Below are 55458 nucleotides of genomic sequence, written 5' to 3'. Positions count from 1 at the left end.
GCGTTGGGCGGCACCTGCCTGAATATCGGCTGCATTCCGTCCAAGGCGCTGATCCACGTCGCCGAACAGTTCCAGCAAACCGTGCACCTGAGCCAGGGTTCGGCCCTGGGTATCGACGTGGATGTGCCAACCCTGGACATCCGCAAGAGCGTCGAGTGGAAAGACGGAATCGTCGACCGCCTGACCACCGGGGTTGCCGCCCTGCTGAAAAAGCACAAAGTGCAGGTGATCCACGGCTGGGCCAAGATCGTCGACGGCAAGACCGTGGACGTGGGCGACCAACGTATCCAGTGCGAGCACCTGCTGCTGGCCACTGGCTCGAAAAGCGTCGACCTGCCGATGCTGCCGATTGGCGGGCCGATCATCTCGTCCACCGAAGCCCTGGCGCCGAGCCGTGTGCCAAAACGCTTGATCGTGGTCGGTGGCGGTTACATCGGCCTGGAACTGGGGATTGCCTATCGCAAGCTCGGTGCCGAGGTCAGCGTGGTCGAAGCCCAGGACCGCATCCTGCCAGCCTACGACGCCGAGCTGACGCAACCGGTGGCCGAATCCCTCAAGCAATTGGGGGTCAAGTTGTACCTCAAGCACAGCGTGACTGGCTTTGAAGGCGGCAGCCTGCAAGTACGCGATCCGGAGGGCGACACCCTGGCCCTGGAGACCGATCAGGTACTGGTCGCCGTTGGTCGCAAACCCAACACCCAGGGCTGGAACCTGGAAGCCTTGAACCTGGCGATGAATGGCGCGGCGATCAAGATCGACAGCCGCTGCCAGACCAGCATGCGCAACGTATGGGCCATCGGCGACCTGAGCGGCGAGCCGATGCTGGCACACCGGGCCATGGCCCAGGGCGAGATGGTGGCCGAGCTGATCAGCGGTAAATCCCGCGAATTCAACCCGGCGGCGATCCCGGCGGTGTGCTTTACCGACCCGGAACTGGTGGTGGTCGGCAAGACCCCGGACGAAGCCAAGGCCGCAGGCCTGGACTGTATCGTCTCGAGCTTTCCGTTTGCGGCCAATGGCCGGGCCATGACCCTGGAGTCCAAGACCGGCTTCGTGCGGGTGGTGGCACGTCGCGACAATCACCTGATTGTCGGCTGGCAGGCGGTGGGGGTCGGCGTGTCCGAGCTGTCCACGGCCTTTGGCCTGAGCCTGGAAATGGGTGCACGCCTGGAGGATGTGGCGGGCACCATTCATGCCCACCCGACCCTGGGTGAAGCGGTGCAGGAAGCGGCGCTGCGGGCGTTGGGGCATGCCCTGCACCTGTAAAACCGTGGTGATGCTATCGCCGGCAAGCCGGCTCCTACAATCGAGCGCGTTACGCCGACCAAATGTAGGAGCCGGCTTGCCGGCGATAGCGGTGGATCAGCCAAAACAGATGCTCAATGGTCCCCCCACCCGCTCCCACACAGGCCAAGAATGAAGTATTGTTGCGCCCATCCAGAAATAAACCGAAAGCCTGCCTTCGACCAGGCGGTTGAAAAAAGATAGAGGGTGTCATGGGTAACGAAAGCATCAATTGGGACAAATTGGGTTTTGACTACATCAAGACCGACAAGCGTTTCCTCCAGACCTGGAAAGACGGCGCCTGGCAAGAAGGCACCCTGACCGAAGACAACGTGCTGCACATCAGCGAGGGCTCCACCGCCCTGCACTATGGCCAGCAGTGTTTTGAGGGCCTGAAGGCCTATCGCTGCAAGGACGGTTCGATCAACCTGTTCCGCCCGGACCAGAACGCCGCCCGCATGCAACGCAGCTGCGCCCGCCTGCTGATGCCGCAAGTGCCGACCGAAGCCTTCATCGAGGCGTGCAAGGAAGTGGTCCGCGCCAACGAGCGTTTCATCCCGCCGTACGGCACCGGCGGCGCGCTGTACCTGCGCCCGTTCGTGATCGGCACCGGTGACAACATCGGCGTGCGTACCGCGCCCGAGTTCATCTTCTCGATCTTCTGCATCCCGGTCGGCGCCTACTTCAAAGGCGGCCTGACCCCGCACAACTTCCTGATCTCCGGCTACGACCGCGCCGCGCCGAACGGCACCGGTGCCGCCAAGGTCGGTGGCAACTATGCGGCCAGCCTGATGCCCGGCTCCCTGGCGAAAAAAGCCAACTTTGCCGACTGCATCTACCTGGACCCGGCCACCCACTCGAAAATCGAAGAAGTCGGTTCGGCCAACTTCTTCGGGATCACCCACGACAACAAGTTCGTCACCCCGAACTCGCCATCGGTGCTGCCGGGCATCACCCGCCTGTCGCTGATCGAACTGGCCAAGACCCGCCTGGGCCTGGAAGTGGTCGAAGGCGACGTGCTGATCGACAAACTGGCAGACTTCAAGGAAGCCGGCGCCTGCGGTACCGCAGCGGTGATCACGCCGATCGGCGGGATCGAGTACAAAGACAAGCTGCACGTGTTCTACAGCGAAAAAGACGTCGGCCCGGTGACCCAGAAGCTCTACAAAGAGCTGACTGGCGTGCAGTCCGGCGACGTTGAAGCGCCGGCCGGCTGGATCGTCAAGGTCTAAGCCGACCCTGATTGTAGGCGCTGGCTTGTGTGGGAGCTGGCTTGCCTGCGATAGCGATATGTCAGTCAACGCATTGGTGACTGACATATCGCTATCGCAGGCAAGCCAGCTCCCACATTTGTTTTGCGGTGGTTTCAGGATTTTGGCAGGTTCTGCGCAATCTTCTTGCCCATGCTGATCCTCGGCTCCACGCCATACCCCAGCGCCTCGTAGAACCCCACCACTGTCTCGTTGCCCAGATTGATCTGCAGGTTGATCTTCAGGCAGCCCAGGGCGATCAACGCCTGTTCCCCATGGCGCACCAGCGACGCGCCCAGGCCTTGCCGGCGATAGTCCGGATGCACGGCCACCGAATACAACCAACCACGATGCCCGTCGTAGCCTGCCATCAAGGTGCCGATCACGGTCTTGCCGTGGGTGGCGACAAAAAACAGCCCGTCCTCCACCGCAAGCTTTCTATCAATCGCCAGTTCCGGCCGGTTATGCGGGGTGTCGTAGCCAAACGCCAACTGCCAGAGCGCCGCTACCTGGGCACGATGCAGGCGGTCGCGGTAAATCCCGATGGGGTGGCGGGACGACAATACCTTCTCCATCACCAGGGTGCGCTCGTTGCCGTGGTACACATCGCGCACGGTCTGGAACCCCAGCTTGGTATAAAACGGCTCGGCGGTGAGGGACGACGGTACGCTCAATACCGTGACCCCAGCCTCACGGGCCCGCTGTTCGATATCGACCATCAGTTGGCGGCCGATGCCCTGCCCTTGCAACGCCGGGTTGACGAACACCGAACGCACCACATTGGCGTCCAAGGCGGCGGTAGCGACGATTGCCTGATCCTGGAGGGCAACCAGCACGGTACGCCGCGTGAGCAATTGCAGCACCGCCTCTGGCGTGAAGTTGCTCGCCACCCGCGCAATCACGTCCGCCGGGTAGTCGCCGGCGTTGCTGCTGTGCAGGGCCGCCAGGATGACTTGGCTGATGCCTTCGGCATCGGTGGGTTGGGCGAGGCGGACGGCGGTAGACATGACTCCTCCTGACGGGCAGCGTTATGACAGCCACCACAATACCCATGTGTGGGCTTGTGTGGGAGCCGGGCTTGCCCGCGATGCAGGCACCTCGGTGTGTCCGCCACACCGCGGTGATGCTATCGCAGGCAAGCCAGCTCCCACAAAAGCCGGCTCCTACAGGTTTGAGCGCCCCTGACAGCCGATTCGGCTGCCACACCCCTCTTTTCAGCTTTCCCGGCTGGGCCGCTCCCCTGTTTCAGCCGGGATTCTGCGGCCAGAGCGCACAAAATAGCCGCAATGCCCAACCCCATGGACCCGTGCCCCCATGCAAACCACCAATACCGTCCTGATGATCCGCCCGGCGCACTTTGCCTTTAACCCGGACACCGCGATCAACAACCGCTTCCAGCGCGCGCCCGTCGACCCGGTGGCCGCACAGCACAAAGCGCTGCAAGAGTTCGACGGTTACGTCGCCACCCTGCGCGAGCATGGCGTGGAAGTGTTGGTGGTGCAGGACACGCCCGCACCCCATACCCCGGATTCGATCTTCCCCAACAACTGGTGGAGCAGCCACGCCGACGGCAGCCTGGTGCTGTACCCGATGGAAGGCCAGAACCGTCGCCTGGAACGCAACAAAGGTGTGCTGCAAGTGCTGGAACAGCGCTTCGCGATCAAGCACACCATCGATTTCAGCCACCTGGAACAACAGAACATGTTCCTCGAAGGCACCGGCAGCATGGTCCTCGACCGCCAGCACCGCATCAGCTACGCCTGTCACTCCGGGCGCACCCATCGCGATGCGCTGCGCCAGTTCGCCGAGCGCCTGGACTATCAGGTCTGCGCCTTCCACGCCGTCGACCGCCATCACGCACCGATCTACCACAGCAACGTGATGATGAGCGTCGGCCGCGACCTGTCGGTGGTGTGCCTGGACGCGCTGCCCGAAGCCCACGAACGCCAAGGCCTGGAACGCTCCCTGCGCGACACCGGCAAAGACATCCTGGCCCTGGACTTCGACCAGTTGGAAGCCTTCGCCGGCAACATGCTGGAACTCCACGACCGCGACGGCCAGCCGCTGCTGGTGATGTCCGCCAGCGCCTGGCACTCGCTCAAGCCGGCGCAGCGCCAGCATGTGGAGCGCCACACCCACCCAGTCGTGGTGAACATCGACAACATCGAACGCATCGGTGGCGGCAGTGCCCGCTGCATGTTGGCCGAAGTGCATCTTCCGGCCCGCGCCTCATTCCAATAAGGAGTTTTTCCATGACCCGTTATATCGACGTCAACGACCTCAGCTACCTGGTATCGCAAAAAGGCCTGCAAACCTGCATCACGGAGATGGCCGAGTACATCCGCGCCGACTACCTGCGCTGGAATGACTTCGAAAAATGCGCGCGCCTGGCCAACCACTCGCCCGAGGGTGTGATCGAGCTGATGCCGGTCTCGGATGCTTCGCTGTATGCCTTCAAATACGTCAACGGCCACCCGAAAAATACCCAGAGCGGCATGCTCACGGTCATGGCGTTCGGCGCCCTGGGGGATGTGGACACCGGCAAGCCGGTGCTGCTCAGCGAGATGACCCTGACCACCGCGATCCGCACTGCCGCCACTTCGGCCCTGGTCGCGCGCTACCTGGCACGGGACAACAGCCGCAGCATGGCGTTGATCGGCAATGGCTCGCAAAGTGAATTCCAGGCCCTGGCGTTCCATGCCTTGCTGGGCATCAATGAGATCCGCCTGTTCGATATCGATTCCAAGGCCATGCACAAGCTGGCGAACAACCTCAAGGCTTTCCCGGCGATCAAAGTGACCCTGGCCGCAAGCGTTGCCGAGGCGGTGAAAGGTGCCGATATCGTCACCACCGTCACTGCCGACAAGGCCTACGCCACCATCCTTACCGACAACATGATCGAGCCCGGCATGCACCTCAATGCCGTCGGCGGCGACTGCCCCGGCAAGACCGAGCTGGACCGGCGCATTGTCGAGCGCGCGCGGGTGATCGTCGAGTACGAACCACAAAGCCGTATCGAAGGCGAAATCCAGCATATGCCCGAGGACTCGCCGGTCACCGAGCTGTGGCAAGTGATCAACGGCCAGAAGCCGGGCCGGGAAAACGCGCGCCAGGTCACCCTGTTCGACTCGGTGGGTTTTGCCCTCGAAGACTACTCGGCCCTGCGTTATGTGCTGGATGTGGCCAAGGCCCTGGACGTGGGCAGCGAGCTGGAACTGGTGCCGGACCTGGCCGACCCCAAGGACCTGTTCGCACGCCTGGCCCAGCAACCGGTCGCACAGCACAAAAAGCGCGCCTGAAACCGCTCTGGCCTGCCGCTTTGCGCGAGCGGCGGGCCGTAAATCCTGATTTGAAAAGCCGATATACAGGGTGTTGCAGCCGATTCTGCTGCAACCGGTGTTTTAACAGCGTATTCCGCGTGCCAACGCCTAGGTAAACGACACAAAAAACGCACCATCATGAAGCATTCTGAGCGCGACCAAAGAGTCAGCAAATGAATGCATGCCGCACCCTTTCTACTGCCCTGACATCAATTACAAAATATAGGGAAAACACCATGACTCCGCTCCGATCACTCGTCGCCGCGCTGCTCCTGCCTTTGTGCGCCACCGCCGTCCAGGCCCAGGAATGGAAAGAAATCCGTTTCGGCGTGTTCCCCGAGTACCCACCCTTTGAATCCGTGGCCGCCGACGGCAGCCTGCAAGGTTTCGACATTGAGTTGGGCAACGCCATCTGCGCCAAGCTTGAAGTCAAATGCACCTGGGTCCACAACGAATTCGACGGCATGATCCCGGCACTGCGTGCGCGCAAGTTCGACGCCATTATGTCCTCGATGGCCGTGACCCCGGCCCGGCAAAAACAGATCGACTTCAGTGACCGCCTGTTCCTCAGCCCCACCTCAGTGATCACCCGCAAGGGCGCAGGCTTCGGCGACACCCCAGAATCCCTCAAGGGCAAACAGGTGGGTGTGCTCCAGGGCTCGCTGCAAGAAGCCTACGCCCGTGCTCACCTGGCCAAGCTCGGTGCCCAGGTCAAGGCGTATCAGTCCCAGGACCAGAACTACGCCGACCTGCAAAACGGCCGCCTCGACGCGACGCTGACCGACAAGCTCGAAGCCCAGCTCAACTTCTTGTCCAAGCCTGAAGGCGCCGACTACCAGTCCGGCCCGGCCTTCAAGGACCCGACCTTGCCGCTGGACATCGCCATGGGCCTGCGCAAGAACGACCAGGAGTTGCTGGCACTGATCAACAAGGGCATCGCGGCCATCCAGGCTGATGGCACTTACTCGCTGATCCAGAAGAAATACTTCGGTGACGAAGATATCTATCACGAATAACGTCAGCAGATAGCCTCTCCCCCTGTAGGAGCGAGCTTGCTCGCGAAAAACTCAAGATCGCCACCGGGTACCCGTTTTACCCGGTCATCGTTGACGATTTTCGCGAGCAAGCTTGCTCCTACAAAGGGAAACCGTGCCCATCGAGATCTCCCTTCATGAATGAACTCCTCAACCTGCAAGGCTTCGGCCCGCTGTTGGCCCAGGGTGCCTGGATGACCATCAAGCTGGCGTTCCTCGCGCTGGTCCTGAGCCTGACCCTGGGCTTGATCGCCGCAGGTGCCAAGCTGTCCAGCCACAAGCTGTTGCGCATCCCGGCCACGCTCTACACCACCTTGATCCGCAGCGTGCCGGACCTGGTGCTGATCCTGCTGATCTTCTACAGCCTGCAACTGTGGCTCAACGACCTGACCGAGATGCTCGGCTGGAATTACTTCGAAATCGATCCATTCACCGCAGGCGTGATCACCCTGGGCTTTATCTACGGTGCGTATTTCACCGAGAATTTTCGCGGCGCCATGCTCAGTGTGCCGGTGGGCCAACTGGAGGCGGCAACCGCCTACGGCTTGAGCCGCTGGCAGCGCTTTCGGCTGGTAATGTTCCCGCAGTTGATGCGGTTTGCGTTACCGGGGCTGGGCAATAACTGGCTGGTGCTGCTCAAGTCCACGGCGCTGGTGTCGATCATCGGCCTGGCAGACCTGGTCAAGGCCGCGCAGAACGCCGGCAAGACCACCAATGACCCGCTGTACTTCCTGATCCTCGCGGGCCTGGTGTACCTGGTGATCACCACCCTTTCCAACCGCATCTTCAAGCGCCTGGAACGGCGCTACAACGTTGGCATCAAAGGGGTGGCGCGATGATTGAACTGATCCAGCAATACGGCCTGGCGTATCTGTGGACCGATGGCTCGGGGTTTTCCGGGGTGGCCATGACCTTGTGGCTGTTTATTGTGTCGGTGATCCTCGGGTTTTTCCTGTCGATCCCGTTGGCAATTGCCCGCGTCAGCGAGCACTTCTGGCTACGCTGGCCGGTGGAGGTCTACACCTATCTGTTTCGCGGCACGCCGCTGTATATCCAGTTGCTGATTTGCTACACCGGCCTGTACAGCCTGGAGGTGGTGCAGGACAACGCCCTGCTCAACCAGTTTTTCCGCAATGCGTTGAACTGCACCCTGCTGGCATTTGTGCTCAACACCTGCGCCTACACCGTGGAGATCTTCGCCGGGGCCATTCGCAATATTCCCCACGGCGAGATTGAAGCAGCACGGGCCTACGGCTTGCACGGCTGGCGGATGAACCTGTTCGTGGTGATTCCCGCCGCGCTGCGCCGCGCGTTGCCGGCCTACAGCAACGAAATGATCCTGATGCTGCACGCCACGTCCCTGGCGTTTACCGCAACCATCGCCGACATCCTCAAGGTGGCCCGCGACGCCAACGCCGAAACGTTCCTCACGTTCCAGGCCTTCGGCATTGCCGCGCTGCTGTACATGCTGCTGTCCTTTGCATTGGTGGGCCTGTTCCGACTGGCCGAACGACGCTGGATGCGCTTTCTTGTCCCGACCCGAGGCTAACCCATGAATCAGTCCGCACAGGCCCTGGCCGCTCATCCCACCCACGTTGCCGCGCCCCGCCCGAGCGTGGTGGCGGCCGGCGCCAACGTCAAACTCAAGGTCGAAGACCTGCATAAAAGCTATGGCGACCATGAAGTGCTCAAGGGTGTTTCGCTCAACGCCAGCAAGGGCGATGTGATCAGCCTGATCGGCGCCAGCGGCTCCGGCAAAAGCACCATGCTGCGCTGCATCAACTTCCTCGAACAACCCGACGCCGGGGTGATCACCCTGGACGGCATCAGCATTGAAATGCGCCCGGGCCGCGCAGGCGTGCAGGCGCCGCACCAGGCGCAACTGCAGAACCTGCGCACGCGCCTGGCCATGGTGTTCCAGCACTTCAACCTGTGGAGCCACATGACCGTGCTGGAAAACATCTGTATGGCGCCGCGCCGGGTGTTGGGCGTGAGTGGCGCCGAGGCAGAAAAACGCGCGCGGATGTACCTGGATAAAGTGGGCCTGCCGGGCCGGGTCGCCGACCAATACCCGGCATTTCTCTCCGGTGGCCAGCAACAACGCGTGGCCATCGCCCGGGCCCTGGCCATGGAGCCGGAGATTATCCTGTTCGACGAACCGACCTCGGCACTCGACCCAGAGCTTGTAGGGGAAGTCCTAAAAGTCATACAGACGTTGGCAGAGGAAGGTCGTACCATGCTCATGGTCACCCACGAAATGGGCTTTGCCCGGCAAGTGTCCAGCCAGGTGCTGTTCCTGCATCAGGGCCGCGTCGAAGAACAAGGCAGCGCCGAGATCCTCGACCATCCCAACAGCGAACGCTTGCAGCAATTTCTCTCCAACCGCTTGAAGTGAACACAGAATCGACCATGGATACCAAGGCCAACGGACCCCATTCCTCCCCTGCGCTGGATCGCATCGATGAAGCCATCATCGATGTACTGCGCCATCAGGGGCGCATCACCTACGAGAAGCTGTCTTCGCTGGTGCACCTGACGCCCAGGCCCTGCCTGGAACGGGTGCGCAAGCTGGAACGGCGCGGGGTGATCCGCGGCTATGGCGCGATCATCGATGTGCAGATGGTCTCGCCGGGGTTGTCGTTGCTGGTGCTGGTGGCCTTGTCGAACCAGAGCGGGCGCTCGGCGCAAAAAGCCTTCGAAGCTTGCGTCAAGGCATGCCCGCAGGTGTTCGAATGCCAACTGATCAGCGGCCCCTTCGACTACAGCCTGCGCATGCGCTGCCGGGACATGGAGCACTACCGCGTGCTGACGGAAACCTGGTTGAACAACGACGAGCTGCACATCGACAAACTGGTGGCCCATCCAGAGCTGGCGGTGGTGAAAAACACCGCGACTGAGCTGGCCTGAACCCCATCGCCTCACACGATGCAGATCAGATGTGGGGGGTGGGCTGGTGTGGGGGCTGGCCTGTGTGGGAGCTGGCTTGCCTGCGATGCAGACGCCTCGGTCTATCAGCTATACCGAGGTGATGCTATCGCAGGCAAGCCAGCTCCCACACAAGCCAGCCCGCCATATGCTTCCCATATGCTTCCCATATGCTTCCCATATGTTTCCCACACGTTTTAACCCTGCCCGCTTGAAATCCGCTTGCCAGGGCGCTCACCAATCAGCTTCGCCTGCCCATCCCGCTGCTTGCCCGTCCGCGCCTCGCTGATCAACCCCGGTATCAACTTGCCCTCCGGCAAATTTTTCCAGAACCGGCTCGGCAGGTGACCTTCCATGACCTTGGGATTCAACCGCGCCGGGTTGAAGATATGGCTGTAATAGGTCAGCCACATGGCACTGTGCGGGTCTTCGACATTCTGTGCCAACTGCTGCCATTGCTCCGGGCACTGGCGTTGATGGATCAACTGCTCACCGTCGTAATACACCCCATCCAGGGGCGTCGCGATCATCCAGCGATGGCGGCCCATGCGCCCGACAAAGTGCTGGCTGGCACTGTGCAGAATGTCGTGGGCCGGCTCGTGCCACGCCACATACTCCGGCAGTTGCGGTCCCGCGGCTTGCGGCAGGGCAATAAAACGCACAAACGCATGCAGGTGATGGGCCTCACGCCGTACCTGCTTGATCCGTCGCTGCAGCTCGCTGCCCAGTTGATCCCCCGCCATCATCGCCGTGCGGTCACCATGGCTGACACGCCACAGCACTTCATACAACAGGCTCCAGCGCTGCTCGCCGTGGTAACAGGCGGCGCTTTCCAGCAGCTCCAGCAGGGCCTTGGGAATGCGCGCCTGGAACGGGCCATTGTGCGGGGGGTAGTGCTCATCGGTGGCGAACAGGTCCGCCACTTCCGCTTCGCCCCAACACACATGGCTGGGGTCGATCTGATGACTGAGCAGCCAGCGCGCCTGCTCGCGCCAGGTGCTGAACAGGTTGTCGCATTCCAGGCTGATCATCCCCACAACCCCATCTGTTGCGGTTGCGGGCGGTCGCGCAGTTGCTCGCGCAGCAGCACGCTGGTGCTTTCTGCTTGCTGGGGGTGGTAGTCGCTGGTGATGAAAAACGGCTTGGCCTTGCTCAACACACAGCGCATGCGTGCCAGGTCTTCAAAACGGATCTTGCGTTGCCGGCGCAGCTCCACCAGGCGCTCGGTGGTGCGCAGGCCAATACCCGGAATACGTGCGATCAACGTCGCCTCGGCGCGGTTCAGGTCCAGCGGGAACACCTCGCGATGTTCCAGGGCCCAGGCCAGCTTGGGATCGATGTCCAGCGCCAGATCCCCCGGCCCCGCGAACAACTCATTGGCGCGAAACCCATAACTGCGCAGCAGGAAATCCGCCTGGTACAACCGGTGCTCGCGCATCAATGGCGGCGCCGCCAGAGGCACGCTTTTCGGGCTATTGGGAATCGGGCTGAAGGCCGAGTAATACACCCGGCGCAGCTTGAAGTTGCCATACAACGCCTCGGCCCCGTGGAGGATGGTGCTGTCGTCCGTGTCATCGGCGCCGACAATCATCTGGGTGCTTTGCCCGGCCGGGGCGAAACGCGGTGCCCGTGGCTCGTTGAGCACGGTTTGCTCACCGGTGAAAATCGTCTGCATCGCCTGCTTGATCGAACCGATCTGCTTCTCCGGCGCGAGGATCTGCAGGCTTTTATCAGTGGGCAACTCGATGTTCACGCTCAAGCGATCGGCATACCGCCCGGCCTCGGCAATCAACGCAGGATCGGCTTCGGGGATGGTCTTGAGGTGGATATATCCGCGAAAGTCATGCTCCTCACGCAGCAATTTGGCGACCCGCACCAATTGCTCCATGGTGTAGTCCGCCGAACGGATGATCCCCGAGCTGAGAAACAGCCCGCTGACGCAATTGCGCCGGTAGAAGTCCAGGGTCAGGCTCACCACCTCCTCCGGGCTGAACCGCGCACGGGGTACGTCGCTGGAGCGGCGGTTGACACAGTATTGGCAGTCGTAGAGGCAGAAATTGGTCAGCAGCACCTTGAGCAACGACACACAGCGCCCGTCGGGCGTGTAGCTGTGGCAGATGCCCATGCCATCGCTCGACCCCAGCCCGGCCTTGCCCTCGGAGGTGCGCTTGGGCGCCCCGCTGCTGGCGCAGGACGCGTCGTACTTGGCGGCATCGGCGAGGATGCTGAGTTTTTCGATCAACTGCATGGCGGGCCACCCGATACTGTATTTTTGTACAGTATCAGCAGCAGCACCCGCCATTCAAGGGGAGACAGGCGAACGGTAGAACAAATCACCGTAGGAGCAAGCAAGCCGGCTCCTACGATTGCATGGTGTCAGGCCGTCAATCGTCGCGCGTCAGCACTTCCAGCAACTCAATCTCGAAATGCAGATTGCTATGGGGCTTTATATGCGCGCCCATCGTCCGCTCGCCATAAGCCAGATGCGCCGGCACAAACAGCTTGCGCACGCCACCGACCTTCATCCCCATCAGGCCCTGGTCCCAGCCTTTAATAACGCGACCGCTACCGATCACACACTGAAACGGTTTGCCCCGCTCCCAGGACGAATCAAACACCGTGCCGTCTTCCAGGGTGCCGGTGTATTGGGTGGTGATCAGCGCACCCTTGACCACGGTTTTGCCGTCGCCTTGGCGGATGTCGGTGATTTGCAGTTCTTCGGTGCTCATGGGGGTCTCGTTGGGTTCACACTGGCGGGCTTTTTCCCAGAATCCAGCGTCTTTGGCAAGTGCCCTCTAAAGGATCCAGACTACACCCCAGCCAGAAGCGCCTGACTTAACCCTGTCCATTTTTTCCCCTCTTATAAAAAACCAACCACCCCGGTTGTATAAAAATAAGAGGTCACCCCCAATGAACGAATCAACAAGCCCCGTCCGTGTCGCTGTGGTGCAGTTCGATCCCCAGGTCGGTCTGGACAACCGCGAAGACAATCTTCAGCGCAGCCTGGCCTTGGCCGCGGAGGCGGTCGGTGGTGGGGCTAATCTGATCGTGCTGCCGGAGTTGTCGAACTGCGGTTACTTCTTCCGCAGCCGCCAGGACGCATTCGAGCATGCCGAGGCCATTCCCGGCGGGAGCAGTGTGCAGGCCTGGATGGCGTTTGCCGCCACCCATCAGGTGTATCTGGTGGCGGGCCTGGATGAGATCGATGGCCGGCAGTTGTTCAATACCGCAGTACTGCTGGGCCCGGATGGGTTGATCGGTAAGTATCGCAAGGCCCATTTGTGGAACCTGGAAAAGTTGTGGTTCACCCCCGGCAACCTGGGTTTTCGGTATTTGAAACGCCTATCGGGCGCATTGGCCTGTTGATCTGCTGGGATATCTGGTTCCCGGAAGTGCCACGGATCCTCAGCCAGCAAGGCGCCGATATCATTTGCAGCCTCAACAACTGGGTGTGGACGCCGTCGCCGCTGTTCGACGAGGCCGGCAAATGCATGGCGTCGTACCTGACCATGACCGCCGCCCATGTCAATAACGTGTTTATCGCCGCTGCCAGCCGTATCGGTGAGGAGCGCGATGCGCGCTACCTGGGGTGTTCGCTGATCGCCGGGACCAATGGCTGGCCTATCGGCAAGGTGGCGTCGGCCAACCGCCAGGAAATCCTGTTCGCCGATATCGACCTGACCAGCGCCCGCAGTGCGCCGATCTGGAACAGCCTCAACGACCTGCACCGTGACCGGCGCCATGATCTGTACGATCAGATGCTCGGCTATTCCCATCACCCTGCCCTGCCACGCTGAAGGGAGGGTGGGTCATGGAAAATCTATTCATCAAGCCCGGGACCGCGCGATCTCAAGTCGATAAGGCGATCATCGCATTGGTGTTCATCAGTGCCTTGCTGATCCTCTGGACGGCCCTCACACATCAGGGTTCCTGGCCCGGCTACGGCGATATGGTGGCAGGCTTACCCGAGCCAATCGCCTGGCTGCGCTGGGTATTGGGGGATATCAGCGAGGTAGCCTTCTACAAGCATGAACTGGCCTCCCTCGGGTTGCTGGCGGGTGCGTACCTGGCCTGGTGGGCCAGCCGCACCGGCCGGCGCTGGCAGGGTTTTGCGATTTGCTACGGCAGTGGGCTGTGGCCGTGGCTGGTGACCAGTTCCCTGCTGGGCCTGCTGTTGAGCAATCTGTTGTGGGGGTGGACGCTCACTGCGGACACCTGGCAGCCCACCTTCGCCGCGTTTGTTTCCCTGCCGGCGGCGATGGTGCTGATGTTTGGTGGCGGCTGGAAGGTCACCCTCAACGGCGCGTTGCTGGGTGCGCTGTTGGTCACGCCGATGTGCTTGCTGATTGTCAATTTTGTATGTGTACCGCTGGAGTTACCGGTGGTGATTGGCAACGTACTGGGCATGGCGGCGGGCAGTGTGATGGCCTTTGTCGTTTGTCGTCGCGTTCCGATTCTGGTGCGTTCGGACTTTATCGCCACGGACAAACCGTTGCCGCTCAAGCCGCCAACCTATGGCCTGGGCTGGAGTTTGCGCAGGGTCTTGGCGGACTTTTCCGAAGCGCCGTTCTTCGGCAATGAGTGGGCCAGCCTTGGCCTGCTGGCGGGGGTCCTGCTGGCGTATGCCTTGAACCCATTGAGCGCTGCCTATGGTTCGGGACTGGTGCTGCAACTGATCGGTGCCCAGGCGCTGACATCGGCATTGGGCGTGCTGATCTGGCGCAGTCAGTGGATCAAGCGCGGTTGGTATCCCACCTATGTGCCGCTGGTGTCGGTCGTACCGGCGGCGGTCTTGACCCATGGCGGAAGTTGGATGGTAGTCGGTTCGAGCGCGTTGCTCGGCGCGCTGATTGCACCACCGCTGGCCTGTGCCATTGCAGGCCGGCTGCCGGCACACGTTCATCCGTATATCGGCAATGTGATCTCGATGGCGCTGAGCACCTTATTGATTGTGCCCATCGTTGGCAGGCTGATCGCGTAAACACGCGGGTCAGGCTCATGAGCCTGACCCGCTGGCCTCACAACCAGCGCCAGAACCGCCCCCAGAACCCCCGCTCCAGATCCGCCTTGCACCCCGCATACTGGCGCGCATACAGATCGGAGCGGGCCTTGACCTTGCCGGCTACCGGCAACAGCCACGCCTTGCTGGCGTAGGTGCGGTTACGGTAGCCGCCCCAGCCTTCGTGGTAGTTGAGGTATTGGCCATAGGCGTCGTATTTGTATACGCCGTTGATGCTGGCGGTCTTGTCCATGTACCAGCCGACAAAGTCGATGGCATCGTCGAAGTCCTGGCGGCTGGCCCAGTTGCGGCCGGTGCTTTTCTGGTAGTCGCCCCACACTTCATCCTTGGCCTGGGCGTAGCCGGCTGCGGTGCTGACGCGGCCCCAGGGAATGATCCATAGCAGGTACTTGCGCGGGGTCTTGGCGTTCTGCCGGAAGCCCGATTCCTGATACATGATGGCGAACGGCACCTGGATCGGCACACCCCAGCGCTTCTGGGTGACTTTGGCCGCGTCGTACCAGTCGTCCTTTTCGCGGAAGATGCCGCAGATGTCGTCAGGGGTGCGTGGCGGTGAAGTGCCGCACGCCGCCAACAGGGTGGTGAATAGCAGGAGGGCTGTGGTTTTTAGCGGGGTCAAAAGCTTACCTTTGCATGAGCGCGTAAAAAAACCGACAGTTTACGCGCTCACGCAAGGTGTTGTGGTTACGGCATCAATGAGCCTTGATCAAGCCACGGGTACTTTGCGGGTCGAAATGGCCAGGCGACCGATGCCAAAGCTCAATGCGGCGCCCAGTACCAATATCAACAAAGTGCTCCACGCCGCGCGGGACAGTTGCTTGGCCGCCACTTCGCCAGCTTCACGAGCCTTTTGTTCGGCTTGGGCTTTCAGTTCTTCGACTTTCTGCACGGCCTGCTGATACGCCTGGGCATAGTTTTCGACGATCTGGCTAGCCTCGGCCTGGCTCTTGCCGGTGCGGGCAGCGACGATGTTGACCAGCGCCTCTTTGTCCGCTGCATTCAACGCAGGCTCACCCGAAGCTTTGACGCGTTCGAACCATTGCTTGAGCTCAGTCGCAGCCTGAGCCGGGTTGGTGGCGGCATCAGTAGCCGCTTGCTGGCCGTCTGCCGCTGCCTGGTCGGCTTTTTGTTCGACATTGGCCGGATCCAGTTCAGCCTTGCCGCTTTGCTTGAGCAAGGTGTCGAGTTCGCCCTGCAAGCTATCCCAATCCAGGCTGATGCCCTTCTCGTTCAACTGCTGCTTGACGCTGTCGCTGATGCCGGGGGCTACCGCAGCAATTCCGCTGCCGGCCGCCGACAGGCCTTTGCCGACCACATTGCCCGCTGCGCCGACCACGCTGGTGGCCAATGCCGCCAGCAGCCAGGTGGTGAGCAAGGTGGTGATGGTCCAGCTCAGGACGCCGTGCAGGCCGCCGCGATCCGGGGCGGTGCGGCCGGCGACGAAGGCGCCCACGCCAATCGCCAACAGTGTGGAGACAAACAGCCAGATCCCGGCACCGGTGCCAAAACCGCTCAGCGGGTTACCCGCCGCCATGGGGTCGACTGCACTGGCGCCGATGGCGGTACCCAGCACGCTCAGCACCAGGTAGGTCACCAGGGCAATTGCACTACCGGCCAGTACCGAGCCCCAGGACACTCGAAAAGGCGAGCGGTTGGTTTCATACAAAGTGGTCATGATCGTTCCTTGGACAAGTGAGTAGGCCGTCAGTGTGTCGAGGCCGGAGGTTGCGGTCTCGGCACAATTGCACTAGGGCAACTGGTGCATTCGCACCCCGCCAAGCCGAATCGGTCTGCACTATGCTCAAGGCCAGTTGTCGTACTCCACACACACCAACTGTAGGAGCCGGCTTGCCGGCGAAGACGGCCGTAAGGCGTGCGATGAAGCTTGGGGCCTCATCGCCGGCAAGCCGGCTCCTACGCGGATTTTTTTGGAGAAACCATGAGCCAGGCCGTCCTCGCCCAAGAAACCAATCGCCGCCAATTGCAGCAGATCATTTCCGGCCTGTCCGATGGGGTGATTCTCGCCGAGATCGACCAGAGCATTCTGTGGGCCAACGAAGCCGCGCTGGCCATGCATGGCCTGGATGACATCGCCGGGCTGGGGGCCAACACCGCCGAATACGCCGAGCGCTTTGCCCTGCGCTACCGCAACAATCACCCGCTGCCCCTGGAGGCCTATCCCCTGAGCCGGGTGGCCAACGGCGAAGAGTTCAGCGATGTGGTGGTCGAAGTCACGCCCGCCGCCGACACCGACCGTACCTGGGTCCATCGTCTGCGCAGCCTGGCGCTCACCGACAGCGCCGGCAAGCCGGAATTGCTGGTGCTGATCTTGAGCGATGCCACCGAATGGGCCAGCGCCGAGCAGCGCTTTGAAAAGACCTTCAACGCCAACCCGGCGCCGGCAGTGATCTGCCGCCTGAGTGACTTGCGCTATATCAAGGTCAACCAGGGCTTCCTCGAAATGACCGGCTACAACCGCGACCAGGTGATCGGCCGTTCGGTGTACGAACTGGACGTGCTGGAACAGGCCGAGCGCAAGGAGCTGGCAATCCAGCGCCTGGGCGAAGGTGCGACCATCCCGCAGATGCAAGCCGAGCTGAAGCTCCCCGAAGGCGGCAGCAAGCTGGTGATTGTCGCCGGCCAGCCGCTGGATATGAACGATGAGGAATGCATGCTGTTTTCCTTCACTGACCTTGAGCCCCGGCGCAAGGCCGAAACCGCCCTGCGCCAGAGCGAGGAGCGGTTTGCCAAGTCGTTCCGCCTGACGCCGGTGCCAACCCTGGTGTGCGACGCGGGCAATCAGCAGGTGGTGGACGTCAACGATGCGTTCATGACCATCACCGGCTACACCAGCGAAGAGTTGATCGGCAAATCCATCAGCGATATCAACTTTATCGACAGCAGCGAGGCCTGCACGCAGTTGTTCGCCACCCTGGAAAAGGCCGGCAGCCTCGAAGGCCAGGACCTGAAGATCCGCAAAAAAGGCAATGAGGTGATTGACTGCGTGGTGTCGGCCGACACCGTAACCATCCAGGACACCGCCTGTTACCTGCTGGTGATGATGAACATCACCGAGCGCAAACGCTCGGAGCTGGAGTTGGTGTCGGCCATCGAGGAAGTGATGAAGGACGCCTCCTGGTTCAGCCAGACCCTGATCGAAAAACTGGCCAACGCCAAGAGCGTCAACAGCCCCAACCAGCCGAACATCGCCTTCACCGACCTGACCGCCCGTGAGCGCGATGTACTGGGGTTGATCTGCGAAGGCCTGGCCGACAAGGAAATCGCCTCGCGCCTGAAGCTGGCGCCCAATACCGTGCGCAATCATGTGGCAACGGTGTACTCCAAGCTCAACGTACACAGCCGCAGCGCCGCGATTGTATGGGCGCGGGAACGAGGGCTGTTTGCCGGCGAGCGACGGGTAAAAAAACCATGAAGCAAGTGCAAATGCACTAGCCCTACCAGTGCAAATTCGCCTTATTGCGAGGGGATGGGCTGCTTAACCTTGAAGGGTAGCCACAGGGTTTGACGCTCTGTGCCATGGCGATTGTTGCCCTTGAAGGAGACATCATGAAAAGTGAACAAATCAAAGGCCGCGTGGAAAAGGCCGTCGGCAAGGCCCAGGACTTTCTTGGCGACATGACCGATGACGAACAACTCCAGGCCCAGGGCGTAGCGCGCCAGGCGGCCGGCCAACTGCAACAGACCTATGGCGATGTGCTGGACAATGTCGGTGACTTTGCCCAACGCAAGCCGCTGGCCACCGTGGCAATCGTCGCGGGCGTGGGTCTGGTCCTGGGCCTGTTGCTGCGTCGTCGTTAATGGGGGCCGGCATGTTTACCTTGTCCCAACTGCGTAATTGCATCGAAGAAGCCTTGTTGCCACTGACTTGCGAGTTCACCCTGTGCCGCGATTCGTCACTGACGTTGAAGGTGTTTGATGCCGAGAGTGGGCGCGTGGACCTGGTGGTCACCGGGATCAGCGTGAACAAGCTCAAGACCCCGCAGGACGTCGCGACGATGGTCGAAGAATTGCGCTACGAATTGCACAGCAACACCGTGGGCGGTGCCATCTCCATCTGACCCCACCCCCTTGTAGGCACTATCCCCTGTGGGAGCGGGCTTGCCCGCGATGGCGGCGGCTCAGTCAAAGATGCATTTACTGACAGGCCGCAATCGCGGGCAAGCCCGCTCCCACAGGGACGCAGACGTTTACCCAGGTGGTGGGATGTCAGGGCGCGGCTTCAACGACGCCCCGATAAAGTAGAACAGCCCTCCGGCCACGATAAACCCCGCCAGCATGTAGAACATGTAGTGCGCCGGCAGGCTGGCCAGCACCAACCCGCACAACACCGGCCCCAGCGCGGCGCCGAGGTTCGAGAGGTTTTGCGCGCCGTAGTACATGCCCCGCAGGTGGTCCGGGGCGATGCGGTCGATAAACATGTACTCGGCGGGGAATACGATGATTTCCCCCACGGTAAAGATCGCCATCGACACCACCCACCACCACACGCTGGTGGACAGCGCAAAGCCGATCACCCCCACCATGAACATCGCCAGCCCCAGGAGCAGCCAGCGGCTCAGGTGACGGTGGCTGATCTGCCGGCCAATCATGTATTGCAGGGCGATCACCAGCAGTGCGTTGGTGGTCAGGATGGCGCTGATCACGGTGTAGGTGTATTCGGCGTCCGAGGTGGTCACCAGGTACTGCGACAGGTAGGCCGTGAACTGCCCGAACACTACGGCGCTGAGCAGGCCACCGAGGGTGAAGCACACCAGGCGATGATCGCGCAGCAACACCCGGCCCACCGCGATGAAGGGCACCGGCTTTTGCGCGGCGTCGACCGTGGCCAGGCTGCGGTCGCCCCAACGCCAGTACAGCAGGAAGAAACCCAGCCCCAGCAGCACCGACAAGACAAATGGCAGGCTCATATCGACCTTGGCCACCATCGCCCCTAAAAACGGCCCTACCGCGTAGCCGATATTGGTCAGGGTGTACTTGATGGAAAACACTTCGCTGCGCGCGTCGACGGGCAACAGGCTGGCAAAACCGGCCTTGACCGCGACGTCGATCACCGCATACGCCAGGTTGATCAGGATCAGGCAGCTATAGAACAGCCACAGCTCGCGTGCCAGCAGCGTGCCGACAAACCCGAGGACGAACAACAGGCTCAGGCCCAGCAACAGCCGGTAGCTGTTGACCCGGTCCACAAGGAACCCGCCATACACACTCAACAGGGATCCGACGATCAGCGAACTGCCGATCACCAGGCCCACCTGGCTGATGCCCAGGGCAAAGTGGCTGGACAGGTAGATCACCATGTAGGGAAAGGTGATCGCCTTGGCCAGGGTCAGCACCAGCGTGGCCGACAGCAGCAGGTTCACACTGCGGGGGTAGTTTTTTATTGTGTTCAGCATCCTGCTCTCGTTTCCTGAAAAGGAGTCGTTGCACACGCCATGACGGGCGCGAAGCGCAGCTACCTTAACTCAGGATGAGCGGCAAAAAAGACTGTTTTTATGCATTCGTGCATGCAATTTTTAAATGCGCAGCGCAAAGGGGGAAGAAGGGCGCGGGCCCCTTCCCCCAACCCGGTTACTTGGCAGGGGTGATATCGAGAATGGTGCCATTGGTGATTTTCACCAGCACATAACGGTCATTGACCCGCGCCCACTGGCTGTCGTCATGGGGCGCTTTGAGCCCGCGCTTTTTCCAGTCTGCAAGGGCCGATTCCTTGCGCACCAGGATATCCGGCGCACGGTCTCCCACTTTCAAGTCTCGGGTATTGATGTTTGAAGGCTCCACGGTTTTCTGCGGATTGTCCTCGGCCTGCACGGTAAGGCTGGTGGCGGACAGGCTGGCGGCAACCAGCAGGCTGGCAATCAGGGACGTTGCTTTCATGGGCATTCCTTCAATAAATGATGTGTACCCAGGTTCCGACAGCAGGGCTGGGCAATCATTCACCGGCAATCCAGGCACCGATTGCCTGCCGGAAAATCCCGCGGTAGATGGCAAGCCGGCTCCTACACTGGACCGCCTATTGCGCTGGTGAAATTAATCCTGTAATTTTTCATGAAATTTTTAGATAAGAATTTCACGAAATCCCCATGGACAAACAAGAAGAACTGGACGCCCTGGCGATCCTGATTCACGACCTGCGCAAGTACAAAAAGCTCACCCTGGCCCAACTGGCACAGAAGATCGAGCGTTCCGTGGGGTTCCTGTCCCAGGTCGAGCGGGGGTTATCGCGCCCCACCGTAGCGGACCTGACTGCCATCAGCCATGCCCTCGATGTGCCCACTACTTATTTCTACAGCCTGTCCAAGCCCAAGGCGGTGGACTGGGTCACGCGCCCCAACGAGCGGCGCACGGTGTATTACGCCAATGGCATCACCGATATCCTCGTCTCGCCGAGCATGCAAGGGGCGTTTTCGATCCTCGACAGCCTGCTCGAACCCGGCGCCAACAGTGGCGAACAGACCATGAGCGACCGCGCCGAACAGGCCGGTTACGTACTTGAAGGCCACCTGACGCTGTGGGTCGAGGGCGAAGCCGATGCGGTCACCCTCGGCCCCGGCGACAGCTTTCACCTGGCCAGTTTCGCCCACTGCCGCTATGGCAACCTGACCGACCTGCCGGCCCGCGTGCTGTGGGTCTATAACTGAGGCACACCAAGGAGCGTCACCCGTGAAAAGCCATTCCTCCACGTTACTGGCCGAAGTGCGGACCTTTCGCCAGAACCATCCGGATGTACGTTACGTCGACCTGATTTGCCTGGACATCCCAGGGCGGTTCTACGGCAAGCGCTACCCGGTTGAAATGTTGGAAAAAGTCGCCGCCGGCAGCCCCCTGAAGCTGCCACAGAACGCGGTACTGCTGGGCGCCCAGGGCGGTTTGTTCAAGATCGGCGACTATTGCTTCCACGACGGCGATCCCGACGCCAACCGCCGCCTGGTGCCCGGCACGCTCAAGCCGGTGAGCTGGGAAGCGCAGCCCCTGGGGCAGATGCTGATCACCTCCGACGGCACCGAGGCACCCATTGAGTTCGAGCCCCGCGAAGTCCTGGCCAAAGTCCTGGAGCGCCTGCACGGCAAGGGCATTCACCCGGTGGTGGCGTTCGAGCTGGAGTTCTACCTGTTCGACCGGAAACTGGCCGACGGCCTGCCGCAATTTGCCCGCGACCCGTTGAGCGACGACCCCGATGACCAACCGACCCTGCACATCGAGCGGCTGTCGCGTTTCGCCCCGGTACTCGATGACATGGTGCAGACCGCCCAGGCCCAAGGGATCGACATTACGGTGATCACCGCCGAGTTGGGCCCCGGCCAGTTTGAAATCAACTTCGGCCACCTCGACGACGGCCTCCGCGCCGCGGACTGGGCCGCGCTGTTCTGCCGCAGCACCCGTGGCGTGGCGCTCAAGCATGGCTATCGCGCCAGTTTCATGGCCAAGCCCTACCTGCAACATCCCGGCAGTGGCATGCATGTGCATGTCAGCCTGTACGACGCCGCCGGCAACAACCTGCTGGCGGCGCACCAGCAGCAACCCTTGCGCCATGCGATAGCGGGTTGCCTGGCACTGCTGCCGCACTGCATGCCGATTTTCTCGCCCAACCACAACGCCTTCCGCCGCCTGGGCGGTACGGTCAATGCCGCCACCAAAGCCTGCTGGGGTTATGAAGACCGCGATGCCTGCGTGCGCATTCCCGAGTCCGACCCGCGCAACCTGCGGATCGAACATCGGCTGGCCAGTGCCGACGCCAATCCATACCTGGTGCTGGCGGCAATCCTGGTCGGGCTTGAACATGGCCTGGAGGCGGCGCGCGAACCTATCGCACCGCTGAACGAGGACCGCGACAGCGGCCACGACTTCCCCCTGGAAATGCTCGAGGCCGTGCGCGCCATGCAACAGCAACCGGCCCTGCGCGAGGGCTTGGGCGCGGAGTTTGTCGACGTCTACTGCGAAAACAAACGCCAGGATCACCTGGCTTTCCAGCAGGAGATCAATGCGCGGGAATATCGCTGGTATCTGTAAATACCGAGCACCCTGCCCCCCCCTTGTGGGAACAGCTTGCCTGCTCCCACATTTTGAGCTTCGCGGCCTTGAGCAAGGTGTTACCTTGAAAAAGCCCGACGAACGCCCTCTCCAGCGGACTCCCCATGACCGAACAAAACGCCCCTGCCCTCAAGGAAATCTTCAACCTCGAACGCCTGCAGCACATCGCCGATGAGATGAGCGCGGTGTACCCGTCATTCGATGCCAAGGGGTTTCTCAAGCACGCCATAGGCGACCTGGACGGGTTGTCGGTGATGCAGCGCATGGCCCGCGTCAGTGAAAGCCTGCACGCGGTGATGCCACTGGACTACCCACAAACCCTCGAACATTTGTATGCCCTGGCCCCGCGCCTGAACAGCGGTTTTGTCAGCCTGTTCCTCGGGCACTATGTGGCCAGCTATGGCCTGGATGACTTCCAGCGCTCGATGGGGGCACTCAAGTACTTCACCACCTTTGGCTCTGCCGAATTTGCCGTGCGGGCTTTTCTGCTCAAGGACTTCGAGCGCACTCTGGCGGTGATGCAGCAGTGGTCGCTGGATGACAATGAACACGTACGCCGCCTCGCCAGCGAGGGCTCGCGGCCGAGGTTGCCGTGGTCGTTTCGCCTGGCCCAGGTGCAGGCCGACCCGCGCCTGTGCGCATCGTTCCTGGAGAACCTCAAGGCCGACAGCAGCCTGTATGTGCGCAAATCCGTGGCCAACCACCTCAACGACATCACCAAGGACCATCCCGACTGGGTGCTGCAGGTGATCGAGAGCTGGTCCCTGGACAACCCCCACACCGCCTGGATCGCCCGCCACGCCCTGCGCAGCCTGATCAAGCAAGGCAACACCCGCGCGCTGACGATCATCGGCGCAGGCGCGCGGGCCGAGGTGAAGATCCACCAGTTCAAGGTCGAGCCGGCGGTGATTCGCCTGGGTGAGCGGATCAATCTGTCGTTCACCCTCGAATCCCTGGCCAGTGCCCCACAAAAACTGGTGGTGGACTACGCCATCGACTACGTAAAAAGCGCCGGCCATAGCGCCGCCAAAGTGTTCAAGCTCAAGGCGTTTACCCTCGGCGCGGGTGAACGGCATACCGTGCTGCGTGGCCAACACATCCGCGACATGACTACGCGCAAGCACTACCCCGGCCAGCACACCGTGCATGTACTGGTGAACGGCGAACGCTTGGGCAGCACCGGCTTTGAGCTGATCGACTGACCCTTCCTACTCATCCGAAGGCTCTATCTCGGGCCTTTCGGCGATATTTATTGTCCTACAATGCTAGCCTTTGGTGTTGCGATCCATTATCATCTGCTGCCTTCTCGGTACCCGCCAGGGTATCTGTGTCAACGTTCCACCTGAGGCGCCCATGCACCGTTTCTCGTTTTACCGCCCTTTGATATGCGCCAGTCTGGGGCTTGTTTCGCACACCGCCCATGCCGCGTTGCAACCCATGGCCGAAGCTGCACTTGCCAACGAATCCGAGCTGCACTGCCACTTCAACCGTGACGCCAGCACCGATTGCACCACCACCTATCACTACACCATTCTCCAGCCCAGTGGCCGGGAGATATTGTCGCGAATCGACTTCAACTACGCCGAAGGCGATGGTTTTGAAGTGCTGCACGCCGAGTCCACCCAGCCCGGCGGCAAGCCCCAGGCGCTGGACGAGGCGCAGATCGATACGCGCACCGCGCCCAACCCCGACCAGGGGTTTTCCCGCCTCAAGCAAACGTCCCTGGCCTTCCCCAACCTGCGGGTCGGCACACAGATCCGCTACACCGTGCGCGAACATCACCCGGCCAAGCCGCTGATGACCGAATTCCACTACGCCCTGCAGTTTGGCCCCAGCAACGCCCGCCGCGATCGGCTCAAGGCGCGCTTCACCGCCGAACGGCCCATCGAGTGGCGCGCCGAGTCGATGGATGGCTTCACCATCACCCCTTCGGTCAATCGCAAGACCCTGGACATCGAGCAAAAAGCGCCGAGCTATCTCAACTACATCAACGAATCGGGCCACGCCTATATGCGGGTGATCCCCCGGATCGAAGTGGGCAGCAGCCTCGATGTACAAAAGCACTTTGGCGGCTTTGCCCAGCGCTACAACCAGATCCTCGCGGCCAACCTGCCGGCCGCCAGTGCCGCTGCCGTGGCGGCGGTGAAGGGCCTGGCCCCGGCCCAACAAGTGGCCGGGCTGATGCAGCACATCAACGATCACTACCGCTACCTGGGTGACTGGCGCGCCACGGATCGCGGCTATGTGCCGTTTAACCTGGCAGAGATCGAACAGCACGGTTACGGCGACTGCAAGGACCTGGCGATTCTCCTGACCGCCATGCTCAAGGCCAGCGGGATCAAGGCCGAGACCGCCTGGGTCAGCCGTGGGGATGTGGTGGATTCACTGCTGGTGCCGGGCACTGGCGCGCCCAACCATGCGATCGTGCGCGCCGAAGTGGGCGGCCAGGTGTGGTGGCTGGACCCGACCAACCCGGTGTTCGCCCCGGGCCAGACCATGCCCGACATCCAGGATCGCTGGGTGCTGGTCAACGATGCACAGGGCCAGGTACGCGAGGAACACATCCCCCTGGCGCGCCCTGACACCAGCATCCGCCTGGACAAGCAGGTGCATTACGACAAGCAGGGCAACGGCACGACCCGCGCCAGCGTCACCTTCAGCCGCCTGACGCTGATGCAATTGAGCATGGCTGACCGCGAACAGGGCGCCACCGCCACCGACCAGAATATCTGCGACAACTTTGGCCGCGAGATCAGCGATTGCCAGGTCACCCGCCAACCCACCGGGTTCGTGCAGCCCGATAGCTACACGGTCAAGGCCAGCATGACCGACCTGCGCGCCCTGGAAAAACTCGACGAAGGCTACGTCTACACCGACCAGTCGCTCAAGGAGAAGTGGGACGGCCTGCTCAACTACCGCCGCAACGGGCAACGGGGCGACCTGTACCTGGGCAATCCGGACACCGTCGACTACACCTTTACCTTGACCGGCGGGAAGATGGACAAGCCGGTTCAGGGCTGCAAGATCAGCTCGCCCTGGTATGACCTGGAACTCGATGGCGAACCGCTCAAGGATGGCTTGCGCTACCACTACCGGCTGACCCAGAAAGTGCGCTGGTTGAGCCATGATGAAATCGTCAGTGCGCCGTTTGAAAAGATGATCAACGATGCCCGTGCGTGTGGTGAACAGGTGCACCAGACGGTAAAACTCTAAGCCTGTGTGGGAGCTGTCTCGCCCTGCGAGGCTGCGATGGCGGCGGTACTGCCAGCATTGATGTTGACTGGCCTGCCGCCATCGCAGCCTCGCTAGGGCTCGACAGCTCCCACATTTGATCTCTGTAGATCCCCCTTGCCCTTCGCTACTCGCCCAACAGCAGCCCCTGCTCCTTGGCGCACAACTCCACCACGTAATCCCACAACACCCGCAACCGCACCGACTTGTGCAATTCGCGCCGGGAGCTGATCCAGTAGCTGCGCTGGATGCCCTCCTCCGGCAACAGCGGCACCAGGTCCGGGTCGCCGGCGGCCATAAAGCATGGCAACACCGCAATCCCCAGCCCTGAGCGCGCCGCCTGGTGCTGGGCGATCACGCTGGTGCTGTGGAATACCACCCTGGGGTTGCGGCAAAAGCTGCTGAGGAATTTCAATTCCTGGCTGAACAACAGGTCGTCGACATAATCGATCCAGGCATGGGCGGCCAGGTCTTCGCGTTTCTCGATGGCTGGCGTGCGCGCCAGGTAGCTGCGGCTGGCGTAGAGGGCCAGGCGGTAGTCGGTGAGTTTGCGCGTGACCAGTTGATCGACGCTGGGCCGCTCCAGGTGGATGCTGATCTCGGCCTCGCGGTTGAGGATGCTGACAAAGCGCGGCACCGCCACCAGTTCCACTTCCAGCCCCGGATAACGCTCGAACAGGCCACCCATGCGGCTGGCGAGAAACATCACGCCCAAGCCTTCGGCCACCCCCAGGCGAATCTTGCCCAGGGGCGCGGCGGAATGGGTCAGTTCTTCTTCGGCCAGCAGCGCCACGTTCTCCATGGCTTCGGCATGCTTGAGCAGCGCTTCGCCCGACGGCGTCAGTTCATAACCCTGGGCGTGCTGCACAAACAGCGCGGTGCCGAGGCTTTTCTCGATGGCCTCGATGTGCCGGGCCACGGTCGCATGCGTGGTTTTCAGGCGCTGGGCGGCGGTGAGCAAGCGCCCGCTGCGCTGCAACTCCAGGAAGTACCGCAGGTCATTCCAGTCGAACATGCCACCTCCCCTCTCGGCCATGAGCACAGCGCTGTTTAAAAACGCACAGCAGCTGGGTAAAAACTAACATTTTTAAGACGAAAACTAACAACTAGGATGGAGCCAATAAGAAAAACAAGCGAGACCCCAGATGACTATTGCACCTGCGCAATACGATTACGTGGTGGTAGGCGCCGGCCCTGCGGGCTGCCTGCTGGCCAACCGACTGTCCGCCAACCCTGCCCATCGCGTGTTGCTGCTTGAAGCGGGCGGGCGCGACAACTACCCCTGGATCCATATCCCCGTCGGCTACCTGTTCTGCATCGGCAACCCGCGCACCGACTGGTGCTTCAAGACCGAAGCCCAGCCTGGCCTGCAAGGCCGTGCGCTGAGCTATCCGCGGGGCAAGGTGTTGGGCGGTTGCTCGTCGATCAACGGCATGATCTACATGCGCGGCCAGGCCAATGACTACGACGGTTGGGCCGCCGAAGGCAATCCCGGCTGGGCTTGGGACGATGTATTGCCGCTGTTCAAACAAAGCGAAAACCATTTTGCCGGTGCCTCGCCGCTGCATGGCGACAGCGGCGAATGGCGCGTGGAACAACAGCGCCTGCACTGGCCGATCCTCGACGCCTTCCGCGAAGCCGCCAAGCAGAGCGGCATCGCCAGCATCGACGACTTCAACCAGGGCGATAACGAGGGGTGTGGCTACTTCCAGGTCAACCAGAAAGGCGGCGTACGCTGGAATGCGGCCAAGGCGTTTCTCAAGCCCATCCGCCAGCGCGCCAACCTCACGGTGCTCACTGGCGTGGAAGTCGACCGCGTACTCCTGGAAAACGGCCGCGCCAGTGCGGTGGTGGGCCGCCAGCAAGGGCAAGCGGTGACGTGGCAAGCGCGCAAGGAAATCATCCTGTGCGCCGGTGCCGTGGGTTCGCCCGGCATCCTGCAGCGCTCCGGGATCGGCCCTTCGAGCATCCTCAAGCCCTTGGGCATCGAGGTACGGCACGAACTGCCAGGGGTCGGCGGCAACCTGCAAGATCACCTGCAACTGCGGCTGATCTACAAGCTGGAAAACGCCCGCACCCTGAACCAGATCGCCGGCTCCGTGTGGGGCAAGATGGGCATGGGCCTGCAATACCTGTATGACCGCAGCGGCCCGCTGTCCATGGCCCCCAGCCAACTCGGCGCCTTCGCCCGCTCGGGACCGGAACAGACTTCGGCCAACCTCGAATACCACGTGCAGCCGCTGTCGCTGGAGCGCTTTGGCGAACCGCTGCACGCGTTCCCGGCGTTTACCGCGTCGGTCTGCGACTTGCGCCCACAGAGTCGCGGACGCATTGATATCCGCTCGGCCGATCCGGCGGCGCCGCCCCTGATCCAGCCCAACTACCTGAGCCATGCCGAAGACTTGCGCGTGGCCGCCGCAGCTATCCGCCTGACCCGGCGCATTGTCGGCGCCCAGGCCCTGCGCCCCTTCAACCCGGTGGAATACCTGCCCGGTGAGGCGTTGCAGAGCGACGAACAATTGCAGGAAGCCGCCGCGCGGATCGGCACCACGATTTTTCACCCGGTCGGCACCTGCCGCATGGGCCAGGATAAGGACGCGGTGGTCGATGCCCAATTGCGCGTGCACGGCGTGCCGGGCCTGCGCATCGCCGATGCCTCGATCATGCCGCGTATCACCTCCGGCAACACCTGCTCACCCACGTTGATGATCGCGGAAAAAGCCGCGCAACTGATCCTGTCCCCGCCAACAAGGAACCTCACCCCCGAAAGAGAACAGACAACACCGGCATGACCTGTAGAAGCCGGCAAGCCTACAGGGCAAGAGCGGCGCTGAAGTTGGCGCCGACAGTGGAACAACAATAAATAATCACTGTGAGGGCTACCCCATGTCAGAACGTGCTCAACCCCTGGACGCCACTCCTGGCGCCACTGTCTCCAGCAAGGAGTCGCAAAAGGTCATCTTCGCCTCGTCCCTGGGGACGGTGTTCGAGTGGTATGACTTTTTCCTCTATGGCGCCCTCGCGGCGGTGATCAGTAAGCAATTTTTTGCCGGGGTCAACGACACCACGGCCTTTATCTTCGCCTTGATGGCCTTTGCCGCCGGTTTTGTGGTGCGGCCGTTCGGCGCGCTGGTATTCGGCCGCCTGGGGGACATGATCGGACGCAAGTACACCTTCCTCGCCACCATCATCCTGATGGGCGTGGCGACTTTCTGCGTAGGCCTGTTGCCCACCTACGCCAGCATCGGCATCGCTGCGCCGATCATCCTCGTGGTGCTGCGCATGCTCCAGGGCCTGGCCCTGGGCGGTGAATACGGTGGCGCCGCGACCTATGTCGCCGAGCACGCCCCGGCCGGCAAACGCGGCTTCCACACCAGTTGGATTCAATCCACCGCCACCCTCGGCCTGCTGCTGTCGTTGCTGGTGGTGCTGGCCTGTCGTTACTTCACTGGCGATCAGTTTGAAGTCTGGGGCTGGCGCCTGCCGTTCCTGCTGTCCATCGTGCTGCTGGGGATTTCCACCTGGATCCGCATGAGCCTGCACGAATCGCCCGCGTTCCTGAAAATGAAAGAGGAAGGCAAGGCCAGCAAGGCGCCGATCCGCGAGTCATTCGGCAACTGGGAAAACCTCAAGGTGGTGTTGATTGCACTGTTCAGCATCAACGCCGGCCAGGCCGTGACCTTCTACGCCGCGCAGTTCTACGTGCTGTTCTTCCTGACCCAGTTCCTGAAGATGGACCCGGCCCTGGCCAATATGCTGCTGATCATCAGCGTGGTGATTGGCGCGCCGTTCTTTATTTTCTTCGGCTGGCTCTCGGACAAATGGGGGCGCAAGCCAGTACTGATGGTCGGCCTGCTGCTGGCCACCGCCCTGTACTTCCCGATCTTCAAGGGCCTGGCCCACTACACCAACCCGGCCATGGACCAGGCCAGCCGCCAGGCCCCGATCACCGTACTGGCGGACCCGGCCACCTGCACCTTCCAGTTCGACCCGGTGGGCAAGGCGCGCTTTGACAGCCCATGCGACAAGGTCAAGACCTTCCTGGTCAAACAGGGCCTGCCCTACAGCAGCGAAGCCGCACCTGCCGGCAGCGCGGTGCAAGTGAGCATCGGCGATGTGCGCATCGACGGCTACGACGAAGACGCCCTGCACGGCGCCGTGACCCTGGCTGGCTACCCGAAATCGGCGGACGTGGCCCAGGTCAACAAAACCATGGTGGTGGTGCTGATCGTCGCCCTGATCCTGATCGCCGCGATGTGCTACGGCCCGCTGGCCGCGCTGATGGTGGAACTGTTCCCGACGCGCATCCGCTACACGTCCATGTCGCTGCCCTACCACATCGGTAACGGCTGGTTTGGCGGGTTCCTGCCAACCGTGTCGTTTGCCCTGGTGGTGTACACCGGCGATATTTTCTACGGGCTGTGGTACCCGGTGGTGATTACCGGGGTGAGCCTGATCGTCGGGCTGCTGTGCCTGAAGGAAACCAAGAATGTGGATCTGGATAAAAACTAATATCCCGCAAAGCCTGTAGATCCCTTGTGGGAGCGGGCTTGCTCGCGATGGCGGGTCAGTCAATGGATGCAGTGACTGGCACACCGTCATCGCGGGCAAGCCCGCTCCCACATTGGGTTGCCGGTGCCCACACAAATTGCTGTATATCCATACAGATAAAGGTTGCTCAATTCCCTTCTTTTGCCCATCCTGCTCTCCATTCAACTGTGTAACGAATGGGCTGAGCATGCGGCTGTTCCTCTGTGAAAAACCCTCCCAGGCCAAGGATATCGCGGCCGTGCTCGGCGCCCGGCGCCGGGGCGACGGTTGCTGGCTGGGAACCGACGTCACCGTCACCTGGTGCATCGGCCACCTGCTGGAAACCGCCCCGCCCGATGCCTACGACGCCAAGTACAAGCGCTGGGTGCTGGCCGACCTGCCCATCGTCCCGGAAAAATGGAAGATGACGGTCAAGCCCAAGACCGCCAACCAGTACAAGGCGGTCAAGCGCCTGCTCGGGGAAGCCCGGGAATTGGTGATTGCCACCGATGCCGACCGCGAGGGTGAGATGATCGCCCGGGAGCTGGTGGAGCATTGCCGCTATCGCGGGCCGATCCAGCGCCTGTGGCTGTCGGCTCTGGATGATGCCTCGATCCGCAAGGCCCTGGCCTCGTTGAAGCCTGGCGCAGACACCTTCAGCCTCTACCATTCGGCCCTGGGCCGCTCCCGTGCCGACTGGCTGATCGGCATGAACATGAGTCGCCTGTTTACCCTGCTCGGCCGCCAGTCCGGCTATCAGGGCGTATTGCCAGTGGGCCGGGTGCAAACCCCGACCCTGCGCCTGGTGGTGGACCGCGACCGCAGCATTGCCGACTTCGTCCCGGTGGCTTACTGGGCAATCGACGTCGAACTGCTGGACCAGCAGATGCGCTTTATCGCGCAATGGCGCGCCGCCGACGATCTCTGTGACGATCAGGGCCGCTGCCTCAACCCGGAGCGGGCACAGCAGGCGGCAACGGCGATGAGCAACGCAGCCAGCGCGCGCCTGGTGAAGCTGCGCACCGAACGCATGCGCGAAGTGGCACCGCTGCCCTTTGACCTGGGCACACTGCAGGAGATCTGCTCGAAGAAACTCGGCCTCGGCGCCCAGGAAACCCTGGATATCGCCCAGTCCCTCTACGAAACCCACAAGGTCATCACCTACCCACGCAGCGACTGCGGCTACCTGCCCGTGAGCCAGCATGGCGACGCGGCGACAATTCTCGCGGCACTGGGCCGCGCCGACCCGGCGGTAAATGCGCTGATGCCACACCTCGATGCGCAACGCCGCTCCCGCGCGTGGAACGACGCCAAGGTCAGCGCCCACCACGGCATCATCCCCACTGGGGCCGGCAAGGACCTCGCGCAACTGACCGGCAAGCACCGCGCCGTCTACACCTTGGTCCGCGCCCGTTACCTGGCGCAGTTTCTGCCCAACCACGAATACGACCGCACCCAGGCGGATTTCGACTGTGCCGGTGAAGCCCTGCGCGCGGTAGGCAAAGTGGTGGTGGAGCCGGGCTGGAAGCGCGCCTTGCCCGAAGCCCTGGCGCCCAGCAAGGGCCGCGAGGCGCCGGCGCCACAGCCTTTGCCAGCGTTGGTGCAGGGCCAGGATTATGCAGTGGCGAAGGTCAACCTCAAGGACCTGTGGACCCAACCGCCCAAGCCTTTCACCGAAGGCGACCTGATCAAGGCGATGAAGAACGTCGCCAAACTGGTGGAGGACCCGTTGCTCAAGCAAAAGCTCAAGGACACCACCGGCATCGGCACCGAGGCGACGCGGGCCGGAATCATCCAGGGCCTGCTGGACCGTGGTTACCTGGTGAAAAACGGCAAGGCACTGTCTGCCACACCGGCGGCCTTCAGCCTTATCGACGCGGTGCCCAGGGCGATTGCCGACCCCGGCACCACGGCGATTTGGGAGCAGGCCCTGGACATGGTGCAAAGCGGTGAGATGAGCCTGGAAGAGTTTGTCGCCAAGCAGGCGGCCTGGATGAGCAAGCAAGTGGCCCGCTGCAATGGTATGCAAATGACCATCAGCGGCCCGGCCAGCCCGGCAGGCCGTGGCGCCACCCCCTGGAAAAACAAACGCAAGCCGGCCAAACGCAAGGCCGGCGCCAGCCCGAAACGGGTGGCAAAACCGGCAAACAAGGGCTGAAATACCGAAAAAAGTCGGGTAATGACGCTTTTCAAGCGGATATACGCCGCTTTAGGTCTTGCTCTGGCGCCGGCGGTCTAGGATTCTGTAGGAACTGCCTAATAACAAAACCGGGGTGGCCACCATGAAGACCGTCGCACAGTTGCTCAAGTCCAAGGACCAGAAGAATCAGGAAGTCCATACCATCCAGTGGAACCACACCGTGTTTGAGGCGCTGGTGGTGATGGCAGCGAAGAACGTCGGCGCTTTGCCGGTGGTCAAGGACGACAAGGTCGTTGGCATCATCAGTGAGCGCGACTACGCGCGTAAACTGATTCTCCATGGACTGTCCTCGACGAGCACACAGGTCCACCAGGTGATGAGTTCACCGGCAATCACCGTGGACACCCACAAAAGCGTCGAAGACTGCATGGGTATCATGACTGACGGCCACCTGCGCCACCTGCCCGTGGTGGAAGGCGGAGAACTGCTGGGCCTGCTGTCCATTGGCGACCTGGTCAAGGAAGCCATCGCTGAACAGGCTGCCCTTATCCAGCAATTGGAACAGTACATCCGCGGCGAATAGCATTTACCAAAACACCTCGAAGCCAATGTGAACACAGGCTTATGTGGGAGCGGGCTTGCTCGCGATAGCGGTGGATCAGTCAAAAAAATTACTGACTAATCCACCGCTATCGCGAGCAAGCCCGCTCCCACATTAGATCACTGGAAGGGTCCAGCATCGCCATGCTTACCCCGACTCCCCGGCACAAAAAATGACGCCCAAGTCACCTTTTCCCAGACCGCCCTCTCTTCTGCAAAAAATATGTAGTGATCAAAAATAATCACTACATAACCGTTGACGTAACCATTTTGACCTTGCATGATTCAAGCGTCTCCCGGATCGGGAGCGTTGGTAACACGCGTTTTGAACAAGCTCGTCTGACCGCCGAGCTGTTTTTCCGGATGTGCACTGCCCACAAGGCAGATTGATGAAGCTGACCGGCCCGAAAGGATCGGTACAAGAAGCTCAAATGCTGCTTGTCTTCGTTATGAAACCATTGCGTAGCAGTTCATCAGAAACACTACATGCATCAGGTTCAAGACCCTGCCCGTATTTGGCAGACCGTTTCTGACGCCCGGTTTTCGCAACCGGAGACAACTAACGTGGATTAACGAATCAACTGAAGATCGCCAACTGGTCAAGGGGCTTACACATGAATCTGAACAACCAACCAACTATCGATGAATTGGCTGAGATGTTCGCAGCGCAGAAAGACACACTCGACGACCATATCCTGTGGATTGGTAAATCGGGCGAAGTGCAAATTGACTGCCTGGCGCCCCATACCGAAGAAGCCGAGTTCGACCGCAATAACCGTGAACTGGCGGCGCGCCTGAAGATGTACCGCCGCGGCCAGGGTTATGTCGGTAAAAAGGCCGCTGCCGATCGCAACTTTATTGAGCAGGTCTTCGATACACTTAACAATGCCTGGGAGTCGTTCAAGGACAACTCGCAAGTTAAAGTGATTGACCGCTACTACTAAGAATAACTAGACCTTTGTGGGAGCTGGTTTGCTTGGGATAACCGTTTAACGATCAACAGAGTTGTTGAATGTTAGATAGCTATCGCTGGCAAGCCAGCTCCCACATTTGTTTGTGTTGACTTAAATCCCCGGGAATCGCCCCTTCTGCGCTTCGCCCCTGAAGATATCAAACAGTGCCTGCGCCGCCGCCGACAGCTCATGTCCTGGCTTGGTCAGCACCCCAATCGGCCGCTCGATCACGGGATCACACAAGGTGATGCAACGGGCACCTGCCTCTTCCATCTGCTGCGCGCACAATGCTGGCACGGCGCTGACGCCCAGGCCGCTGGCGACCATCTTGCCCACCGTCGCCAATTGATGGCTTTCCAATGCCACCGGCAGCTTCATCTGCAAGGCACCCAGGTGCTCTTCCAACATCACCCTTACCGTCGAAGGCCGCTGCAAGGTAATGAAGGGTTGTGCCAGCAGGGTTTTCCAATCGATCTCGGTCATGTGTGCCAGCGTTGAGTCACCGGGCACTACCGCGACAAAGCGGTCCAGGTACAGCGGGGTAAAGGCCAACGACGATCCCGATGAAGGTTCAAATGCCACACCCAACTCGACCTGGCGATCGCGGACCATTTCCAGGACCTGTTCGTTGATCAGGTCGTGCACCGTGACATTGACCTGGGGAAACCGCGCGCGAAAGATCTTCAGGATCGGCGGCAGCAGGTTGCCGGCAAACGACGGCATAGCCGCCACCGTCACTCGCCCGCGCTGCAGGGTGAAGCGCTGGCGTAGTTCATCCTCGGCATTGTCCCAGTCGGCAATCAAGCGCCGGGCCAGGGGCAGCAGGGATTCGCCTTCCGGGGTCAGCGCGACGTTGCGCGTATTACGGCTGAACAGCCGCCCGCCCAGGCCTTCCTCCAGGCCTTTGATAGTCAGGCTCAAGGCCGACTGGGACAAATGCAGGCGCTCACAGGCGGCGGCAAAACTCAAGGTCTGGGCCACGGCAAGGAAGGCCCGCATCTGTTTAACTGTCATAACGCTGCTCCAATGGCCGGATAATTGTGCTGTTTTTTAAATCAATCAACCTTAAAAAACAACTTAACAAATCAATCCCCCGGCGCAACACTCGGTTCACTGGCTGGACCACAAACAATAAAAGAGGTGCATATGGCAGGTTTCGATAAACGCGTGGCGTCCTATGAAGAAGCGCTGGCAGGCCTGGAAGACGGCATGACCGTACTCTCCGGTGGTTTTGGCTTGTGCGGCATCCCAGAAAACCTCATCGCCGAAATCAAGCGCAAAGGCACCCGCGACCTCACGGTAGTTTCCAACAACTGCGGCGTCGACGGCTTCGGCCTGGGTGTATTGCTCGAAGAAAAACAGATCAGCAAGGTCATCGCCTCCTACGTCGGTGAAAACGCCCTGTTCGAGAAGCAACTGCTCAGCGGTGAAATCGAAGTGGTGCTCACGCCCCAAGGCACCCTCGCGGAAAAAATGCGCGCAGGCGGCGCCGGCATTCCAGCGTTCTTTACCGCCACAGGTGTTGGCACGCCCGTCGCCGAAGGCAAGGAAACCCGTGAATTCAACGGGCGCCCATACCTGATGGAAGAATCCATCACCGGCGACTTCGCCATCGTCAAAGGTTGGAAAGCCGACCATTTCGGCAACGTGATCTACCGCCACACCGCCCAGAACTTCAACCCGCTGGCCGCCACCGCCGGCAAGATCACGGTGGTCGAAGTCGAGGAAATCGTCGAACCGGGCGAGCTGGACCCGGCGCAGATCCACACCCCTGGCATCTACGTCGACCGGATTATCTGCGGCACCTTCGAGAAGCGCATCGAACAGCGCACTGTCCGCAAATAATCTGCCTCCAGCCCGAACAATAAGGACTCATAAAATGGCTCTTACCCGCGAACAAATGGCTCAACGCGTCGCCCGCGAAATGCAGGACGGCTTCTACGTCAACCTCGGCATCGGCATCCCGACCCTGGTGGCCAACTACATTCCCGAAGGCATGGAAGTGATGCTGCAATCGGAAAACGGCCTGCTGGGCATGGGACCGTTTCCTACCGAAGACACCATCGATGCCGACATGATCAACGCCGGCAAGCAGACCGTCACCGCACGTATCGGCGCGTCGATCTTCTCCTCGGCCGAATCCTTCGCGATGATTCGCGGCGGCCACGTTGACCTCACGGTGCTCGGCGCCTTTGAAGTGGACGTGCACGGCAACATCGCCTCGTGGATGATCCCCGGCAAGCTGGTCAAGGGCATGGGCGGCGCCATGGACCTGGTGGCCGGTGCAGAAAACATCATCGTGATCATGACCCACGCCTCCAAGGACGGTGAGTCCAAGTTGCTCAGCCAGTGCAGCCTGCCGCTGACCGGTGCCAACTGTATCAAGCGCGTGCTGACGGACTTGGCCTACCTGGAAATCGAAAATGGCGCTTTCGTCCTCAAGGAACGCGCACCTGGCGTCAGCGTGGAAGAGATTGTGAGCAAGACCGCCGGTAAACTGATCGTCCCGGACCACGTTCCAGAAATGCACTTCCAGTGAGGACAGATTCCATGCAAGACGTCGTGATTGTTGCTGCCACCCGCACCGCCGTGGGCAGCTTTCAAGGGGCCCTGGCCGGCATCCCGGCACCGGAACTGGGCGCCGCCGTGATCCGCCGCCTGCTGGAGCAGACCGGCCTGGACCCTGCACAAGTGGACGAAGTGATCCTCGGCCAAGTGCTGACCGCAGGCTCCGGCCAGAACCCGGCGCGCCAGGCGTCGATCCTCGCCGGGCTGCCCCACGCGGTGCCGAGCCTGACCTTGAACAAGGTCTGCGGCTCGGGCCTCAAGGCCTTGCACCTGGGCGCTCAGGCCATCCGTTGCGGTGATGCCGAAGTGATCATCGCCGGCGGCATGGAAAACATGAGCCTGGCCCCCTACGTGCTGCCCGCGGCCCGCACCGGCCTGCGCATGGGGCACGCGAAGATGGTCGACAGCATGATCACCGACGGCCTGTGGGATGCGTTCAACGACTATCACATGGGCATCACCGCCGAGAACCTGGTGGACAAGTACGGTATCAGCCGTGAAGCCCAGGATGCCTTCGCCGCCGCCTCCCAGCAAAAAGCGGCCGCGGCGATTGAAGCCGGGCGCTTTGCCGATGAAATCACGCCGATCCTGATTCCCCAGCGCAAGGGCGACCCGATTGCCTTTAGCGTGGACGAACAACCCCGCGCCGGTACCACCGCCGAGTCCCTGGGCAAGCTCAAGCCCGCCTTCAAGAAAGACGGCAGCGTCACCGCCGGTAACGCGTCGAGCCTCAATGACGGCGCCGCCGCCGTGCTGCTGATGAGTGCCGATAAAGCCAAGGCTCTCGGCCTGCCAGTGCTGGCGCGTATCGCCAGCTACGCCAACGCGGGCGTCGACCCGGCGATCATGGGCATTGGCCCGGTGTCTGCAACCCGTCGCTGCCTGGACAAGGCCGGCTGGCAGTTGGCCGACCTGGACCTGATCGAAGCCAACGAAGCCTTCGCCGCGCAAGCGCTGGCAGTGGGCAAGGAACTGGAGTGGGACGCGGCCAAGGTCAACGTCAACGGCGGCGCGATTGCCATCGGCCATCCGATTGGCGCATCAGGCTGTCGGGTGCTGGTGACCCTGCTGCATGAAATGATCAAGCGCGATGCCAAGAAAGGCCTCGCGACCTTGTGCATCGGCGGCGGCCAGGGCGTGGCATTGGCCCTTGAGCGCGACTGATTCAACGAGCAACATGAAAAAGGCCCGGCTCCACGAAAAGCCGGGCCTTTTTTTGCCTATTTTGATTGGCGAACACCGTCCAATGTAGGAGCTGGCTTGCCTGCGATAGCGGTGTAACAGTCAATGCTGCCGGTGACTGCCCCACCGCTATCGCAGGCAAGCCAGCTCCCACGTTAGATCTCTATCGTCAATTGGATTGCGGCACGGCAAACACCGCATTGGCCCGCACCACCACCTTCTCCCCCACCTGCAAGCTGACCGTGGCAAACGCCATCTGCCGCCCGCGCTTGTGATGCTCCAGCTGCACCTCGATCCACTCGCCGACCTGTACCGCCCCCAGATAATCAAGGGTCATGCTGGCGGTAATCAACGGCACCGGTGGGTCGCTGGAAAACGCCATGGCGTAGCCCATGCCGACATCCGCCAGGGTTGCCAATACACCACCGTGCACCGTACCGCGCCCATTGGCATGGCGGTTGTCGGCGCGCAGGCCCAGTTGCAGCCGTAGGCCCTCACCACGGCAATACACCGGGCCCAGTAGATCCAGGAGCGGGCTGCTGCGGGTTAAGGGAGCAAAACCTTCAGGGACGTTCGTCATGGTGGATCTTCCTTGTGACCGGGCATGAGGTTTAACCTGCATCGCTCGATGCGGCCAGCATGATCAACCGGGGAAATCTGGGCCGATAAGCCTGCGCTTGCTTTGCGTTCGCCGGGCAAACCGGCTTTAATCGCCGCGCATTTATCCCGCACAGTGAAGGAACCGTAATGCGCCACCTGGAAGGCAGATCTACTGCGTTGATGTTATTGGCCGCCCTGCTGCTCGGCGGCTGTTCGCCCAAGGAATATTCCGAAGGCACGCCAATCAATGGTGAACAGGGCCGGGCCGGCGCGCTGCTGGCCTATGAACACGAGTTGAGTCTGGCGATGCCGCTGGCGCTGCTCGCGCCGCGCATGCAGGCCACCCGCCAAGCCTGCGAGTCGGCACAGTTCGGCGCCTGCAATATCCTGCGTATCGAAGAAAACAGCGACGGCGGCATGATCGTGTTGCGCATCGCCCCCAGCGGGGTCGAACCCTTGGTGAAGATGGCGGCCGAGGGCGGGCAACTGGGCCAGCGCATCACCAGCGCCGAAGACCTGGCCGACGCAGTGGCCGATGTGCGCCGCCGCCAGCAACGTTTGCAGGCCCAGCAAAAGCGCCTGGATGAACTGGCCGCACGCAAGGACATCACCGTAGGCGACCTGATCACCCTCACCAAGGAACAGGCCGCCATCGAAAACGAGCTGCAGGAGCTGGCGCAGATCGCCGCCGGCCAGCAGCGGCGCCTGGACACCAACCGCGTGACCCTGAACTTCAGTCCATCCGACGGCGAGCATCAGCAATCACGTTTTGCGCGGATGTTCGGCAACCTGGGCGACAACCTGGTCGACGGCACCGCCGATGCCCTGGAACGCTCCAGCTACGTGCTACCGTTCGTGATCCTCGCGTTCCCGGTGTTGTGGCTGTGGGTCTGGCTGTGGCGCAAGCTAGTCAAGCGCCGCCCCTGACCTCAACGCTTCATGCAGCGCTGGTAACGCTCATCCACGCGCTTGGCGAACCAGGCCGTGGTGAGGTTGCGGGTGATCTTCGGGCTCTTGAGCACAATCCCCGGCAGGATCGCCCGTGGCAGCGGCTTGCCTTCGGCTTTTTCGGCCAGGGCAAATACCCGCTGGTACAGGGTGGTCTGTTCAAAGTCCAGGCGATCGCCCTGCTCCAACTGGCTGCGAATGCTCGGGTTGCGCATGTCCAGCTTCTTGCCCAGTGAGCGCACCGCCAACTCCGTGGTGCTGGGCATGATCGAGCCATAGCGGATCAAATCGCCATCCAGCGCCAGGCGGGTACCGGAAGCGCGGCTGACTGCGGCCTGGAACGCGGCATTGCGGCTGGCGTACCAACCGGCGTTGAAGTCGGCAAAGCGGTACAGCGGCTGCTCGTAGCTCACCGGATAACCCAGCAAATGGGCAATACCGAAGTACATGCCGCCACGCCGGGTGAACACTTCGCGGCGAATGCTCCCGTCTACGGTGTAAGGATAATTGCGCGCCTGCTGCTCGGCGAAGGCAATGCTCACCTGCATCGGGCCTGCGGTATGCACTGGGTTGAAACTGCCAAACAAGGTACGGCCCAACGGCACGGTGCCGATAAAGTCGTCAAAGATCCCACTCAGGTCCTTCTCGGTTCGCGCGGCGTTCAGGCGTTCGGCGTAGGACTTGCCCGTGGGCGAGCGCAGTTGCAGCGCGGTGCGCACCAGCACCGCCGGCACATGCACCCTGGCCGCGCGCTTGAGGATTTCATCCTGGGCGATCTTGCCCATGCTCGGCACCGGCGGGTCAACCTGATAGGTGGACTCTTGCTCGGTGACCGCCAGCACCGCACAGATATTCTCGGTGCTGGGGTAGATTTTCTGGCTGTCGAGTGCCGTGTAGATATCCTGGGCCCAACCGGCGCGATCCGGCACCTTGGCCGGCATCAGTCGCACGATCTGCGCCTTGACCTCGGCCTCGCTGCGCTCGGGGAGTTGCTGGCTGCGTTGGGTCGAACAGCCGGCCAGCACCAGTAAGGCGGCCAGGCACAGAGTCAGCCGGGATGAAAACATGCGGGGGTTTCCTGTGAGTCGCTGAAAGCACCCACTATCTCACAAACCCACACCCATCCCTGTAGGAGCGGGCTTGCCCGCGATGGCATCCTCAAGCCGGCCCCCACAGTACGGCATGCGCCGGGATCAGATACCGGCGAGCGCCAGGTCCATCGCAAAGTAGGTGAAGATCAGGTCCGCACCGGCACGCTTGATCGAACCCAGGGTTTCGCGCACCACACGGGCTTCGTCAATGGCACCGGCCTGGGCACCGAACTTGATCATCGCGTACTCGCCGCTGACCTGGTACGCCGCTACTGGCAAGCGCGAGGCTTCGCGGATGTCACGGATGATGTCCAGGTACGCTCCGGCCGGCTTGACCATCAGCGAGTCGGCACCTTCCTGCTCATCGAGCAAGGATTCGCGCACGGCTTCGCGGCGATTCATCGGGTTCATCTGGTAGCTTTTGCGGTCGCCCTTCAGTGCACTGCCGCCTGCCTCGCGAAACGGGCCATACAGGGCCGAAGCGAATTTGGTGGAGTACGCCATGATCGGGATATGGCTGAACCCGGCCGCGTCCAGGGCCCGGCGAATGGCCTGGACCTGGCCGTCCATCGCGGCCGACGGCGCGATCACATCGGCACCGGCACGGGCTGCCGCCACCGCTTGCTTGCCCAGGTTGGCCAGGGTGCGGTCGTTGTCCACTTCATTGCCGTGCATCACGCCGCAATGACCGTGGTCGGTGTATTCGCAGAAGCAGGTGTCAGACATCACGATCATTTCCGGCACTGCGTCCTTGCAGATCGCCGACATGCGCGACACCAGCCCACGCTCGTTCCAGGTATCGCTACCGCTGGCGTCCAGGTGATGGGACACGCCGAATGTCATGACCGACTTGATCCCGGCGCGGGCAAAACGCTCGATTTCACTGGCCAGTTTCGATTCGGGGATGCGCATCACACCGGGCATGCTGGTAATCGGCACGAAGTCGTCGATTTCTTCTTCGACGAAGATCGGCAATACCAGGTCATTGAGGGTGAATTCGGTTTCCTGGAAAAGGCTGCGCAGCTCGGGGGAACGGCGCAGGCGGCGGGAACGGGCTTCGGGGAACTGACTGGACATGGGTTTTCCTACAATTTCCTACAAAAAACGCCAGGGCAAGTGGCAAGGCCGCTAGCTTAAAGGCGAAAGCTTATGCCTGGATTGACCGAGAGCACAAATACGGCGGCCATAACGGTGTTTTGCCGTTCACGTAACAATGCGCCCAGGCGGAACAAGCAGCAGCAACGAGTGACCTGCAGCGACCGGGCTGGCCCGTTCCCCACAGGTGCTTTTCGGCGTTACAGGGTCAGGCTGCCTTCGATACACACCGAGACGGCGCCGCCGATCCAGATCTCATCGCCCTGCTGCTGCACCCGGATACGCCCGGCGCGGCCAATGGCCGTGCCCTGGCTGACCACATACTGGCTGGGGGCCAGGCCCGCACTCAGCAGCCATTGCGCGACGCCCGCATTCAGGCTGCCGGTGGCCGGGTCCTCGGGTGCACCGTCACCGGCAATAAACGCACGCACTTCGAACTGCGCATCGACGTCATCGCGTGTCGGATCGCACGGGGCAACCACGCCCACCGCCAGCCCGAGCAGTTTTGAATAGTCCGGCTGCAAGTCCAGCACTGCCTGGCGATCCGGCAACATCAACGCCAGCCAGCCGGCGCCGTTATCGACCCATTGGCTGCGCACAATCGCTTCAGGCTCAAGGTTAAGCGCCAGGCGTACACGCTCCAGCAGCACGGCATCCAACGGCCCTGAGCGCAGCAACGGCGGCGCGATAAACGCCAGCTCCTCGCCCTGGCGACGGATGCGCACCAGGCCAATCTCGCACTCCTGGATGATTTCGCTGCCCCGGGGCACGCCACCGGCTTGCAGCCACGCCTGGCAACTGCCCAGGGTTGGGTGACCGGCGAACGGCAGCTCCTGCACGGTGGTAAAAATACGCACCCGGTAATCCGCACGCGGGTCGCGCGGTTGCAGCAGGAACGTGGTTTCGCTGAGGTTGGTCCACTTGGCGAAGTCGGCCATCTGCTGGTCGCTGAGGCTATCGGCGCCCAGCACCACTGCCAGTGGGTTGCCCTTGAGGGCCACGCTGCTGAATACGTCCAGTTGCTTGAAATCGAAAGTCGGCATGGGTCAGCTCGGAATATTCAGGCCACGGATCACCGCCGGCCGGGCGACAAAGCCATCCAGCGCGCGCAGCACATTGGGGAAGTCACTGATGCCCACCAGATCGCCCGACTCATAGAAGCCAATCAGGTTGCGGATCCAGGGAAAGGTCGCGATATCGGCGATGGTGTACTCATCGCCCATGATCCAACTGCGGCCCAGCAGGCGTTTTTCCAGGACGCCCAGCAGGCGCCGGGCTTCAGCCGCGTAGCGATCACGAGGGCGCTTGTCTTCGTAGGCCTTGCCGGCAAATTTATTGAAGAAGCCAACCTGGCCGAACATCGGCCCGATCCCGGCCATCTGGAACATCAGCCATTGCAGGGTTTCGTAGCGCGCGGCAGGTGCCTGGGGCAGCAGTTGCGCGGTTTTCTCCGCCAGGTAGATCAGGATCGCCCCCGACTCGAACAACGCCAGCGGTTCACCGCCCGGACCGTTGGGGTCGATGATCGCCGGGATCTTGTTGTTGGGGTTCAGGGACAGGAACTCCGGCGAGAGCTGGTCCTGGGTGTCGAAGCTGACTTTGTGCGCCTCATACGCCAGGCCCACCTCTTCGAGCATGATCGAGACCTTGACCCCATTGGGCGTCGGCAACGAGTACAGCTGCAGGCGCTCGGGGTGCTGGGCTGGCCATTTGGTAATAATCGGAAACGCTGCAGCTGAAATCATCGATATACCCCAAGGTGAGAAAAACCCATGATAGCCATCCGGCGGCACGCTTGCATCGGTCTTCAATTCGCAACATCCGCTGGCTAATCTCCTGTACCAAGCGAACCAAAACGCCCTGACGTACTCTTAGAAGCGCTTGAACGGTTGAATGGAGGCATACCGCCATATCTGTCACGGAAAACCGCACGATGCTTGGAGCGTCGCTGTGGCTGGGCCTTCCAGCCTTGATCCGACGCACTGAAGACTCGAACCCTAATGACTATCAAGCCTTTGTGCATTGGCAAACGTTTTAGAAAATGTGCTTATTTCCTGGTGCCGACACTGTTTGTCGGTGGCGCCTTGATGCTGGCCTTTGAAGCCCGCGAAAGCAGCGCCGAGCCGAAGAACGGCGTGCAGACCCTGGTGTTCCTGCGCCATGGCGAGAAACCCGTGGGTGGCCTGGGCCAACTCAATTGCCAGGGCCTCAACCGCGCGATGAACCTGGCCACCGTATTGCCAGAAAAATTCGGCGCCGCCGATTTTGTATTCGCGGCCAACCCGACGCGCAATGTCGAGGAAGGCGAGTTCGACAATTCCTACAGCTACATTCGCCCATTGATGACCATCAGCCCCAGCGCGATCAAACTCGGGCTGCCGGTGAACATCGAGTTTTCGGCCAACGACACCAGCGATCTGGCTGACGAGTTGATGGAGGACAAGTACCACAACTCCACCATCTATACCGCCTGGTCCCACGGCTACCTGCCGGAATTGATCAACAAGGTCGCGAGCGAAGCGGTCGGCGAGAAGTACACCATCACCGAAGACTGGTCCGGCGGCGATTTCGACACCTTGTACGTGTTGACCCTGACCTGGCAGAACGGCAAGGCCAGCCTGCTCAGCCGCAACTACAAGCAAGGGCTGGATAACGGCTTGCAGACCTGCCCGGATGCAACACACGCAGGCGCCGACACCTGACACCGGGACCGCGTATGATGCGTCGCTATCGACTTATCTGCGGACCTTGACCATGTCTAACCTCACCTCTGCCAGCCCTGTACGCGGCTGGTCCTTCTGGTGGAAGCCGGCGCTGTTCCTGTTGGTGGCCTGCGTCGGCCTGTATTACGTGAAGTGGTCACCCTACTACTTCAAGGCGTTCGTCGCGGCGGACAGCCACAGCATCGGCAACTCGATCCTCAATGACCAGCAAGGCTCGCCATTGGCGGCGGCCCTGGCCTATGCCCAAGTGTATTTCCTGGCGATCTGGAAAGCCGCCGTGCTGGCGGTAATTCTCGGTTCGTTGCTGCAAGTATTGATTCCACGGGACTGGCTGTTGCGCCTGTTCGGCCGCGCCGGGCTAGGCTCCACGGTGCGTGGCGGGCTGTTCGCCCTGCCGGGCATGATGTGCAGTTGCTGCGCCGCGCCGGTGGCCGCCGGGATGCGTCGCCAGCAAGTATCGGTGGGCGCGGCCCTGGCGTTCTGGATGGCCAACCCAGTGCTCAACCCCGCGACCCTGGTGTTCATGGGCTTTGTGCTGGGCTGGGATTTTGCCGCCCTGCGGCTGGTGGCCGGGATCGTCCTGGTGATCGGCGTCGCCCTGATCGCCCAACGTATCGCCCGCCCCGAGCAGGTGCCACAGGTGGCGCTGGAGGCCGTGGCCGACGTCAGCGGCGCCGAGACCCAGCCCTTCCTCAGCCGCTGGCTGCGCACCTTATGGCAGTTGTTCTGGAGCACCATCCCGATCTACATCCTCGCGGTGTTGCTGTTGGGCGCGGCGCGGGTGTGGTTGTTTCCCCATGTGGACGGGGCGATGGCCGACAGCCTGCTGTGGCTGGTGCCGCTGGCGATTGTCGGCACCCTGTTTGTGATTCCGACTGCCGCCGAAATCCCGATCGTACAGACCATGATGGCCCTGGGGCTCGGCACCGGGCCCGCAGTGGCACTGCTGATGACCCTGCCGAGCGTGAGCCTGCCGTCGCTGTTGATGCTGCGCAAGGATTTCGACACGCGGGTGCTGGTGACGGTGGCCGGGTTGACCATGCTGATGGGCGTGGTGTGTGGGTTGGTGGCGGTGGTCGTCCTGTAGGGAGGGGTTGACTGTCAGGGCCTCATTGCAGGCAAGCCAGCTCCCACATTTGGAACTGTGAATACATTCAAAATGTGGGAGCTGGCTTGCCTGCAAATGAGGCCCGAAAACCAGCCAATCACCCGCGCCGGGCACCACGCTCGCGCAGATACTCCAGCACCGCCCCCTGCTCCCCGGCAAACTCGATCCGCGCGCCCTTCTTCTCACGCTGGAACGCGTACATCGGGTCGTAGTATTCACGCAGCCCGACAATCCAGCCGCGGTGCAAATCCACGTTCCCCGAGCGGGCCTGCTCGGCCAGGGCGTCCTGCATCAGCCCGTGCAAGCGCTGGTAGCGTTCGCCGCCCAGGCGCTTGTGGATATTGGCCAGGCTCTGCACCAGACGCTCGGCGAACAGGCTGAAGCCCGCTTCGCCAAACTCGGCCTCGAACTGCGCGCACAGGTCGATGACATAGTCGCGCAAGACCCGCTCGACGCGGTTTTCCAGGCTTTCTTCCAGCCATACCATCGGGTACGCCTGCATGCCCCGGTGCAGGTTCAGCGGCAAGGCGCAGCTACCAATCATGCGGCTTTCATCTTCAAGCACGAACTGCTCGATCCCTTGCGCACGTTTTTTCAACACGTCCACCGCCAGGCGGTTTTCAAAGTCGATATTCGATGGCTGGCCCGTGGCGCGCTTGCCAAAGCTGGAGCCCCGGTGATTGGCATGCCCCTCCAGGTCCAGGCCATTGCGCAACTGATGGAGCACCTCGGTCTTGCCACTGCCCGTCAGGCCACCCAGCAGGACAAAGTCACACTGCTCGACCGCCTGCTCCACAGTCTCCAGCAAGAAGGTACGCATGGCCTTGTAGCCACCGCCGACCCGGGGATAGTCGATCCCCGCTTCGTCCTTGAGCACCTTCTGCACCAAGTGCGAACGCAAGCCGCCACGGAAGCAATACAGGTAACCGTCAGGGTTGGCCTGGGCAAACGCGGTCCAGCGCGCCAATCGCTCCTGCAAAATTGCGCCGCTGACCAGTTGGTGCCCCAGCACAATCGCCGCCTGCTGCCCCTGCTGCTTATAACAAGTGCCCACCCGCTGGCGTTCGTCGTCGTTCATCAACGGCAGGTTGACCACGCCGGGGAACGCGCCCTTGACGAATTCGACCGGTGCGCGGGTGTCCATCATCGGCCGGTCGTTGAGAAAGATATCGCGGTAATCGGTAATGTCGATGGGCATCAAGACACCTCTACCGCGTTGCTCTGTCGCTCAACCAACTGGCCAATCGGCGCCAGGTTCAAGCCCAGTTCGGCAGCTGCCGCCAGAAACTCGGCTTCGCCCTCGGGCGTGACCGCCACCAGCAGCCCGCCACTGGTTTGCGGGTCGCACAGCACGCGCTTGTGCAATTCATTGATACGGCCCAATTGGCTGGCGTAGCTGTCGAAATTGCGCAGGGTGCCACCGGGCACACAGCCCTGGTCCAGGTAGTACTCCACCCCCGGCAGGCGTGGGACTTTTTCGTATTCGATAAGGGCAGTCAAACCACTGCCGTCAGCCATTTCCACCAGGTGCCCGAGCAGGCCGAAACCGGTCACGTCGGTCATGGCGCTAACCCCAGCCAGCTTGCCGAAGCGGCTGCCGGGCTTGTTGAGGGTGCACATCCAGTCCCGCGCCAGGCCGATATCCGCCTGCCGCAGCTTGCCCTTCTTCTCGGCGGTGGTGAGGATGCCGATACCTAGGGGTTTGGTCAGGTACAAACGGCAGCCAGCGGTGGCGGTGTCGTTGCGCTTCATATGGCGTTTGTGCACCAGCCCGGTGACGGCCAGGCCGAAGATCGGCTCCGGGGCGTCGATGGAATGGCCACCGGCCAGGGGGATGCCCGCTGCGTCACACACCGCGCGGCCACCGCGAATCACTTCGCGGGCGACTTCCGGGGCCAGCACGTTGACTGGCCAGCCGAGAATCGCGATAGCCATCAACGGATCGCCGCCCATGGCGTAGATATCGCTGATGGCGTTGGTGGCGGCTATGCGCCCGAAATCGAAGGGGTCGTCGACGATCGGCATGAAAAAGTCAGTGGTGGACACCACCCCGCGCTCGTCGTCGATGGCGTACACCGCCGCGTCGTCCCGCGAGGCATTGCCCACCCAGAGCTTGGGGTCGAGGTTCTGCGCACCGCTGCCGGCGAGGATCACTTCCAGCACCTGCGGCGAAATCTTGCAGCCACATCCGGCACCGTGGCTGTACTGGGTCAGGCGAATCGGCTCGTTCATGGTGGACCTCAAGCTATCAAGTGCGGGGATTCTAACAGACAGCAAAAAGCCGGCTGGGCTCATGTGAGCGCAGCCGGCCTTTGGGTTCCAGCGGTTACTGGCGGGCAGCGAGCAAACGCTTGTGGCGATTGCGCCGCGCGATGTTCAGGCACTCGATGGCAGCCGAGAAAGCCATGGCCGCATACACGTAGCCTTTAGGCACATGGGCACCGAAGCCTTCGGCGATCAAGGTCATGCCGATCATGATCAAGAAGCCCAGGGCCAGCATGACCACGGTCGGGTTGTCGTTGATGAACTTGGCCAGGGGTTCAGCCGCCACCAGCATCACGATCACCGAGGTCACCACGGCAATGATCATGATCGGCAAATGCTCGGTCATGCCAACGGCGGTGATGATGCTGTCGATGGAGAACACCAGGTCGAGCAACAGGATCTGCCCGATGGCCGCGGCAAAGCCGATCGCCACGGTATTGCCGACGCTGGCTTTCTCTTCGGGCTCCGGGTCCATGCTGTGGTGGATCTCGGTCGTCGCCTTCCACACCAGGAACAGGCCACCGGCGATCAGGATCATGTCCTTCCACGAAAACGCCTGGCCGAACACTTCAAACACCGGCGCCGTCAGTTGCACGATAAACGCGATGGTGCTCAACAGGCCCAGGCGCAGTATCAGCGCCATGCTGATGCCGATGCGCCGTGCCTTGGCCCGGTGTTGCTCCGGCAGCTTGTTGGTGAGGATCGAGATGAAGATCAGGTTGTCGATCCCCAGCACGATTTCCATGACGATCAGCGTCGCCAGGGCCACCCAGGCGGTGGGGCTGGCGGCCAGCTGTAAAAGGTAATCCATAGGTCAGTCCTGACTGGGTGTACGGGAAATTAAGCTTCTTTGGAATCTGGCTCAGGCTTGGAATCCTGCTCTTGCTCGTCTTCCTTGGGGGCAATCAAACCCTGGGTCGCTTCGCTCAACGCCTGTTCGGCGGCTTTATGGGTGTCATCAATGGCCTGCTTGGCCGCTTCGCTGGCTTTGCCCAGCACCTGCTGGGTGCTCTTCTCGACCTGGTCGCAACCACTGAGCACCACTAATGAAAGCGCAAGCAACGACGCCGCGCCCAGGGAATTGAGTTTCATGATGTATTCCTCGTTAGAACCGTTGGACCCAAGCATTGGGCCCGCGATAGCGAGGCATTCTAAGGAAGCGAACACTTCAGGAAAATTCGTATTTTTTTCGCTTATACTTCGATTTACACGAAGTAATACTCTGCAACCGAGGCGCCTGATGCTCAATTACCGACAACTGCACTACTTCTGGGTAGTCGCCAAGACCGGCAGCATCGTGCGTGCCTGCGAGCAACTGAACCTCACGCCGCAGACCATCAGCGGGCAAATCAGCCTGTTGGAGCAGACATTTGGTATCGCACTGTTTCAACGAGTCGGCCGCCAACTGGAGCTGACCGAGGCTGGGCGCCAGGCCCTGCCCTATGCCGAGCAGATGTTCCAGACCGGCAATGAGCTGGAAGCGATGTTGCGCGCCCAGCCCAATGAACAGCAGATTGTGTTTCGCGTTGGCGTGGCGGACGTGGTGCCCAAGTCCATCGTCTATCGCCTGATCGCGCCGACCATGGAGTTGAGCGAGCCACTGCGCATTACCTGCCGTGAAGACAAACTCGAACGCCTGCTGGCCGACCTGGCGATCCAGCGTCTGGACCTGGTGATCTCCGACAGCCCGATGCCGACGCACCTGGACATCAAGGGCTACAGCCAGAAGCTTGGGGAATGCGGCATCAGTTTCTTCGCCACCCAGGCGTTGGCGGACCTGCACGGTGGTGATTTCCCACAGTGCCTGCACGGTGCACCGCTATTGATTCCCGGTGCCGAAACCGTAGTGCGCAGCCGTTTGCAGCGCTGGTTCGCCGAGCAGCAGATCCGCCCGAAAATCATCGGTGAGTTCGACGACAGCGCCTTGATGCAGGCCTTCGGCCAGTCCGGCAGCGGGATTTTCATTGCCCCCAGCGTGATTGCCGAGGAAGTGCTGCGCCAATACGGCGTGGCATTGATTGGCCAGACGGACGCGGTCACCGAGTCGTTCTATGCCATCTCGGTGGAACGCAAGGTCAAGCACCCCGGCATCGTGGCGATTACCGAAGGTGCTCGCCGCGAACTGTTTACCGCGTTGCCCGCCTAGGCGCAGACGACCCGGGTCTTGGCGGTCATCAGCCACAGGGCCAGGAGAATCGACAGCAGGATAAAACCCGACGCGGCGAACCCCAGGCTGCCCAGGCCCAAGGTGTCGATCACCCGCCCGCCGACCATCGCGCCCAGGCCAATGCCCAGGTTGGCCCCGGCAATGTTCAAGGACGCGGCAAATGCCGGCGCATGGGGCGCCGCCTTCATCAAGCGCACATGGCTGACCAAAAACAGCGCCGCCTGGGTCACGCCCCAGATCCCCATGGCCGCAGCCAGGCCGAGGGTGGAGTGGATCGCCGGTACCAGCGCCACCATGCCGGCAATCATAAAGCCGCAGAACACCATGGAGGCGATCAGCGGATGCTTGTCGACCATGCGTCCGCCCAGGGAATTGCCGATCAGCCCCACGGCGCCAAAGCCCATCAGGCACCAGCCCACCAGCGTGCCATCGAAGCCGGCCAGGCGCTCGAGAATGTCGGCCAGGTAGGTATAGGCAGTGAACATGCCGCTAAATACCAGGATCGACAGCAGTACGTGGCCCTGCATCAACGGGTTGCGCAGGATCTTGAACTGCGAACGCAGGGTCACCGCGTCCTTCTTCACTGTGGTCGCCGGCAGGTAAATCAACAGCAGCAATGCCTTGAGCACCGCCACCCCGGCGAGAATGCCGAAGGCGCTGCGCCAGCCGAACATATCGGAGATCAGCGTACCCACCGGGATGCCGAAGACCGTGGCGCAGACGATGCCGAAACCGATTTTGGCAATCGCCCGGCCAGCGTAGTCCGGCCCAACGATATCCACCGCCGTCTCGCTGGCCAGGGCCCAGAACACCGGCAATCCGAGCGCCGGAATCAGGCGGGCCACGGCCATTACCCAGATATTCGGCGCCAGTGCCGCCAGGGTGTTGGTCGCGCCGAACATCAACAGAATGCTGATAAACAGGCGCTTGCGCTCAAAGCGTGCGAAATACGCGGTGAGGAACGGCCCGAACGCGGCTACGGTGAAGGCAAACAGGGTCACCAGCAGACCAGCCTGGGACACGCTCACATCCAAATCACGGGCGATGGAGGGCAACAGGCCCACGATGACAAATTCGGTGGTCAACACCGTAAAACCGGCTGCGGACAGCAGCAGGATGGGCAACAACATGCACAACTCCAGAAACGGCGACGCCAGCGCTGACCCAAGGGCCCGCTGACAGAGAGATAAGAAGAGGATGGCGAATCTTAACAGAATGTGACCGGAGCACACACGGCCTTGGCGACTGAATGCCGCAGCAAACGGGATGTTTCCTACAGCATGTTAGACTTCGCGCCCTGCATAGCGCTGCACACATTAAAAAAACTAGAGACACTCTTATGACTGCTGCTCCTTCGCTGCTTCAACGCCTGCTGCGCGTCAGCCTGGTGACCCAAATTGTCATCGGCCTGGTTGCTGGCATCTTGCTAGCCCTGCTGTCGCCCAGTGCTGCCCTGTCCACCGCGTTCATCGGCAAGGTATTTGTCTCGGCGCTCAAAGCCGTGGCGCCCATCCTGGTGTTTGTGCTGGTGATGGCCTCGATTGCCAACCACAAGCATGGCCAGGAAACCCATATCCGGCCGATTCTGTTCCTGTACCTGCTGGGTACCTTTTCGGCGGCGGTGGTCGCGGTGATTGCAAGCACCCTGTTCCCGTCGAGCCTGGTGCTCAGCACCCATGACGTGGCCATCAGCGCTCCCGGCGGGATCGGCGAAGTGATGCAGAGCCTGTTGCTCAGCGTGGTGGACAACCCCGTCAGCGCGTTGATGAACGCCAACTTTATCGGGATCCTGGCGTGGGCCATCGGCATGGGCATCGCGATCCGTCATGCCGGGGAAACCACCCGTACCGTGCTGGACGACCTGTCCAACGGCGTCACGCTGATCGTGCGCGTGGTGATTCGCTTCGCACCGCTGGGGATTTTCGGCCTGGTGGCCTCGACCCTGGCCGCCTCTGGCTTCGATGCGCTGCTCGGTTATGCGCACCTGTTGCTGGTGCTGATCGGCTGCATGCTGTTCGTGGCCCTGGTGGTCAACCCGGCGATCGTGTTCTGGAAATTGCGTCGCAACCCCTACCCGCTGGTGCTGCTGTGCCTGCGTGAAAGCGGGATCACCGCCTTCTTCACCCGCAGCTCCGCGGCCAACATCCCGGTCAACCTGGCGTTGAGTGAGCGCCTGGGCCTGCACGAAGACACCTACTCGGTATCGATCCCGTTGGGTGCGACCATCAACATGGCCGGCGCCGCCATCACCATCACCGTGCTGACCCTGGCCGCCGTGCATACCCTGGGCATCGCGGTCGACCTGCCGACCGCCGTGCTGCTCAGCGTGGTGGCGGCGATCTGTGCATGTGGCGCGTCGGGTGTGGCCGGGGGTTCGCTGTTGCTGATTCCACTGGCGTGCAGCCTGTTCGGCATTCCGAGTGAAATCGCCATGCAAGTGGTGGCCGTGGGCTTCATTATCGGGGTGTTGCAGGATTCGGCGGAAACCGCGCTGAATTCGTCTACCGACGTGCTATTCACCGCAGCGGCGTGCCTGGGCCACGAAGACAAAAACCCGGCCTGACACAACCCGGCAAGCAAGTAGGAGCTGGCTTGCCTGCGATAGCATCACCTCGGTCTATCAGTGATACCGAGGTGATGCTATCGCAGCGATGCGGCGATCCGACAAGCCAGCTCCCACACAAGCCCGCTCCCACATTTGTTTTTGCAGTGTTACTCAGGGCTTAGAACGCGCCCATGTAGTCACGCTTGCCCACTTCCACACCGTTATGACGCAGCAACGCGTAGGCGGTGGTGACGTGGAAGAAGAACTGCGGCAGACCATAGGTCAGCAGGTAGGACTGGCCGCTGAAGCGCTTCTCTTTAGGGGTGCCTGGGCGGGTGACGATCTCGATGCCTTCCTTGCCGTCGATCTGCGCCGCGGTGATGGTGTCGATGAAGGCCAGGACCTTGGCGATCAGCGCTTGCAGGTCGGCGAAGGTGACTTCGCTGTCTTCGTATTTCGGCACTTCAATCTCGGCCAGGCGCGCGGAAACACCCTTGGCAAAATCCACGGCGATCTGCACCTGGCGCACCAGCGGGAACATGTCCGGGAACAGACGCGCCTGCAGCAAGGCGTTCGGGTCGATGTTCTTGGCGGTGGCGTGGGCCTCGGCCTTGTTCAACACATCGCTCAGGGCGTTGAGCATTTGCTTGAAGACCGGAAGGGAAGCGGCGTACAGGGAAATAGTCATGACAGTCTCGACAGTGGTGACAGGGTTTGAACAGCCGCGATTATAGACATGAGCGCTGCTTGTCTTTTATTTTTTCGGGATTAGGCTAGTGGGCTCACTGCATAGGGAAAGCGCGATGACCGCCGAGCACGACACCACCTCCTCCGAGCCGCGCCTCAACAGCACGGAAATCCGCGTTCTGGGCTGCCTGATCGAGAAGCAGGCCACCAACCCGGAAACCTACCCGCTGACCCTCAATGCCCTGGTCCTGGCCTGCAACCAGAAAACCAGCCGCGAACCGGTGATGAACCTCAGCCAGGGCCAAGTCGGCCAGAGCCTGCGCGCCCTGGAAGGCCGTGGCTTTACCAAACTGGTGATGGGCAGTCGCGCCGACCGCTGGGAACACCGCGTAGACAAGGCCCTGGAGCTGGTGCCGGCGCAGGTGATTCTGACTGGCCTGCTGTTCCTGCGCGGCCCGCAGACGGTCAACGAATTGCTGACCCGCAGCGGGCGCATGCATGACTTTGAAGATGCCGAGCAGGTGGTGCACCAACTGGAACGCCTGATCGCTCGCGATCTGGCGGTGCTGGTACCCAAGCAGGCCGGCCAGCGCGAAGACCGCTACACCCACTCCCTGGGCGACCCGGCGGATATCGAGGCGATCCTGGCCGCCCGTGGCAGCCCGGTGGAGCGCAGCAGCGCTGGCAGCGGGGTTCCTCTGGAACGCATCGAAGAGCTCGAAGCACGGATTGCGGCGCTGGAAGAGCGCCTGTCGCGGCTCGAATAAACACCGCGTCCCCCTGTGGGAGCGGGCTTGCCCGCGATAGCGGTGGATCAGTTAACACATAGTTGACTGACACTCCGCCATCGCGGGCAAGCCCGCTCCTACATGGGCCCGCAGTGTTTTTGAGATTTTTTACTGGCGGGCGAAATTCACCGCCTTCTGGAACTGTTCGTCGGTCGGCCGGATGCCGGTGTACAGCACGAACTGCTCCAGGGCCTGGATCGCAATCACTTCCAGGCCGGTAATTACCCGCTTGCCCTGGGCCCTTCCCCGCACGATCAACGGTGTTTCGGCGGGGATTGCCACTACATCGAACACCGTATCGGCCGCATCAATCGCGTCGGCCTCGAATGCCAGGTCCTGCACCTGGGCGCCGCCGGTCATGCCGATCGGCGTCACGTTGACCAGCATCTGCGGGCGCGCCTTGCCCAATGTCGCCTGCCACTCATACCCCAGGTTGTGCGCCAGGGCCCGGCCCGCCGTTTCATTGCGCGCAACGATCAGCCCATTGGCATAGCCACCATCACGCAAGGCGCTGGCCACGGCCTTGGCCATGCCGCCGCTGCCGTGCAGGGCGAAGGTCGAGTCCTTGGGCACCGCGTGCTTTTGCAGGAGTTGCTCGATGGCGATGTAGTCGGTGTTGTAGGCCTTGAGGTGCCCGGCGGTGTTGACGATGGTGTTGATCGAGGCGATGGCGCGAGCCGAGTCGTCGAGTTCGTCCACCAACTCGATACAGGCCTCCTTGAACGGCATCGACACCCCGCAGCCACGGATACCCAAGGCCCGGATGCCGGCCACGGCGCCGTTCAGGTCTTGGCTGCTGAAGGCCTTGTAGTAGAAGTTCAGCCCCAACTGCTCATACAAATGGTTATGAAATCGCAGGCCGAAATTGCCTGGCCGGGCCGACAACGACATGCACAGCTGGGTATCCTTGTTAGGGTTCATCAGCATCGGTAACGCCTCTTCAAGTAAGCAAATCGGTACAGACCTTACACAACCTTTACCTAGTGGTAGTGCTGTTTTCCTGAAATACGTTGTCTTAAAAGTATCCCCGCGACAATCCTTGAGTCTATTGATTGCAGACCACAAGCGCAGGGGCCAACCGAGGAAAGACCATGATTCGTAAAATCCCCAGGATCGCCTTGCTGATCGGGGCACTCGCTGTAGCCGGCCAAGCCTGCGCCCATGGTGGCGGTTGGGGTGGCCCGGCCGTATTGGGTGCGGTTGTCGGCGCAGCCGTTGTGGGCTCAGTGATCGCCAGCCATGATCGGCCGGTATATGTGCAGCAACAACCGGTGTATTACCAACCGCAGCCGGTGTATGCCGCCCCGCCACCGGTCTATTACCAGCCGGCGCCGGTGTATGTGCAGCAGCCGGTG

General features: G+C 61.6%; 55 protein-coding genes and 1 pseudogene (2 of these 56 only partly in view). 33 read left to right on the top strand and 23 right to left on the bottom strand.

Annotated elements, in window-relative coordinates:
• A protein-coding gene (gene lpdA / locus HBO11_RS03515; RefSeq protein WP_169956135.1) for a dihydrolipoyl dehydrogenase crosses the window boundary here: on the top strand, positions 1 to 1266 show its 3' portion. Its footprint begins 114 nt before the window's first position; the window shows 1266 of its 1380 coding nt (coding positions 115–1380); its start codon lies beyond the left edge, outside the window; the stop codon is at positions 1264 to 1266.
• A gap of 230 nt (positions 1267 to 1496) precedes the next feature.
• Positions 1497 to 2516 (top strand): branched-chain amino acid aminotransferase, encoded by a 1020-nt coding sequence (locus HBO11_RS03510; protein ID WP_169956137.1) that lies wholly within the window; start codon positions 1497 to 1499, stop codon positions 2514 to 2516.
• Between the two features lie 134 nt (positions 2517 to 2650).
• Here HBO11_RS03510 and HBO11_RS03505 read toward each other — a convergent pair whose 3' ends face one another.
• Positions 2651 to 3541 (bottom strand): GNAT family acetyltransferase, encoded by an 891-nt coding sequence (locus HBO11_RS03505; protein ID WP_169956139.1) that lies wholly within the window; start codon positions 3539 to 3541, stop codon positions 2651 to 2653.
• 307 nt (positions 3542 to 3848) lie between these two features.
• Here HBO11_RS03505 and HBO11_RS03500 point away from each other — a divergent pair, with 307 nt between their 5' ends.
• From HBO11_RS03500 to HBO11_RS03470, 7 genes are all read left to right on the top strand, one after another.
• Positions 3849 to 4775: an arginine deiminase-related protein gene (locus HBO11_RS03500; protein WP_169956141.1), complete on the top strand. Its 927-nt coding sequence runs from the start codon at positions 3849 to 3851 to the stop codon at positions 4773 to 4775.
• 11 nt (positions 4776 to 4786) lie between these two features.
• The gene (locus HBO11_RS03495) at positions 4787 to 5833 is read left to right on the top strand and encodes an ornithine cyclodeaminase (RefSeq protein WP_169956143.1); all 1047 of its coding nucleotides are present in this window, start codon (positions 4787 to 4789) and stop codon (positions 5831 to 5833) included.
• Between the two features lie 257 nt (positions 5834 to 6090).
• Complete coding sequence (locus HBO11_RS03490) at positions 6091 to 6870, top strand: ABC transporter substrate-binding protein (protein WP_169956145.1); 780 nt, start codon at positions 6091 to 6093, stop codon at positions 6868 to 6870.
• Positions 6871 to 7025: 155 nt separating this feature from the next.
• Positions 7026 to 7727: an ABC transporter permease gene (locus HBO11_RS03485; RefSeq protein ID WP_169956147.1), complete on the top strand. Its 702-nt coding sequence runs from the start codon at positions 7026 to 7028 to the stop codon at positions 7725 to 7727.
• A complete protein-coding gene (locus HBO11_RS03480) occupies positions 7724 to 8437 on the top strand; it encodes an ABC transporter permease (RefSeq protein ID WP_057439424.1) in 714 nt (237 codons plus the stop codon). The genes HBO11_RS03485 and HBO11_RS03480 overlap by 4 nt, the downstream gene beginning before the upstream one ends.
• A gap of 3 nt (positions 8438 to 8440) precedes the next feature.
• Complete coding sequence (locus HBO11_RS03475) at positions 8441 to 9283, top strand: ATP-binding cassette domain-containing protein (RefSeq protein ID WP_262380948.1); 843 nt, start codon at positions 8441 to 8443, stop codon at positions 9281 to 9283.
• Positions 9284 to 9297: 14 nt separating this feature from the next.
• Complete coding sequence (locus HBO11_RS03470) at positions 9298 to 9795, top strand: Lrp/AsnC family transcriptional regulator (RefSeq protein WP_029296543.1); 498 nt, start codon at positions 9298 to 9300, stop codon at positions 9793 to 9795.
• A gap of 215 nt (positions 9796 to 10010) precedes the next feature.
• Here HBO11_RS03470 and HBO11_RS03465 read toward each other — a convergent pair whose 3' ends face one another.
• The 3 genes from HBO11_RS03465 to HBO11_RS03455 form a co-directional block, all read right to left on the bottom strand.
• On the bottom strand, positions 10011 to 10844 hold the full coding sequence (locus HBO11_RS03465) for a TIGR03915 family putative DNA repair protein (protein ID WP_169956149.1): 834 nt from the start codon (positions 10842 to 10844) through the stop codon (positions 10011 to 10013).
• Positions 10841 to 12061: a putative DNA modification/repair radical SAM protein gene (locus HBO11_RS03460; RefSeq protein ID WP_169956151.1), complete on the bottom strand. Its 1221-nt coding sequence runs from the start codon at positions 12059 to 12061 to the stop codon at positions 10841 to 10843. The genes HBO11_RS03465 and HBO11_RS03460 overlap by 4 nt, the downstream gene beginning before the upstream one ends.
• 136 nt (positions 12062 to 12197) lie before the next feature.
• On the bottom strand, positions 12198 to 12542 hold the full coding sequence (locus HBO11_RS03455) for an FKBP-type peptidyl-prolyl cis-trans isomerase (RefSeq protein WP_169956153.1): 345 nt from the start codon (positions 12540 to 12542) through the stop codon (positions 12198 to 12200).
• 181 nt (positions 12543 to 12723) lie between these two features.
• On the opposite strand from HBO11_RS03455, the pseudogene HBO11_RS03450 reads away from it, so the two are divergent.
• Both HBO11_RS03450 and HBO11_RS03445 read left to right on the top strand, forming a co-directional pair.
• Positions 12724 to 13610 (top strand): annotated as a pseudogene (locus HBO11_RS03450) (nitrilase family protein).
• A 14-nt stretch (positions 13611 to 13624) separates the two neighbouring features.
• Positions 13625 to 14794 carry a hypothetical protein gene (locus HBO11_RS03445; protein ID WP_169956155.1) on the top strand — a complete coding sequence of 390 codons (1170 nt, stop codon included), beginning with the start codon at positions 13625 to 13627 and terminating at the stop codon, positions 14792 to 14794.
• A 37-nt stretch (positions 14795 to 14831) separates the two neighbouring features.
• On the opposite strand, the gene HBO11_RS03440 is transcribed toward HBO11_RS03445, so the two are convergent.
• A complete protein-coding gene (locus HBO11_RS03440; RefSeq protein WP_169956157.1) occupies positions 14832 to 15452 on the bottom strand; it encodes a hypothetical protein in 621 nt (206 codons plus the stop codon).
• Between the two features lie 87 nt (positions 15453 to 15539).
• The gene (locus HBO11_RS03435) at positions 15540 to 16508 is read right to left on the bottom strand and encodes a hypothetical protein (protein WP_169956159.1); all 969 of its coding nucleotides are present in this window, start codon (positions 16506 to 16508) and stop codon (positions 15540 to 15542) included.
• 264 nt (positions 16509 to 16772) lie between these two features.
• On the opposite strand from HBO11_RS03435, the gene HBO11_RS03430 reads away from it, so the two are divergent.
• The 3 genes from HBO11_RS03430 (at position 16773) to HBO11_RS03420 (ending at position 18912) form a co-directional block, all read left to right on the top strand.
• Positions 16773 to 18266, top strand: a complete 1494-nt coding sequence (locus tag HBO11_RS03430; protein ID WP_169956161.1) for a helix-turn-helix transcriptional regulator — start codon at positions 16773 to 16775, stop codon at positions 18264 to 18266.
• Between the two features lie 134 nt (positions 18267 to 18400).
• The gene (locus HBO11_RS03425) at positions 18401 to 18652 is read left to right on the top strand and encodes a CsbD family protein (protein WP_029296551.1); all 252 of its coding nucleotides are present in this window, start codon (positions 18401 to 18403) and stop codon (positions 18650 to 18652) included.
• Between the two features lie 11 nt (positions 18653 to 18663).
• Complete coding sequence (locus HBO11_RS03420) at positions 18664 to 18912, top strand: DUF1652 domain-containing protein (RefSeq protein WP_029296553.1); 249 nt, start codon at positions 18664 to 18666, stop codon at positions 18910 to 18912.
• A gap of 129 nt (positions 18913 to 19041) precedes the next feature.
• On the opposite strand, the gene HBO11_RS03415 is transcribed toward HBO11_RS03420, so the two are convergent.
• Positions 19042 to 20247: an MFS transporter gene (locus tag HBO11_RS03415; protein ID WP_169956163.1), complete on the bottom strand. Its 1206-nt coding sequence runs from the start codon at positions 20245 to 20247 to the stop codon at positions 19042 to 19044.
• A 175-nt stretch (positions 20248 to 20422) separates the two neighbouring features.
• Complete coding sequence (locus HBO11_RS03410; RefSeq protein WP_070995670.1) at positions 20423 to 20728, bottom strand: RcnB family protein; 306 nt, start codon at positions 20726 to 20728, stop codon at positions 20423 to 20425.
• A gap of 206 nt (positions 20729 to 20934) precedes the next feature.
• On the opposite strand from HBO11_RS03410, the gene HBO11_RS03405 reads away from it, so the two are divergent.
• From HBO11_RS03405 to HBO11_RS03390, 4 genes are all read left to right on the top strand, one after another.
• Positions 20935 to 21492 carry an XRE family transcriptional regulator gene (locus HBO11_RS03405; protein ID WP_038441866.1) on the top strand — a complete coding sequence of 186 codons (558 nt, stop codon included), beginning with the start codon at positions 20935 to 20937 and terminating at the stop codon, positions 21490 to 21492.
• Between the two features lie 22 nt (positions 21493 to 21514).
• Positions 21515 to 22861, top strand: a complete 1347-nt coding sequence (locus tag HBO11_RS03400; RefSeq protein ID WP_169956165.1) for a glutamine synthetase family protein — start codon at positions 21515 to 21517, stop codon at positions 22859 to 22861.
• A gap of 125 nt (positions 22862 to 22986) precedes the next feature.
• Positions 22987 to 24084, top strand: a complete 1098-nt coding sequence (locus tag HBO11_RS03395) for a DNA alkylation repair protein (RefSeq protein ID WP_169956166.1) — start codon at positions 22987 to 22989, stop codon at positions 24082 to 24084.
• Between the two features lie 151 nt (positions 24085 to 24235).
• Positions 24236 to 26095: a DUF3857 domain-containing transglutaminase family protein gene (locus HBO11_RS03390; RefSeq protein ID WP_169956168.1), complete on the top strand. Its 1860-nt coding sequence runs from the start codon at positions 24236 to 24238 to the stop codon at positions 26093 to 26095.
• Positions 26096 to 26240: 145 nt separating this feature from the next.
• On the opposite strand, the gene HBO11_RS03385 is transcribed toward HBO11_RS03390, so the two are convergent.
• A complete protein-coding gene (locus HBO11_RS03385) occupies positions 26241 to 27128 on the bottom strand; it encodes a LysR family transcriptional regulator (protein ID WP_169956169.1) in 888 nt (295 codons plus the stop codon).
• Positions 27129 to 27258: 130 nt separating this feature from the next.
• Between HBO11_RS03385 and HBO11_RS03380 the strand changes: the two genes are divergently transcribed.
• The 4 genes from HBO11_RS03380 to HBO11_RS03365 all read left to right on the top strand — a co-directional run bounded on the left by HBO11_RS03380 (position 27259) and on the right by HBO11_RS03365 (position 33366).
• Positions 27259 to 28905, top strand: coding sequence for a GMC family oxidoreductase N-terminal domain-containing protein (locus HBO11_RS03380; RefSeq protein WP_169956171.1), 1647 nt, complete (start codon positions 27259 to 27261; stop codon positions 28903 to 28905).
• A gap of 94 nt (positions 28906 to 28999) precedes the next feature.
• Positions 29000 to 30625 carry an MFS transporter gene (locus tag HBO11_RS03375; protein WP_169956173.1) on the top strand — a complete coding sequence of 542 codons (1626 nt, stop codon included), beginning with the start codon at positions 29000 to 29002 and terminating at the stop codon, positions 30623 to 30625.
• A gap of 226 nt (positions 30626 to 30851) precedes the next feature.
• Complete coding sequence (locus HBO11_RS03370; protein ID WP_169956174.1) at positions 30852 to 32801, top strand: DNA topoisomerase III; 1950 nt, start codon at positions 30852 to 30854, stop codon at positions 32799 to 32801.
• A 124-nt stretch (positions 32802 to 32925) separates the two neighbouring features.
• Positions 32926 to 33366 carry a CBS domain-containing protein gene (locus HBO11_RS03365; protein WP_169956176.1) on the top strand — a complete coding sequence of 147 codons (441 nt, stop codon included), beginning with the start codon at positions 32926 to 32928 and terminating at the stop codon, positions 33364 to 33366.
• Positions 33367 to 33503: 137 nt separating this feature from the next.
• On the opposite strand, the gene HBO11_RS03360 is transcribed toward HBO11_RS03365, so the two are convergent.
• Positions 33504 to 33665: a hypothetical protein gene (locus tag HBO11_RS03360; protein ID WP_169956119.1), complete on the bottom strand. Its 162-nt coding sequence runs from the start codon at positions 33663 to 33665 to the stop codon at positions 33504 to 33506.
• Positions 33666 to 33997: 332 nt separating this feature from the next.
• Between HBO11_RS03360 and HBO11_RS03355 the strand changes: the two genes are divergently transcribed.
• Positions 33998 to 34327 carry a hypothetical protein gene (locus HBO11_RS03355; protein ID WP_029296579.1) on the top strand — a complete coding sequence of 110 codons (330 nt, stop codon included), beginning with the start codon at positions 33998 to 34000 and terminating at the stop codon, positions 34325 to 34327.
• 120 nt (positions 34328 to 34447) lie between these two features.
• On the opposite strand, the gene HBO11_RS03350 is transcribed toward HBO11_RS03355, so the two are convergent.
• Positions 34448 to 35350, bottom strand: coding sequence for a LysR family transcriptional regulator (locus HBO11_RS03350; RefSeq protein WP_169956177.1), 903 nt, complete (start codon positions 35348 to 35350; stop codon positions 34448 to 34450).
• 132 nt (positions 35351 to 35482) lie between these two features.
• On the opposite strand from HBO11_RS03350, the gene HBO11_RS03345 reads away from it, so the two are divergent.
• Genes HBO11_RS03345 through HBO11_RS03335 form a run of 3 tightly spaced genes read left to right on the top strand, consistent with a single transcriptional unit; the run spans position 35483 to position 38068 of the window.
• Positions 35483 to 36181, top strand: coding sequence for a CoA transferase subunit A (locus HBO11_RS03345; protein ID WP_010211319.1), 699 nt, complete (start codon positions 35483 to 35485; stop codon positions 36179 to 36181).
• Positions 36182 to 36215: 34 nt separating this feature from the next.
• Entirely contained in the window at positions 36216 to 36875 is a 660-nt protein-coding gene (locus HBO11_RS03340; RefSeq protein WP_027603173.1) for a CoA transferase subunit B, read from the top strand.
• An 11-nt stretch (positions 36876 to 36886) separates the two neighbouring features.
• Positions 36887 to 38068, top strand: coding sequence for an acetyl-CoA C-acetyltransferase (locus tag HBO11_RS03335; RefSeq protein ID WP_169956179.1), 1182 nt, complete (start codon positions 36887 to 36889; stop codon positions 38066 to 38068).
• A gap of 187 nt (positions 38069 to 38255) precedes the next feature.
• On the opposite strand, the gene HBO11_RS03330 is transcribed toward HBO11_RS03335, so the two are convergent.
• On the bottom strand, positions 38256 to 38666 hold the full coding sequence (locus HBO11_RS03330; protein ID WP_169956181.1) for a PaaI family thioesterase: 411 nt from the start codon (positions 38664 to 38666) through the stop codon (positions 38256 to 38258).
• Positions 38667 to 38833: 167 nt separating this feature from the next.
• Between HBO11_RS03330 and HBO11_RS03325 the strand changes: the two genes are divergently transcribed.
• A complete protein-coding gene (locus HBO11_RS03325) occupies positions 38834 to 39613 on the top strand; it encodes a DUF4349 domain-containing protein (protein ID WP_169956182.1) in 780 nt (259 codons plus the stop codon).
• Positions 39614 to 39615: 2 nt separating this feature from the next.
• Here HBO11_RS03325 and HBO11_RS03320 read toward each other — a convergent pair whose 3' ends face one another.
• From HBO11_RS03320 to HBO11_RS03305, 4 genes are all read right to left on the bottom strand, one after another.
• Positions 39616 to 40701 carry a DUF1615 domain-containing protein gene (locus tag HBO11_RS03320; RefSeq protein ID WP_169956184.1) on the bottom strand — a complete coding sequence of 362 codons (1086 nt, stop codon included), beginning with the start codon at positions 40699 to 40701 and terminating at the stop codon, positions 39616 to 39618.
• A gap of 126 nt (positions 40702 to 40827) precedes the next feature.
• Positions 40828 to 41802 carry a porphobilinogen synthase gene (hemB, locus tag HBO11_RS03315; protein WP_057959111.1) on the bottom strand — a complete coding sequence of 325 codons (975 nt, stop codon included), beginning with the start codon at positions 41800 to 41802 and terminating at the stop codon, positions 40828 to 40830.
• Positions 41803 to 42020: 218 nt separating this feature from the next.
• A complete protein-coding gene (locus HBO11_RS03310; RefSeq protein WP_169956185.1) occupies positions 42021 to 42863 on the bottom strand; it encodes a PhzF family phenazine biosynthesis protein in 843 nt (280 codons plus the stop codon).
• Positions 42864 to 42866: 3 nt separating this feature from the next.
• Positions 42867 to 43565 carry a glutathione S-transferase N-terminal domain-containing protein gene (locus tag HBO11_RS03305; RefSeq protein WP_169956187.1) on the bottom strand — a complete coding sequence of 233 codons (699 nt, stop codon included), beginning with the start codon at positions 43563 to 43565 and terminating at the stop codon, positions 42867 to 42869.
• A 255-nt stretch (positions 43566 to 43820) separates the two neighbouring features.
• On the opposite strand from HBO11_RS03305, the gene HBO11_RS03300 reads away from it, so the two are divergent.
• A complete protein-coding gene (locus HBO11_RS03300; protein WP_169956188.1) occupies positions 43821 to 44522 on the top strand; it encodes a histidine phosphatase family protein in 702 nt (233 codons plus the stop codon).
• A gap of 52 nt (positions 44523 to 44574) precedes the next feature.
• Positions 44575 to 45630 carry a permease gene (locus tag HBO11_RS03295; RefSeq protein ID WP_169956190.1) on the top strand — a complete coding sequence of 352 codons (1056 nt, stop codon included), beginning with the start codon at positions 44575 to 44577 and terminating at the stop codon, positions 45628 to 45630.
• 118 nt (positions 45631 to 45748) lie between these two features.
• Here the strand turns inward: HBO11_RS03295 and mnmH are convergent, their stop codons facing one another.
• From mnmH to HBO11_RS03275, 4 genes are all read right to left on the bottom strand, one after another.
• Positions 45749 to 46849: a tRNA 2-selenouridine(34) synthase MnmH gene (gene mnmH, locus HBO11_RS03290; RefSeq protein ID WP_169956192.1), complete on the bottom strand. Its 1101-nt coding sequence runs from the start codon at positions 46847 to 46849 to the stop codon at positions 45749 to 45751.
• Positions 46849 to 47883: a selenide, water dikinase SelD gene (gene selD / locus HBO11_RS03285; protein WP_169956194.1), complete on the bottom strand. Its 1035-nt coding sequence runs from the start codon at positions 47881 to 47883 to the stop codon at positions 46849 to 46851. The genes mnmH and selD overlap by 1 nt, the downstream gene beginning before the upstream one ends.
• A gap of 94 nt (positions 47884 to 47977) precedes the next feature.
• On the bottom strand, positions 47978 to 48727 hold the full coding sequence (locus HBO11_RS03280; protein ID WP_057726241.1) for a TerC family protein: 750 nt from the start codon (positions 48725 to 48727) through the stop codon (positions 47978 to 47980).
• A gap of 29 nt (positions 48728 to 48756) precedes the next feature.
• Complete coding sequence (locus HBO11_RS03275) at positions 48757 to 49008, bottom strand: hypothetical protein (protein WP_169956196.1); 252 nt, start codon at positions 49006 to 49008, stop codon at positions 48757 to 48759.
• Positions 49009 to 49156: 148 nt separating this feature from the next.
• Here HBO11_RS03275 and nhaR point away from each other — a divergent pair, with 148 nt between their 5' ends.
• Positions 49157 to 50062, top strand: a complete 906-nt coding sequence (gene nhaR, locus HBO11_RS03270) for a transcriptional activator NhaR (RefSeq protein ID WP_169956198.1) — start codon at positions 49157 to 49159, stop codon at positions 50060 to 50062.
• Here the strand turns inward: nhaR and HBO11_RS03265 are convergent.
• Positions 50059 to 51213 (bottom strand): MFS transporter, encoded by a 1155-nt coding sequence (locus tag HBO11_RS03265; protein ID WP_169956200.1) that lies wholly within the window; start codon positions 51211 to 51213, stop codon positions 50059 to 50061. The genes nhaR and HBO11_RS03265 overlap by 4 nt on opposite strands.
• Positions 51214 to 51422: 209 nt before the next feature.
• On the opposite strand from HBO11_RS03265, the gene sstT reads away from it, so the two are divergent.
• Positions 51423 to 52646, top strand: coding sequence for a serine/threonine transporter SstT (gene sstT / locus HBO11_RS03260; protein WP_169956202.1), 1224 nt, complete (start codon positions 51423 to 51425; stop codon positions 52644 to 52646).
• A gap of 160 nt (positions 52647 to 52806) precedes the next feature.
• Here the strand turns inward: sstT and HBO11_RS03255 are convergent, their stop codons facing one another.
• On the bottom strand, positions 52807 to 53316 hold the full coding sequence (locus HBO11_RS03255) for a DUF1993 domain-containing protein (protein ID WP_169956204.1): 510 nt from the start codon (positions 53314 to 53316) through the stop codon (positions 52807 to 52809).
• Positions 53317 to 53431: 115 nt separating this feature from the next.
• Here HBO11_RS03255 and HBO11_RS03250 point away from each other — a divergent pair, with 115 nt between their 5' ends.
• Positions 53432 to 54082 (top strand): DUF480 domain-containing protein, encoded by a 651-nt coding sequence (locus HBO11_RS03250; protein WP_169956206.1) that lies wholly within the window; start codon positions 53432 to 53434, stop codon positions 54080 to 54082.
• A gap of 129 nt (positions 54083 to 54211) precedes the next feature.
• On the opposite strand, the gene HBO11_RS03245 is transcribed toward HBO11_RS03250, so the two are convergent.
• Positions 54212 to 55030, bottom strand: a complete 819-nt coding sequence (locus tag HBO11_RS03245) for a shikimate 5-dehydrogenase (RefSeq protein WP_169956208.1) — start codon at positions 55028 to 55030, stop codon at positions 54212 to 54214.
• Between the two features lie 164 nt (positions 55031 to 55194).
• Here HBO11_RS03245 and HBO11_RS03240 point away from each other — a divergent pair, with 164 nt between their 5' ends.
• Positions 55195 to 55458, top strand: the 5' portion of a protein-coding gene (locus HBO11_RS03240; protein ID WP_169956210.1) for a hypothetical protein. The gene runs 84 nt beyond the window's last position; the window shows 264 of its 348 coding nt (coding positions 1–264); it begins with the start codon at positions 55195 to 55197; its stop codon lies beyond the right edge, outside the window.

The sequence above is a fragment of the Pseudomonas sp. WS 5010 genome (genome assembly GCF_012985565.1).
Taxonomy (GTDB): Bacteria; Pseudomonadota; Gammaproteobacteria; order Pseudomonadales; family Pseudomonadaceae; genus Aquipseudomonas.
The sequence above is the reverse complement of the archived record's forward strand: the minus strand, read 5'-3'. Positions and strand labels throughout refer to the sequence as shown.

Excerpts from the sequence above, each read along its gene's own strand:
- HBO11_RS03510 (WP_169956137.1), top strand. The coding sequence starts at position 1,497 with ATGGGTAACGAAAGCATCAATTGGGACAAATTGGGTTTTGACTACATC.
- HBO11_RS03505 (WP_169956139.1), bottom strand. The coding sequence starts at position 3,541 with ATGTCTACCGCCGTCCGCCTCGCCCAACCCACCGATGCCGAAGGCATC.
- HBO11_RS03500 (WP_169956141.1), top strand. The coding sequence starts at position 3,849 with ATGCAAACCACCAATACCGTCCTGATGATCCGCCCGGCGCACTTTGCC.
- HBO11_RS03495 (WP_169956143.1), top strand. The coding sequence starts at position 4,787 with ATGACCCGTTATATCGACGTCAACGACCTCAGCTACCTGGTATCGCAA.
- HBO11_RS03490 (WP_169956145.1), top strand. The coding sequence starts at position 6,091 with ATGACTCCGCTCCGATCACTCGTCGCCGCGCTGCTCCTGCCTTTGTGC.
- HBO11_RS03485 (WP_169956147.1), top strand. The coding sequence starts at position 7,026 with ATGAATGAACTCCTCAACCTGCAAGGCTTCGGCCCGCTGTTGGCCCAG.
- HBO11_RS03480 (WP_057439424.1), top strand. The coding sequence starts at position 7,724 with ATGATTGAACTGATCCAGCAATACGGCCTGGCGTATCTGTGGACCGAT.
- HBO11_RS03475 (WP_262380948.1), top strand. The coding sequence starts at position 8,441 with ATGAATCAGTCCGCACAGGCCCTGGCCGCTCATCCCACCCACGTTGCC.
- HBO11_RS03470 (WP_029296543.1), top strand. The coding sequence starts at position 9,298 with ATGGATACCAAGGCCAACGGACCCCATTCCTCCCCTGCGCTGGATCGC.
- HBO11_RS03465 (WP_169956149.1), bottom strand. The coding sequence starts at position 10,844 with ATGATCAGCCTGGAATGCGACAACCTGTTCAGCACCTGGCGCGAGCAG.
- HBO11_RS03460 (WP_169956151.1), bottom strand. The coding sequence starts at position 12,061 with ATGCAGTTGATCGAAAAACTCAGCATCCTCGCCGATGCCGCCAAGTAC.
- HBO11_RS03455 (WP_169956153.1), bottom strand. The coding sequence starts at position 12,542 with ATGAGCACCGAAGAACTGCAAATCACCGACATCCGCCAAGGCGACGGC.
- HBO11_RS03445 (WP_169956155.1), top strand. The coding sequence starts at position 13,625 with ATGGAAAATCTATTCATCAAGCCCGGGACCGCGCGATCTCAAGTCGAT.
- HBO11_RS03435 (WP_169956159.1), bottom strand. The coding sequence starts at position 16,508 with ATGACCACTTTGTATGAAACCAACCGCTCGCCTTTTCGAGTGTCCTGG.
- HBO11_RS03430 (WP_169956161.1), top strand. The coding sequence starts at position 16,773 with ATGAGCCAGGCCGTCCTCGCCCAAGAAACCAATCGCCGCCAATTGCAG.
- HBO11_RS03425 (WP_029296551.1), top strand. The coding sequence starts at position 18,401 with ATGAAAAGTGAACAAATCAAAGGCCGCGTGGAAAAGGCCGTCGGCAAG.
- HBO11_RS03420 (WP_029296553.1), top strand. The coding sequence starts at position 18,664 with ATGTTTACCTTGTCCCAACTGCGTAATTGCATCGAAGAAGCCTTGTTG.
- HBO11_RS03415 (WP_169956163.1), bottom strand. The coding sequence starts at position 20,247 with ATGCTGAACACAATAAAAAACTACCCCCGCAGTGTGAACCTGCTGCTG.
- HBO11_RS03410 (WP_070995670.1), bottom strand. The coding sequence starts at position 20,728 with ATGAAAGCAACGTCCCTGATTGCCAGCCTGCTGGTTGCCGCCAGCCTG.
- HBO11_RS03405 (WP_038441866.1), top strand. The coding sequence starts at position 20,935 with ATGGACAAACAAGAAGAACTGGACGCCCTGGCGATCCTGATTCACGAC.
- HBO11_RS03395 (WP_169956166.1), top strand. The coding sequence starts at position 22,987 with ATGACCGAACAAAACGCCCCTGCCCTCAAGGAAATCTTCAACCTCGAA.
- HBO11_RS03390 (WP_169956168.1), top strand. The coding sequence starts at position 24,236 with ATGCACCGTTTCTCGTTTTACCGCCCTTTGATATGCGCCAGTCTGGGG.
- HBO11_RS03385 (WP_169956169.1), bottom strand. The coding sequence starts at position 27,128 with ATGTTCGACTGGAATGACCTGCGGTACTTCCTGGAGTTGCAGCGCAGC.
- HBO11_RS03380 (WP_169956171.1), top strand. The coding sequence starts at position 27,259 with ATGACTATTGCACCTGCGCAATACGATTACGTGGTGGTAGGCGCCGGC.
- HBO11_RS03375 (WP_169956173.1), top strand. The coding sequence starts at position 29,000 with ATGTCAGAACGTGCTCAACCCCTGGACGCCACTCCTGGCGCCACTGTC.
- HBO11_RS03370 (WP_169956174.1), top strand. The coding sequence starts at position 30,852 with ATGCGGCTGTTCCTCTGTGAAAAACCCTCCCAGGCCAAGGATATCGCG.
- HBO11_RS03365 (WP_169956176.1), top strand. The coding sequence starts at position 32,926 with ATGAAGACCGTCGCACAGTTGCTCAAGTCCAAGGACCAGAAGAATCAG.
- HBO11_RS03360 (WP_169956119.1), bottom strand. The coding sequence starts at position 33,665 with ATGCAAGGTCAAAATGGTTACGTCAACGGTTATGTAGTGATTATTTTT.
- HBO11_RS03355 (WP_029296579.1), top strand. The coding sequence starts at position 33,998 with ATGAATCTGAACAACCAACCAACTATCGATGAATTGGCTGAGATGTTC.
- HBO11_RS03350 (WP_169956177.1), bottom strand. The coding sequence starts at position 35,350 with ATGACAGTTAAACAGATGCGGGCCTTCCTTGCCGTGGCCCAGACCTTG.
- HBO11_RS03345 (WP_010211319.1), top strand. The coding sequence starts at position 35,483 with ATGGCAGGTTTCGATAAACGCGTGGCGTCCTATGAAGAAGCGCTGGCA.
- HBO11_RS03340 (WP_027603173.1), top strand. The coding sequence starts at position 36,216 with ATGGCTCTTACCCGCGAACAAATGGCTCAACGCGTCGCCCGCGAAATG.
- HBO11_RS03335 (WP_169956179.1), top strand. The coding sequence starts at position 36,887 with ATGCAAGACGTCGTGATTGTTGCTGCCACCCGCACCGCCGTGGGCAGC.
- HBO11_RS03330 (WP_169956181.1), bottom strand. The coding sequence starts at position 38,666 with ATGACGAACGTCCCTGAAGGTTTTGCTCCCTTAACCCGCAGCAGCCCG.
- HBO11_RS03325 (WP_169956182.1), top strand. The coding sequence starts at position 38,834 with ATGCGCCACCTGGAAGGCAGATCTACTGCGTTGATGTTATTGGCCGCC.
- HBO11_RS03320 (WP_169956184.1), bottom strand. The coding sequence starts at position 40,701 with ATGTTTTCATCCCGGCTGACTCTGTGCCTGGCCGCCTTACTGGTGCTG.
- hemB (WP_057959111.1), bottom strand. The coding sequence starts at position 41,802 with ATGTCCAGTCAGTTCCCCGAAGCCCGTTCCCGCCGCCTGCGCCGTTCC.
- HBO11_RS03310 (WP_169956185.1), bottom strand. The coding sequence starts at position 42,863 with ATGCCGACTTTCGATTTCAAGCAACTGGACGTATTCAGCAGCGTGGCC.
- HBO11_RS03305 (WP_169956187.1), bottom strand. The coding sequence starts at position 43,565 with ATGATTTCAGCTGCAGCGTTTCCGATTATTACCAAATGGCCAGCCCAG.
- HBO11_RS03300 (WP_169956188.1), top strand. The coding sequence starts at position 43,821 with ATGACTATCAAGCCTTTGTGCATTGGCAAACGTTTTAGAAAATGTGCT.
- HBO11_RS03295 (WP_169956190.1), top strand. The coding sequence starts at position 44,575 with ATGTCTAACCTCACCTCTGCCAGCCCTGTACGCGGCTGGTCCTTCTGG.
- mnmH (WP_169956192.1), bottom strand. The coding sequence starts at position 46,849 with ATGCCCATCGACATTACCGATTACCGCGATATCTTTCTCAACGACCGG.
- selD (WP_169956194.1), bottom strand. The coding sequence starts at position 47,883 with ATGAACGAGCCGATTCGCCTGACCCAGTACAGCCACGGTGCCGGATGT.
- HBO11_RS03280 (WP_057726241.1), bottom strand. The coding sequence starts at position 48,727 with ATGGATTACCTTTTACAGCTGGCCGCCAGCCCCACCGCCTGGGTGGCC.
- HBO11_RS03275 (WP_169956196.1), bottom strand. The coding sequence starts at position 49,008 with ATGAAACTCAATTCCCTGGGCGCGGCGTCGTTGCTTGCGCTTTCATTA.
- nhaR (WP_169956198.1), top strand. The coding sequence starts at position 49,157 with ATGCTCAATTACCGACAACTGCACTACTTCTGGGTAGTCGCCAAGACC.
- HBO11_RS03265 (WP_169956200.1), bottom strand. The coding sequence starts at position 51,213 with ATGTTGTTGCCCATCCTGCTGCTGTCCGCAGCCGGTTTTACGGTGTTG.
- sstT (WP_169956202.1), top strand. The coding sequence starts at position 51,423 with ATGACTGCTGCTCCTTCGCTGCTTCAACGCCTGCTGCGCGTCAGCCTG.
- HBO11_RS03255 (WP_169956204.1), bottom strand. The coding sequence starts at position 53,316 with ATGACTATTTCCCTGTACGCCGCTTCCCTTCCGGTCTTCAAGCAAATG.
- HBO11_RS03250 (WP_169956206.1), top strand. The coding sequence starts at position 53,432 with ATGACCGCCGAGCACGACACCACCTCCTCCGAGCCGCGCCTCAACAGC.
- HBO11_RS03245 (WP_169956208.1), bottom strand. The coding sequence starts at position 55,030 with ATGCTGATGAACCCTAACAAGGATACCCAGCTGTGCATGTCGTTGTCG.